General features: G+C 72.6%; 52 protein-coding genes and 1 pseudogene (1 of these 53 running past the window's edge). 17 read left to right on the forward strand and 36 right to left on the reverse strand.

What is annotated here, in order from left to right; translation table 11 throughout:
• Positions 1 to 777: 777 nt before the first annotated feature.
• From cobT to BKD26_RS09940, 7 genes are all read right to left on the reverse strand, one after another.
• Complete coding sequence (gene cobT, locus BKD26_RS09910) at positions 778 to 4,101, reverse strand: nicotinate-nucleotide--dimethylbenzimidazole phosphoribosyltransferase (RefSeq protein WP_084897472.1); 3,324 nt, start codon at positions 4,099 to 4,101, stop codon at positions 778 to 780.
• Between the two features lie 306 nt (positions 4,102 to 4,407).
• Positions 4,408 to 5,619: a precorrin-6y C5,15-methyltransferase (decarboxylating) subunit CbiE gene (gene cbiE / locus BKD26_RS09915; protein WP_084897473.1), complete on the reverse strand. Its 1,212-nt coding sequence runs from the start codon at positions 5,617 to 5,619 to the stop codon at positions 4,408 to 4,410.
• Positions 5,620 to 5,677: 58 nt separating this feature from the next.
• Positions 5,678 to 6,325 (reverse strand): GNAT family N-acetyltransferase, encoded by a 648-nt coding sequence (locus BKD26_RS09920; protein ID WP_107417813.1) that lies wholly within the window; start codon positions 6,323 to 6,325, stop codon positions 5,678 to 5,680.
• Positions 6,326 to 6,540: 215 nt separating this feature from the next.
• Complete coding sequence (locus BKD26_RS09925) at positions 6,541 to 7,404, reverse strand: MetQ/NlpA family ABC transporter substrate-binding protein (RefSeq protein ID WP_084897474.1); 864 nt, start codon at positions 7,402 to 7,404, stop codon at positions 6,541 to 6,543.
• 75 nt (positions 7,405 to 7,479) lie between these two features.
• Positions 7,480 to 8,151, reverse strand: coding sequence for a methionine ABC transporter permease (locus BKD26_RS09930; RefSeq protein WP_084897475.1), 672 nt, complete (start codon positions 8,149 to 8,151; stop codon positions 7,480 to 7,482).
• Positions 8,148 to 9,227, reverse strand: a complete 1,080-nt coding sequence (locus BKD26_RS09935) for an ATP-binding cassette domain-containing protein (RefSeq protein WP_084897476.1) — start codon at positions 9,225 to 9,227, stop codon at positions 8,148 to 8,150. Before BKD26_RS09935 ends, BKD26_RS09930 begins: the two co-directional genes overlap by 4 nt.
• Positions 9,228 to 9,601: 374 nt before the next feature.
• Positions 9,602 to 10,261, reverse strand: a complete 660-nt coding sequence (locus BKD26_RS09940; protein ID WP_084897708.1) for an HAD family hydrolase — start codon at positions 10,259 to 10,261, stop codon at positions 9,602 to 9,604.
• A 73-nt stretch (positions 10,262 to 10,334) separates the two neighbouring features.
• Here BKD26_RS09940 and BKD26_RS09945 point away from each other — a divergent pair, with 73 nt between their 5' ends.
• Together BKD26_RS09945 and BKD26_RS09950 are read left to right on the forward strand one after the other, a co-directional pair.
• Positions 10,335 to 10,694: a hypothetical protein gene (locus BKD26_RS09945; RefSeq protein ID WP_084897477.1), complete on the forward strand. Its 360-nt coding sequence runs from the start codon at positions 10,335 to 10,337 to the stop codon at positions 10,692 to 10,694.
• A 1-nt stretch (position 10,695) separates the two neighbouring features.
• Positions 10,696 to 11,100, forward strand: coding sequence for a hypothetical protein (locus BKD26_RS09950; RefSeq protein WP_084897478.1), 405 nt, complete (start codon positions 10,696 to 10,698; stop codon positions 11,098 to 11,100).
• On the opposite strand, the gene BKD26_RS09955 is transcribed toward BKD26_RS09950, so the two are convergent.
• From BKD26_RS09955 to BKD26_RS09965, 3 genes are all read right to left on the reverse strand, one after another.
• Entirely contained in the window at positions 11,078 to 11,560 is a 483-nt protein-coding gene (locus BKD26_RS09955; protein ID WP_084897479.1) for a GNAT family N-acetyltransferase, read from the reverse strand. The genes BKD26_RS09950 and BKD26_RS09955 overlap by 23 nt on opposite strands.
• A 38-nt stretch (positions 11,561 to 11,598) precedes the next feature.
• Entirely contained in the window at positions 11,599 to 12,138 is a 540-nt protein-coding gene (locus BKD26_RS09960) for a sigma-70 family RNA polymerase sigma factor (protein WP_084897709.1), read from the reverse strand.
• Positions 12,139 to 12,930: 792 nt separating this feature from the next.
• Complete coding sequence (locus tag BKD26_RS09965) at positions 12,931 to 14,088, reverse strand: glycerophosphodiester phosphodiesterase (protein WP_084897480.1); 1,158 nt, start codon at positions 14,086 to 14,088, stop codon at positions 12,931 to 12,933.
• Between the two features lie 265 nt (positions 14,089 to 14,353).
• Here BKD26_RS09965 and BKD26_RS09970 point away from each other — a divergent pair, with 265 nt between their 5' ends.
• A complete protein-coding gene (locus tag BKD26_RS09970; protein WP_084897710.1) occupies positions 14,354 to 14,983 on the forward strand; it encodes a lysophospholipid acyltransferase family protein in 630 nt (209 codons plus the stop codon).
• A 329-nt stretch (positions 14,984 to 15,312) separates the two neighbouring features.
• Here BKD26_RS09970 and BKD26_RS09975 read toward each other — a convergent pair whose 3' ends face one another.
• Positions 15,313 to 16,857: an MFS transporter gene (locus BKD26_RS09975; protein WP_084897481.1), complete on the reverse strand. Its 1,545-nt coding sequence runs from the start codon at positions 16,855 to 16,857 to the stop codon at positions 15,313 to 15,315.
• Positions 16,854 to 17,405: a TetR/AcrR family transcriptional regulator gene (locus tag BKD26_RS09980; protein WP_084897482.1), complete on the reverse strand. Its 552-nt coding sequence runs from the start codon at positions 17,403 to 17,405 to the stop codon at positions 16,854 to 16,856. Before BKD26_RS09980 ends, BKD26_RS09975 begins: the two co-directional genes overlap by 4 nt.
• Before the next feature lie 86 nt (positions 17,406 to 17,491).
• Here BKD26_RS09980 and BKD26_RS09985 point away from each other — a divergent pair, with 86 nt between their 5' ends.
• Complete coding sequence (locus BKD26_RS09985; protein ID WP_084897483.1) at positions 17,492 to 17,998, forward strand: HAD domain-containing protein; 507 nt, start codon at positions 17,492 to 17,494, stop codon at positions 17,996 to 17,998.
• 9 nt (positions 17,999 to 18,007) lie between these two features.
• Here the strand turns inward: BKD26_RS09985 and argH are convergent, their stop codons facing one another.
• Both argH and BKD26_RS09995 read right to left on the reverse strand, forming a co-directional pair.
• A complete protein-coding gene (gene argH, locus BKD26_RS09990; protein ID WP_084897484.1) occupies positions 18,008 to 19,435 on the reverse strand; it encodes an argininosuccinate lyase in 1,428 nt (475 codons plus the stop codon).
• Between the two features lie 81 nt (positions 19,436 to 19,516).
• Positions 19,517 to 20,710: an argininosuccinate synthase gene (locus BKD26_RS09995; RefSeq protein WP_084897485.1), complete on the reverse strand. Its 1,194-nt coding sequence runs from the start codon at positions 20,708 to 20,710 to the stop codon at positions 19,517 to 19,519.
• Positions 20,711 to 21,285: 575 nt separating this feature from the next.
• Between BKD26_RS09995 and BKD26_RS10000 the strand changes: the two genes are divergently transcribed.
• The 6 genes from BKD26_RS10000 (at position 21,286) to BKD26_RS10025 (ending at position 27,017) form a co-directional block, all read left to right on the forward strand.
• Positions 21,286 to 23,094 carry a lasso peptide isopeptide bond-forming cyclase gene (locus tag BKD26_RS10000; protein ID WP_084897486.1) on the forward strand — a complete coding sequence of 603 codons (1,809 nt, stop codon included), beginning with the start codon at positions 21,286 to 21,288 and terminating at the stop codon, positions 23,092 to 23,094.
• A 25-nt stretch (positions 23,095 to 23,119) separates the two neighbouring features.
• Positions 23,120 to 23,440, forward strand: coding sequence for a lasso peptide biosynthesis PqqD family chaperone (locus BKD26_RS10005; protein WP_084897711.1), 321 nt, complete (start codon positions 23,120 to 23,122; stop codon positions 23,438 to 23,440).
• Between the two features lie 13 nt (positions 23,441 to 23,453).
• Positions 23,454 to 23,888: a lasso peptide biosynthesis B2 protein gene (locus BKD26_RS10010; protein ID WP_084897487.1), complete on the forward strand. Its 435-nt coding sequence runs from the start codon at positions 23,454 to 23,456 to the stop codon at positions 23,886 to 23,888.
• The gene (locus tag BKD26_RS10015) at positions 23,885 to 25,645 is read left to right on the forward strand and encodes an ABC transporter ATP-binding protein (protein ID WP_084897488.1); all 1,761 of its coding nucleotides are present in this window, start codon (positions 23,885 to 23,887) and stop codon (positions 25,643 to 25,645) included. Before BKD26_RS10010 ends, BKD26_RS10015 begins: the two co-directional genes overlap by 4 nt.
• 7 nt (positions 25,646 to 25,652) lie before the next feature.
• A complete protein-coding gene (locus BKD26_RS10020; RefSeq protein WP_084897489.1) occupies positions 25,653 to 26,246 on the forward strand; it encodes a pyridoxamine 5'-phosphate oxidase family protein in 594 nt (197 codons plus the stop codon).
• Between the two features lie 72 nt (positions 26,247 to 26,318).
• Positions 26,319 to 27,017: a L,D-transpeptidase family protein gene (locus BKD26_RS10025; RefSeq protein WP_084897490.1), complete on the forward strand. Its 699-nt coding sequence runs from the start codon at positions 26,319 to 26,321 to the stop codon at positions 27,015 to 27,017.
• Between the two features lie 78 nt (positions 27,018 to 27,095).
• On the opposite strand, the gene BKD26_RS10030 is transcribed toward BKD26_RS10025, so the two are convergent.
• The 5 genes from BKD26_RS10030 to argC are packed head-to-tail and all read right to left on the reverse strand — an operon-like array spanning position 27,096 to position 31,908.
• Positions 27,096 to 27,632: an arginine repressor gene (locus tag BKD26_RS10030; protein ID WP_064068099.1), complete on the reverse strand. Its 537-nt coding sequence runs from the start codon at positions 27,630 to 27,632 to the stop codon at positions 27,096 to 27,098.
• A 7-nt stretch (positions 27,633 to 27,639) separates the two neighbouring features.
• Positions 27,640 to 28,836, reverse strand: a complete 1,197-nt coding sequence (locus BKD26_RS10035; RefSeq protein WP_084897491.1) for an acetylornithine transaminase — start codon at positions 28,834 to 28,836, stop codon at positions 27,640 to 27,642.
• The gene (gene argB, locus BKD26_RS10040; RefSeq protein WP_084897492.1) at positions 28,833 to 29,735 is read right to left on the reverse strand and encodes an acetylglutamate kinase; all 903 of its coding nucleotides are present in this window, start codon (positions 29,733 to 29,735) and stop codon (positions 28,833 to 28,835) included. The genes BKD26_RS10035 and argB overlap by 4 nt, the downstream gene beginning before the upstream one ends.
• A complete protein-coding gene (gene argJ, locus BKD26_RS10045) occupies positions 29,732 to 30,883 on the reverse strand; it encodes a bifunctional glutamate N-acetyltransferase/amino-acid acetyltransferase ArgJ (RefSeq protein WP_084897493.1) in 1,152 nt (383 codons plus the stop codon). The genes argB and argJ overlap by 4 nt, the downstream gene beginning before the upstream one ends.
• Positions 30,880 to 31,908: an N-acetyl-gamma-glutamyl-phosphate reductase gene (gene argC, locus BKD26_RS10050; protein WP_084897494.1), complete on the reverse strand. Its 1,029-nt coding sequence runs from the start codon at positions 31,906 to 31,908 to the stop codon at positions 30,880 to 30,882. Before argC ends, argJ begins: the two co-directional genes overlap by 4 nt.
• 89 nt (positions 31,909 to 31,997) lie before the next feature.
• On the opposite strand from argC, the pseudogene BKD26_RS10055 reads away from it, so the two are divergent.
• Positions 31,998 to 33,224: pseudogene (locus BKD26_RS10055) on the forward strand (beta-ketoacyl-ACP synthase II).
• A 4-nt stretch (positions 33,225 to 33,228) separates the two neighbouring features.
• On the opposite strand, the gene BKD26_RS10060 reads toward BKD26_RS10055, so the two are convergent.
• A complete protein-coding gene (locus tag BKD26_RS10060; protein ID WP_084897495.1) occupies positions 33,229 to 34,056 on the reverse strand; it encodes a hypothetical protein in 828 nt (275 codons plus the stop codon).
• Between the two features lie 105 nt (positions 34,057 to 34,161).
• Between BKD26_RS10060 and BKD26_RS10065 the strand changes: the two genes are divergently transcribed.
• Positions 34,162 to 34,677: a hypothetical protein gene (locus BKD26_RS10065; protein WP_084897496.1), complete on the forward strand. Its 516-nt coding sequence runs from the start codon at positions 34,162 to 34,164 to the stop codon at positions 34,675 to 34,677.
• Here BKD26_RS10065 and BKD26_RS10070 read toward each other — a convergent pair.
• Both BKD26_RS10070 and BKD26_RS10075 read right to left on the reverse strand, forming a co-directional pair.
• The gene (locus BKD26_RS10070; protein ID WP_084897497.1) at positions 34,667 to 35,824 is read right to left on the reverse strand and encodes a methyltransferase; all 1,158 of its coding nucleotides are present in this window, start codon (positions 35,822 to 35,824) and stop codon (positions 34,667 to 34,669) included. The genes BKD26_RS10065 and BKD26_RS10070 overlap by 11 nt on opposite strands.
• 31 nt (positions 35,825 to 35,855) lie before the next feature.
• A complete protein-coding gene (locus BKD26_RS10075; RefSeq protein WP_084897498.1) occupies positions 35,856 to 36,305 on the reverse strand; it encodes a GNAT family N-acetyltransferase in 450 nt (149 codons plus the stop codon).
• Between the two features lie 168 nt (positions 36,306 to 36,473).
• Between BKD26_RS10075 and BKD26_RS10080 the strand changes: the two genes are divergently transcribed.
• Positions 36,474 to 36,668, forward strand: a complete 195-nt coding sequence (locus BKD26_RS10080) for a DUF1918 domain-containing protein (RefSeq protein WP_084897499.1) — start codon at positions 36,474 to 36,476, stop codon at positions 36,666 to 36,668.
• Positions 36,669 to 36,702: 34 nt separating this feature from the next.
• Here the strand turns inward: BKD26_RS10080 and BKD26_RS10085 are convergent, their stop codons facing one another.
• The gene (locus BKD26_RS10085) at positions 36,703 to 37,992 is read right to left on the reverse strand and encodes a family 10 glycosylhydrolase (RefSeq protein ID WP_084897500.1); all 1,290 of its coding nucleotides are present in this window, start codon (positions 37,990 to 37,992) and stop codon (positions 36,703 to 36,705) included.
• 168 nt (positions 37,993 to 38,160) lie between these two features.
• On the opposite strand from BKD26_RS10085, the gene BKD26_RS10090 reads away from it, so the two are divergent.
• Positions 38,161 to 39,021 carry a 3-hydroxybutyryl-CoA dehydrogenase gene (locus BKD26_RS10090; protein WP_073758237.1) on the forward strand — a complete coding sequence of 287 codons (861 nt, stop codon included), beginning with the start codon at positions 38,161 to 38,163 and terminating at the stop codon, positions 39,019 to 39,021.
• Positions 39,022 to 39,172: 151 nt separating this feature from the next.
• Positions 39,173 to 39,430, forward strand: a complete 258-nt coding sequence (locus tag BKD26_RS10095; protein WP_084897501.1) for a hypothetical protein — start codon at positions 39,173 to 39,175, stop codon at positions 39,428 to 39,430.
• Between the two features lie 14 nt (positions 39,431 to 39,444).
• Here BKD26_RS10095 and BKD26_RS10100 read toward each other — a convergent pair whose 3' ends face one another.
• The 10 genes from BKD26_RS10100 to infC form a co-directional block, all read right to left on the reverse strand.
• Positions 39,445 to 39,975 carry an NUDIX domain-containing protein gene (locus BKD26_RS10100; protein ID WP_084897502.1) on the reverse strand — a complete coding sequence of 177 codons (531 nt, stop codon included), beginning with the start codon at positions 39,973 to 39,975 and terminating at the stop codon, positions 39,445 to 39,447.
• Positions 39,976 to 40,061: 86 nt separating this feature from the next.
• Positions 40,062 to 41,402, reverse strand: a complete 1,341-nt coding sequence (locus BKD26_RS10105; protein ID WP_084897503.1) for a transcriptional regulator — start codon at positions 41,400 to 41,402, stop codon at positions 40,062 to 40,064.
• 266 nt (positions 41,403 to 41,668) lie between these two features.
• Positions 41,669 to 42,736 (reverse strand): PP2C family protein-serine/threonine phosphatase, encoded by a 1,068-nt coding sequence (locus BKD26_RS10110; protein WP_084897504.1) that lies wholly within the window; start codon positions 42,734 to 42,736, stop codon positions 41,669 to 41,671.
• Positions 42,737 to 42,887: 151 nt separating this feature from the next.
• Complete coding sequence (pheT, locus tag BKD26_RS10115; RefSeq protein ID WP_084897505.1) at positions 42,888 to 45,416, reverse strand: phenylalanine--tRNA ligase subunit beta; 2,529 nt, start codon at positions 45,414 to 45,416, stop codon at positions 42,888 to 42,890.
• Entirely contained in the window at positions 45,416 to 46,543 is a 1,128-nt protein-coding gene (gene pheS, locus BKD26_RS10120) for a phenylalanine--tRNA ligase subunit alpha (protein ID WP_084897506.1), read from the reverse strand. Before pheS ends, pheT begins: the two co-directional genes overlap by 1 nt.
• Before the next feature lie 138 nt (positions 46,544 to 46,681).
• Positions 46,682 to 47,758: an ATP-binding protein gene (locus BKD26_RS10125; protein ID WP_241518594.1), complete on the reverse strand. Its 1,077-nt coding sequence runs from the start codon at positions 47,756 to 47,758 to the stop codon at positions 46,682 to 46,684.
• Between the two features lie 105 nt (positions 47,759 to 47,863).
• Positions 47,864 to 48,718, reverse strand: a complete 855-nt coding sequence (locus BKD26_RS10130) for an RNA methyltransferase (RefSeq protein WP_084897508.1) — start codon at positions 48,716 to 48,718, stop codon at positions 47,864 to 47,866.
• Positions 48,719 to 48,818: 100 nt separating this feature from the next.
• A complete protein-coding gene (gene rplT / locus BKD26_RS10135; protein ID WP_073758255.1) occupies positions 48,819 to 49,205 on the reverse strand; it encodes a 50S ribosomal protein L20 in 387 nt (128 codons plus the stop codon).
• Positions 49,206 to 49,307: 102 nt separating this feature from the next.
• On the reverse strand, positions 49,308 to 49,502 hold the full coding sequence (rpmI, locus tag BKD26_RS10140) for a 50S ribosomal protein L35 (RefSeq protein WP_041128339.1): 195 nt from the start codon (positions 49,500 to 49,502) through the stop codon (positions 49,308 to 49,310).
• A 101-nt stretch (positions 49,503 to 49,603) separates the two neighbouring features.
• Complete coding sequence (infC, locus tag BKD26_RS10145; protein WP_084897509.1) at positions 49,604 to 50,311, reverse strand: translation initiation factor IF-3; 708 nt, start codon at positions 50,309 to 50,311, stop codon at positions 49,604 to 49,606.
• Between the two features lie 290 nt (positions 50,312 to 50,601).
• On the opposite strand from infC, the gene BKD26_RS10150 reads away from it, so the two are divergent.
• Positions 50,602 to 50,976: a DUF1844 domain-containing protein gene (locus BKD26_RS10150; RefSeq protein WP_084897510.1), complete on the forward strand. Its 375-nt coding sequence runs from the start codon at positions 50,602 to 50,604 to the stop codon at positions 50,974 to 50,976.
• Between the two features lie 217 nt (positions 50,977 to 51,193).
• Here the strand turns inward: BKD26_RS10150 and BKD26_RS10155 are convergent, their stop codons facing one another.
• From BKD26_RS10155 to BKD26_RS42235, 3 genes are read right to left on the reverse strand one after another with little or no spacing between them, the layout of a single operon-like run.
• Positions 51,194 to 51,928 (reverse strand): SseB family protein, encoded by a 735-nt coding sequence (locus BKD26_RS10155; RefSeq protein WP_084897511.1) that lies wholly within the window; start codon positions 51,926 to 51,928, stop codon positions 51,194 to 51,196.
• A gap of 22 nt (positions 51,929 to 51,950) precedes the next feature.
• Positions 51,951 to 53,126, reverse strand: coding sequence for a type VII secretion-associated serine protease mycosin (gene mycP / locus BKD26_RS10160; RefSeq protein WP_084897512.1), 1,176 nt, complete (start codon positions 53,124 to 53,126; stop codon positions 51,951 to 51,953).
• A complete protein-coding gene (locus BKD26_RS42235) occupies positions 53,123 to 54,547 on the reverse strand; it encodes a hypothetical protein (protein ID WP_347104656.1) in 1,425 nt (474 codons plus the stop codon). Before BKD26_RS42235 ends, mycP begins: the two co-directional genes overlap by 4 nt.
• Positions 54,548 to 54,718: 171 nt before the next feature.
• On the opposite strand from BKD26_RS42235, the gene BKD26_RS10175 reads away from it, so the two are divergent.
• A protein-coding gene (locus BKD26_RS10175; protein ID WP_084897514.1) for an amino acid deaminase/aldolase crosses the window boundary here: on the forward strand, positions 54,719 to 55,850 show its 5' portion. Its footprint extends 71 nt past the window's final position; 1,132 of the gene's 1,203 nt are visible here — the first part of the coding sequence; it begins with the start codon at positions 54,719 to 54,721; its stop codon lies beyond the right edge, outside the window.

Below are 55,850 nucleotides of genomic sequence, written 5' to 3' on the forward strand. Positions count from 1 at the left end.
ACCACGATACGGTGCGGCCCGCCGGACGGGTCCGGGGGCCGTGCCTCTCCCCCACCCCACCCCTTCCCGAAACCAGGGGCTTCGCCCCCGGCCCCTGGGTGTCGGTTGCGGGGCCGTACGCCCCCGAGCCCCCGCGAGGGGCTTGAGGAGCGCCGCCACCGCCGGTCCGGCGAGGGGCCCGAACTGGCGCCCCGGCCCCCCCGTGAGGGGCTTGCAAGCCACTGGCGCCCGGGCCCCATGAGGGGCTGGGAGGCGTGGTGCCGGGGCTGCCCCGGAAGGCTTCCGGGGCCCGTCTGCTCGGGGCGGGCCGACGCCTGGGGCCGCCCGCGAGAGGTCCCCCGGCTGACGTCGCGGCCCGCATCGGGCCTCGGCCTGGACGTCCCCGGGCCCGTGAGGGGCTCAGGAGACGACACCGCCGGGCCCGGTTAGGCGCCCGAACCGGCGCCCCGGCCCGGTGAGGGGCTTCACCGACTGGCGCCCGGGCCCCGTGAGGGGCTCAGGAGCTGCGGCGCAGGGGCTGCCCGGAAGGCTGCCGGGGCCCGTCCGTCGGGCCAGGCTCCGGGCCCGGCCAGGGGCTTACGAGGCCGACGCCGGGCCGCCCGTGAGAGGCCCCGCAGCTGACGTCCCCTCGGCCCCGTGAGGGGCCTACGGCGCCAGGCACCCACCAGGGCCTTGACGTTGGAGGGCCGGGCCCGCGGCGGGGCTGGAGGAGCCGATGGGCCGGACCGGCAGGGGTCTGGTGGCCTGGTGCCGCCAGACCACCGTCGACCCCCCGGGTTACTTCTCGGTGACCCCCGCCGAGTCGAACGTCGCCACCTCGTGCATCGCGCGGGCGGCGCTCTGGATGACCGGCAGGGCCAGCAGCGCGCCGGTGCCTTCGCCCAGGCGGAGGTCCAGGTCCACCAGGGGGCGGAGGCCCAGCTTGTTGAGGGCGGCCACGTGGCCCGGTTCCGCGCTGCGGTGGCCCGCGATGCAGGCCGCCAGCGACTCGGGCGCGATGGCCCGGGCCACCAGCGCCGCCGCGCCCGCGCTCACCCCGTCGAGGACCACCGGCGTACGCAGCGACGCGCCACCCAGGATGAAGCCGACGAGCGCCGCGTGCTCCAGGCCGCCGATGGCGGCGAGGACGCCGATGGGGTCGGCCGGGTCCGGCTGGTGGAGGTCCAGCCCGCGCCGGACGACGTCCACCTTGCGGGCGTGCATCTCGTCGTTGATGCCCGTGCCCCGGCCGGTGACCTCCGCCGCGTCGACGTCCGTGTAGACGGAGATCAGCGCGGCGGACACGGTGGTGTTCGCGATGCCCATCTCGCCGGTCAGCAGCGCCTTGTTGCCCGCGGCGACCAGGTCGCGGGCCGTCTCGATGCCGACCTCGACGGCCGCCAGGACCTCTTCACGGCTGAGGGCGGGGCCGGTGGTGAAGTCGGCCGTGCCGGGACGCACCTTGCGCGGCAGCAGGCCGGGCGTGGCCGGCAGGTCACCGGCGACGCCGACGTCGATGACGCAGACCTCGGCGCCCACCTGGTTGGCGAACGCGTTGCACACCGCGCCGCCGCCGAGGAAGTTGGCGACCATCTGCGCCGTCACCTCCTGGGGCCAGGCGGTGACGCCCTGCGCGTGCACGCCGTGGTCGCCGGCGAAGATCGCCACGGCCGCGGGCTCCGGGATGGGCGGCGGGCACATCCGGGACAGGCCGGAGAGCTGGGCGGAGATGATCTCCAGCATGCCGAGGGCGCCGGCCGGCTTGGTCATCCGCTTCTGCCGCTCCCACGCCTCCCCGAGCGCCTTGGCGTCCAGCGGGCGGATGTTGGACACGGTCTCCTGGAGCAGGTCGTGCGGCTCCTCGCCGGGCAGCGCACGGCGGCCGTACGTCTCCTCGTGGACGACCCACGACAGCGGGCGGCGCTTCGACCAGCCCGCCTGCATCAGCTCCGGCTCCTCCGGGAACTCGTCGACGTAACCGACGCACAGGTACGCGACGACTTCGAGGTGCTCGGGCAGGCCCAGTGCGCGGACCATCTCGCGCTCGTCGAAGAAACTGACCCAGCCGACGCCCAGGCCCTCGGCGCGGGCGGCGAGCCAGAGGTTCTCGACCGCGAGGGCGGAGGAGTACGGCGCCATCTGCGGCTGGGTGTGCCGGCCGAGGGTGTGGCGGCCGCCGCGGGTCGGGTCGGCGGTGACGACGATGTTCACCGGGGTGTCGAGGATGGCCTCGATCTTCAGTTCCTTGAACTGCTTGGCCCGGCCCTTCGGCAGCGACTTGGCGTACGCCTCGCGCTGGCGCTGGGCGAGTTCGTGCATCGTGCGCCGGGTCTCGGCGGAGCGGATGACGACGAAGTCCCAGGGCTGCGAGTGGCCGACGGACGGTGCGGTGTGGGCCGCTTCGAGGACCCGGAGGAGGACCTCGTGCGGGATCGGGTCGCTGCGGAAGCCGTTACGGATGTCCCGGCGCTCGCGCATGACGCGGAGTACGGCCTCGCGCTCGACGTCGTCGTAGGCGGGGGCCGGCGCGCTGCTCTCCGGGGCGTGCGTGCCGCCGTCGGTGGTGGCGGTGGTGTCGGTGGTGGCGGTGCTGTCGGCGCCGTCGGTGCTGTCGGCCTCGTCCGTGGTCTCTGCGGCTTCGGGCTCCTTCGGCTCCGCGGGCTCCTTCGGCTCCGCGGGCTCCTCGGCGGATGCCTGCTGCTCGGCCACCGTGGGCTGTTCGGGCGCGGGTGCGGGTGCGGGTGCGGCCTGCTCGGCCACCGGTTCGGCGGCCACCGGCTGCTCCGCCACCGGCTCGGGCGCGATGACCTCCGCGTCCGCGGGCACGGGCTCGGCGGCCACCGGCTGCTCGGGTGCCGGGTGCTCGAGTGCCGGCTCGGACGCCGGGTGCTCGGGCGCCACCGGCTCGGCAGCGGGCTGCGGGGCGGGCTCGGCCGCGGCGGGAGAACCGCCGTCGCGAGGGGCCGGGACGGTCACGGCGACGTCCGGTGCGGGTTCCGGGGCCGGCTCCGGGGTGGGCGGCGTCGGGGCGAGGTGCGGCGCGGTCGGGACGGAGCCCTCAACGGGCACGAACTGCCCGACCGGCGCGGGCGCCGGTTCCGGAACGACCGTTTCTGCTGGGGCAGGCAGCGGCATCTGGGGCTGCTGTGGCTGCGGCTGCGGGGACCACGGTTCCGCGCTCTGCGGCGGCAGCTCGCCGAGCTGCGGGCCGGGCAGCGCGGACGCCGCCTCCTCCTCGCGCGGCACGTCCAGGTACTCCAGGCCGCCGGAGGTCGCCGGACCCGGGTTCGCGGGACCGCGGTCGGCGAGCGAGCGGACCACGCCGCCCGAGGCGTCGGGCACCGGCGGGCCCATGTGGAGCGGACGCCGTGCGGCCGCCGGGGCCTGGGCGGCCGGGGCAGGCGCCGGAACCGGGGCCTGGGGCTCGGGCGCCTGCTGAAGCTGAGGCTCCGGCTGGGGCTCGGGCTGAAGCTGAGCCTCCGGCTGGGCCTGGGCCTGGGGCTGCGGCTGGGGCTCCGGCTGGAACTGGGGCGCGGGCTCGGGCTGCGGCTGGGGCTCCGGCTGGGGCTGCGCGGGCTCGGGAACCGCCGCCTGGGCCGGTTCCGGCATCCGTACGCCGGTCAGGTCGACCGAGCCGGAGTCACGTCCACCGGCCTCGTGCGCGCCGACCTGCGCGCCCGACTCGTGGGCGGCAGGCTCGGGGGCGGCAGGCTCGGGGGCGGCAGGCTCGTGGATCACCGGCTCGTGGACCGGCGGCTCGTACACAGGAGCGGCGGCCTGCTCGTGCGCGACCGGCACGGCCTGCTCGTACACGGCCTGCTGCTGCACCTGCTGCGCCTGCTGCTCGGCGACCACCGCCGCGCCCACCGGGTCCACCGCCGGAGGTTCCGGTGCGGGGGCCGTGGGGGGCATCGCCATCGGTGCGGGAGCCGGGGCGACGCCGGCGTGCGGCTCGCTCCAGGCTCCCTGCGACCCTGGCATCAGCAGCAGGTCGTCGTCCTCGGCAGCGCTCTCGGAGGGGTCCAGGAAGGTGTACGCGCCCGGAGCGGGGATGCCCGGCTGCTCCACCATGCCTGCGTTCTCCGGCTGCCCCTCGCCCGGGACCTGGCCGGTGTCAGTCATGCGTACCCCTCGCCCATCGGTTGTGCTCCTTCAGACCGTCGCCCGTCAACAAGAACGAGCATGCGCGCCGCGCGGCACGAACGGCACGCGGACATCACGTATTGTCGCGGCCTTCGGCCGCCGTGGCAGCGGGATCCGCCACCGTCGGCTGTGGACTGCGCCACGTCGCGCAACCCCCCGGAAGCGCTGTACCACATCTCCCCCCTCAAAGGGGTCCCTTTTTCCGGACATTCGCGAAGAAACCGCCGAACGCCCGGCTGCGGTACAACGATCGGCCAGCCTACCTTCCGTCCCGTAGTGAGATGGTCACGGGGAGGGCGCCGGCCTGTGCCCGGACAGCAGGAAGACCACGGATCGGTCGCGTTCCGTCCAGGAGCCGGGGTCGAGTTCGACGGACTGGAGGAGCGCGCACTCGACCGCGTACCCGCCGTCGGTCAGGGCCGCGCCGATGGCCTCCGCCTCGTCGCGGGTGGTGGCGTGCGTGACGATCCGCTCGGGGCGGCGGTCCGCGCAGGCGGTGACGACGGCCGCTCCTCCGCCTCCGACGCGTACGACGTCGGGCTCCGGCAGCCGTTCCAGCACGTGCGGCGCGCGGCCCGCCACGGTCTGGATCTGGACGCCGGAGTGGCGTGCGGCGGCCTCGGTGCGGGCGCACGCCGCCCGGTCCTCGTCGACCGCGATGACGGCGGCGCCGAACCGTGCGGCCTCCACGGCCAGCGCCCCGGCGCCGCAGCCGATGTCCCAGACGAGGTCGCCGGTGCGCGGGCCCAGGCGGGCGAGCTGGGCGGCGCGGAGGCCGGCCGACTCGCCGGTACCGAGATCGTCGCCGTACACGTGCGAGGGCAGCCCCCAGCCGCGTACCGCTCCCGGGTCGCGGCCCATCAGCCAGCCCCCGCCCTGCGTGCCCGTCGCCGCGGTGCCGCCGATGACGATGACGACGTTGGGGTCGCGCCAGGTGTGGTCGGCGGCCTTGTCGGAGGTGAGAACGGTGACCTGCTCCCGCTCGGTGCCGAGTTCCTCGCAGATGACGAAGGTGCGGTGGACGCCGTCGAGGAGGAGGGCGAGTTCGGCGGGGCCGGCGCCCGGGGAGGTGAGCACGGCGACCTTGGGGTGGGCGCGGCACACGTTGACGGCGCGGCGCAGCGTACGGCTGTGGGCGACGACGACGTGGGCGTCGTCCCAGGGCATGCCGGCGCGGGCGAAGGCGGCGGCGACGGAGGAGACGGCGGGCACCACTTCGACTTCCAGGCCGTACTGGGGTGCGCGCAGGGTGCGGACGACGCCGAAGAAGCCGGGGTCGCCGTCGGCGAGGACGACGGCGGTGCCGCGGTGGCCGGCGATGCGGCGGGCGGCGAGGTCGACGCTGCCGAGGCGGATGCGTTCGGCGGCGGGCGGGATTTCCGGGAGCGCCAGGTGGTGGCCGGCTCCGGCCACCAGGGTGGCGGCCGAGAGGGCGGCCCTGGCGGCCGCGGTGAGGGGCGAACCGTCCCAGCCGATCACCGTGACCCGGTCGGCCATCTTCGTCTGTCTCCTGGAGTCTTGGTGCAGGTCGGGGCCGACCTGAGCGTACCTGGATTCAGTTCCAGTCGGTGAAGGAGGAGTATCCGGCATCGGCGAGCTGGTCGGCGGCGCCTTCGAGGTCCTCGGGGAGCAGGCTCCACACGATCAGGTCGGTCCTGATGTCGGTCCAGCCGCCGTCCTCCGTCTGGGTGCGCGCTATCCAGGCGTTGCGCAGGACGCCTTCGCTGATGCAGCCGATCTTCTGGGCGACCTGCTGGGAGGCGGTGTTGTCGGCGGCGGTGCGCAGTTCCAGGCGTTCGAAGCGCTGGTCACGGAAGAGCCATTGGGCGACGGCGAGGACGGACTCGGTGGCGTACCCCTCGCCACGGGCCCAGGGGGCGGTGACGTAGGCGACTTCGGTGGCGCGGGTGCGCCAGTTGGTGTTCTGGAGGTGGATGGTGCCGACGAGGCGCTGGGTGAGGAATTCGGTGACGGCGAGGACGACGCCGCGGCCTTCCGTGCGTTCTGCAGGAGCGATCCTGCGCACCCATTCCTCGGCGTGGGCCGTGGTGTACGGGTGGGGTACGGAGGTCCAGGTGACGACCATCTCGTCGTTCATCATCTCGGTGTGCGCGGGGATGTCCGAGTCGTCGTAGGGGCGCAGCACCAACCGTTCCGTGCTGATGGAGATGTCCGGAAAGGTGGTAGTCATGCGCAGCTCCATGCCGGGGACCGTCCGTAAAGGCCGTGAACGCACAGCATGCAGCATGCAGTCGGTGGCGCGCATGGCCGGGTCGGTACGGGGACGTCGGTACGGGGACGTCGGTACGGGGACGTCGGTACGGGGACGTCGGTACGGGGGCGTCGGTACGGCGGTACGGGTCAGGCCCCGCTCACCGGACGGGGTGCGCGGGGCCTGGGGCCGAGGGGAAGGCGGCGTTACTTGGCCGCGCCGAAGGCGGCGATGATGGAGCCGTCCTTGTAGGTGTCCTCGATGTACTTCTTCACCTCGGGCGAGTTGAGGAGCTTGGCGAGCTTCTGCACGCGGGCGTCGTTCTCGTTGCCCTTCTTCACGGCGAGGAAGTTGGCGTACGGGTTGCCCTCCGCCTTCTCCAGCGCCAGGGCGTCCGTGGCGGGGCTGAGCTTGGCCTCGATGGCGTAGTTGCCGTTGATGACGGCGGCGTCGACGTCGTTCAGGGCGCGGGGCACGGTGGCGGCCTCCAGCTCCTTGAACTCCAGGCCCTTCTTGTCCTCGATGTCGGACAGCTTGCCGTTGGCGCCGACGCCGTCCTTGAGGGTGATGACGCCGTTGTCGGCGAGGAGCTTGAGAGCGCGGCCGCCGTTGGTGGTGTCGTTGGGGACGGCGACGGTCTGGCCCGCCTTCAGGTCCTTGAGCGACTTCAGCTTCTTGGAGTAGAGGCCGAGGGGCTCCAGATGGACGTTGACAACCGGGACGATGGTGGTCTTGTTCTTCTTGTTGAAGTCGTCCAGGTACGGCTTGTGCTGGAAGTAGTTGGCGTCGACCTGGCCCTGCTGGGTGGCGGTGTTCGGCAGGACGTAGTCCGTGAACTCCTTGACCTCCAGCTTGAGGCCGGCCTTCTCGGCCAGGTTGTCCTTGACGTAGGTCAGGATGTCGGCGTGCGGCGTCGGGGACGCCGCGACGACGAGCGGCTTGGACTCGTCGGCCTTGCCGGAGCCGCCCTTGGAGGAGGCCGGGTCGGAGGCCGTGCCGCAGGCGGTGAGGCCCAGGGCGAGGGCGGTGATGGTGGCGAAGGCGCCGGTGAGCTTGATGTTCTTACGCACGAAAAGTGCCTCTTTCTGGTGATGCGGACAACGCCCGGACAAGGAGTGCGGGTTGTGCTGGGAAGGGTCAGGAAGTCAGGAAGCGGTGCGGCCGCGGCGGGCGAGCAGGCGTACGGCCCCGTCGCCGATGAGCTGGACGATCGTGACGATGACGATCAGCAGCACCACGGTGATGAGCATGAACTCGGTCTCGAAGCGCTGGTATCCGTAGGTGATGACCTTGGAGCCGAGCCCCTCGCCGCCGACCGCGCCGGCCAGCGCCGAGTAGCTGATCAGCGTGATCACCGTGGTGGTGAGCGCGGCGACCAGGGAGGGCAGGGCCTGCGGGAGGAGCACCTTCCCCACGATCGTCGGGATGCCGCCGCCCATGGACTGGACGGCTTCGACCAGCCCGTGGTCGACTTCGCGGATCGCGGTCTCGACCAGGCGCGCGAAGAACGGGATGGCGCCGATGGAGAGCGGCACGATCATCGCGGTCGGGCCGATGAAGGTGCCGACGACGAGGGTCGTGAAGGGGATCAGGGCCACCAGCAGGATGATGAAGGGCAGTGAGCGGCCCACGTTGACGATCGCTCCGATGGCCTTGTTCACCGGGCGGTTCTGCAGCAGTCCGCCCTTGTCGGTCAGGACGAGGAGAACGCCGAGCGGCAGACCGCCGATGACGGTCACGACGGTGGACCACAGCACCATGTAGAGCGTGTCGATGGTGCCCTGCTCGAGCAGGGGCCGCATTTCTTCCCAGGTCACTTCGCGGCCTCCTTGACCAGATCGTCGTTGGCGTCCCGGCCGTCGCGGCCGTCGTCGGCGTGGTTGCCGTCGGAGAGGTCGAGGACCTCGACCTGGAGGCCCTGCTCGCGCAGGAACCCGACGGGGACGACGTTCTCCTCGTACCGGCCGGGCAGTTCGATGCGCATGCGCCCGATCTGCTTGCCGCCGACGGTGTCCATGGCGGCGCCGAGGATCGAGATGTCGACGTTGTACGTACGGGAGAGCTGGGAGATCACCGGCTGGGTGGCGGCCTCGCCGTGGAACGTGACGTCGATGACCGTACGGTCGGGGCCGGTGGCCTCGCCGGTCACCGGGAACAGTTCGTGGGCCAGCTCGGAGCCGGGGGTGGCGAGCAGTTCGGAGACGGTGCCGGACTCCACGACGCGGCCCTTCTTCATCAGGGCGGCGGAGTCGCAGATCTGCTTGACGACGTCCATCTCGTGCGTGATGAGCAGGACGGTCAGGCCGAGCTGCCGGTTGAGGTCGCGCAGCAGCTGGAGGATGGAGCGGGTGGTCTCGGGGTCCAGCGCGCTGGTGGCCTCGTCGGAGAGCAGCACCTTGGGGTTGCCGGCGAGCGCGCGGGCGATGCCGACGCGCTGCTTCTGGCCGCCGGAGAGCTGAGCCGGGTACGCCTTGGCCTTGTCGGCGAGGCCGACGAGGTCGAGGAGCTCGAGGGCGCGGTGCGAGCGTTCGGCGCCGGAGACGCCGAGGATCTCCAGGGGCAGTTCGACGTTGTCCTTGACGGTGCGCGAGGACAGCAGGTTGAAGTGCTGGAAGACCATGCCGATGCGGCTGCGCGCCCGGCGCAGGTCCTTCCCGGCGCGGCGGCCGCGTCCGGCGAGCGCGGTGAGGTCGGTGCCGTCGACCGTCACGGTGCCGGAGGTGGGGCGCTCCAGGAGGTTGACGCAGCGGATGAGCGAGGACTTGCCGGCGCCGCTCTGACCGATGACGCCGAAGACCTCGCCTTCGCGGACATGCAGGTCGACACCGTCCAGAGCGGTGACCTGGCGGCCGCGCGACTCGTAGACCTTGGTCAGGCCCGTAGTGGTGATCACAGGGTTTCCGTCACTGTCGAGTGCACGGCGCGGTGTCCGCCGGGCACGGGGCATTCGTCATTCCGACGCGCGGCACGGCCGGCTCGGCCGGGTGGGCCAGGGGGTGGCACGTGCGCGGGGCAGGCCGGTCCGTCGATGTGGATCGCGTACGGAACACGGCGCGGCTGTCGGGTCTCGCTTCGGGGCGCGAGGCTCACACGGGGGCCCTCAGAAGGCGCACATTCGACACATGCAACGAGCACCGGGCGTCGTCATCGCCTCGGTCGCAAGGGTGCGGTAGCTCATCGTGGTCATGCGGGTCAGTAAACCAGACGCCTCTTCGGACGCCGGGCGACTGTCCGAATAGTGGACAGTCGTTGACGGCGCGGGGGTGGTCAGGCCGCCGTGGTGGCCTTCACCGTGAGCTCCATCGCACTGCCGGTGGCCTGTGCGGACACAGCCGACAGGTTTTCGACGACGGCGTCGGCGACGAGTTGGGAGCGGTCGTGCGTTGTGGTCAAGGCCACGGTCGTCATGCCGGCGGCGCGGCCGGCCGACAGCCCGGCGGGGGCGTCCTCGAAGACCACGCAGCGCGCCGGGTCGACGCCGAGCCTGGCGGCGGCGAGCAGGTAGGGCTCGGGGTCGGGCTTGCCGCGCGTGATGTCGTCGGCGGCGATCACCACCGGCGCGTCGATGCCGGCCTCCCGAAGCCGGGCCTCGGCGAGCGGCCGGGTGGCGGAGGTGACGACGGCCCATCGGCCGTCCGGGAGCGAGGAGAGCAGCTCCTTGGTGCCCGGCAGCAGTTCCACACCGCCGGGTACGTCCTCGACCTCCAGCTGCTCGATCCGGGCGAGGGCCTCGGGTATCCGGCCGGCGGGGAGCAGCTCGGCGATGATCTCGACGGCGGGGCGGCCGTGCAGTTCGACGCGGGCGAAGTCCGCCGCCGCGATGCCGTACTCCTCGGCCCACCGGTTCCAGCAGCGGTCGACGGACGCGAGGGAGGAAACGAGCGTGCCGTCGTTGTCGAACAGGAGGGCTTCGGCGTGGAGCTTCATGGTCATGGAGCCTACGTTTCCGCTACCGGGGGCGGTCGCACCGGGTCTTTTGGCCCGTAATAGTCTCGGGCGCATGCTTGACGCCCTGACGGTCGCGGTCTCCGTGGCCGCGCTCGCCCTCGCCGCCTGGTGCGGCTTCGCCGCGTACCGGGACCAGCCGACGAAGGACTGGCACTTCATCGGCATGGCGGTGGTGACGCTGCTGGCGCTGGTGCAGCTGATGGTCGCGATCGTGCGGCTGGCGCGGGGCGAGCAGGCCGACGCGGGTACGGCGATCTTCCTCGCGTATCTGGTCGGCGCGCTGTGCGCGGTGCCGGCCGCGGGGTTCATGTCGCTGGCGGAACGCAGCCGCTGGGGCTCGGCGACGGTGGCGGCGGGCGCGGTGGTGCTGGCGGTGCTGGAAGTGCGCCTCTACGACATCTGGACGGTCTGAGATGGCGGGGCGCGGTCTGGCCAAGGGGCCCGGCATGCTGCTGGTGTGGCTGTACGGGGTGATGTCGGTCGGCGCGGTGTCGCGGTCGGTGCTGCAGATCGCGACCGAGTTCGACCGGGCGCCGCTGCCGTACACGCTGTCGGCCCTGGCGGCGGTGGTGTACGTGTTCATCACGTACACGCTGGTACGGGGCGGGGAGACGGCCCGCAAGGCAGCGCTGGTGTGCTGCGCCGCCGAGCTGGTGGGCGTACTGACCGTGGGGACCTGGACGCTGGCCGATCCCGGCGCCTTCCCGGACGCCACGGTCTGGTCCGACTACGGATACGGATACGTCTTCATTCCGGTGCTGCTTCCGGTGACCGGGATCCTGTGGCTGCGGAGGGCTAAGCGGCCTTCTCCAGCGTGACGAGGGTCAGGCGCGGGCCGGCCTCGTGGGTGGCGACGGTCTCGTACCCCTTCTTGCGGTAGAGACGCAGGTTTCCCTCGCTGCGGTGTCCGGTGAGGAGCTGGAAGCGCTTGGCGGCGGGCGACGGGCCGGTGGCGAAGTGCTCCTCGATGGCGTCGAGGAGGCGGCCGCCGAGGCCGTGGCGGCGCAGCCGCGGGTGGACGATGAGCTTGCCGATGGTGGCGGTGCCGGTGTCGTCGAGCTCTCCGCGTACGGAGGCGATGATCTCGTCGCCGAGCCGGGCGACGAGGGCGTGGCCGCGGTCGAGCTCGGCCTTGAGGTCGTCGAGTGACTGGGTGAGGGGTTCGATGCTGTAGTCGCCGTAGAGCTCGGCCTCGCTCTGGTAGCACAGGTACTGCAGCTTGAGGATGTGTTCGGCGTCCTGCGCGCTTGCCGCTGAGATGGTCACGCTCATGCCCATGTATGCATGCCTCCGGCTCACCTGGTCCGCCCTTGGGTCTACCGCTCCTTTCCCCGATGTTCAGGAACGGCAACCTCTGCCGTGAGCATTCTGCGCAGGCATCCCAGGCATCGGGAACGCATCGGCCCCAAACTGCCTTGTGAGATACCCAACTCCCCTGCGATTTCGCGGTAGGTGGGGTCGGTGGGCGACAACATCGCAGTCAGCAGGCGCCGGCAGTGGAGGGGGGCGCGGGCGATGGCGGTACGCAACGCCCGGTGCCGTTCGGCGACGAGCGCGGCGTGCTCGGGTTCGGCGTCCGACACGGGCTCGTGGGCGGTGTAGGGCAGTTCGCGCACGATGGTGCGCCGGGCGCGGCGGGCTTCGGCCCGGACGGCGCGGCGCAGCCAGTCGGCGGGGCTGCGGGGTACGCCGGGGCCGCCGTCGAGGCGCTCCAGGAGCCTGAGCCATACGGCTTGTTCGAGGTCGCCGGGCTCGACACCGGCGGCTGCGGCCTCCGCCTCGGACTCGGCGGCGAGCAACGCGGTGAGCGTACGGACGAGTTCGGGGACGGGGGCGGGTCGTTCGGGGGGTGTCATGCCGCCCACGACACGTCGTGGCCGCCCGCCGGTTGCCGCGCCGCCCTGAAACCGCCCGTCCGGGCGTCACCCGAAGCGGTGCGCTGACGGGGGCGTCGCCCCGCCGGGCGGGGCGGGACGGGGCGCGGGGAGGTGGAGCGGGTCCGTGACGCACGGGGGGGTGCGCCGAGCGGTACGCGCGCCCCGGCGGGGGAGGCCAGGGCAGGTGCACGGGCCGTGGCGCACGGGCGTGGCGCCGCCCCCCGCGCGCGGGGCCGGGCAGGCGTACGGGCGTGTCGGGCAAGGCCCAGGCAGGTGCACGAGCCGGGGCGCCGAGCGGGCGCGTCCGGCCGACGCGCGCCGCTCGGGGCCGGAGCCGGCCGGGAGCCCGGCGGAGCCGGCGCCGCTATCGGCGCCGGAACGGCGGCACGATGGCCCGGCGGGTATGCCCGTGGATCGCCCGGCGGCACGCCCGGCGTTGGCCGGCGGCGGCCCGGCGGCACGCCCGGCGCCCTTGGCGATGGTCTGGCGCCCACCCGCGGCAGCCAGTGGTGGGCCGACGGCACGCCCGGCGTTGGCCGGCGGCGGCCCGCGGCGCGCCCAGCGCCCTGCCCGGCGGTAGGCCGACGCCCTGCCCAGCGGGATGGCGGTGGCCCGGCGCCCACCTGGCCGTGGCACGGCAACGGCACGGCGCCCCACCCGGCGGTGGCACGGCGCCCTGCCCGGTAGCGGCCGGCGCCCCCGCCCGGCGGTGGCACGGCGCCCCGCCCCGCGGTGGGCCGACGGCACGCCCGGCGGGGGACGGGCGGGCGGTCAGGGGCGAGTGCGGAAGTCCGCGGCGGCGAGGAGGCCTGTGTCGGGCTGGTCGGTGAAGATGCCGTCGATGCCGGTGGCGAAGTACGCCTTGTACGCGCCGAACACGTCCCCGTACGCCGCCGGGTCCGTGCCGCGGCGGAAGTCGGCCGGCAGGAAGCTGTTCTCGTTGCGCAGCGTGTAGGGGTGCAGGACCAGCCCCTTGGCGTGGGCGTCGCGCACCAGCGTGGTGGGCTTGCCCAGCTTGCCGTCCTTGCTCTTCGGGATGACGAGGTCGAGCAGGGGGCCGATGCCCTGCGCGTACGACGCGATCCACTTCAGGCCCTCGGGCGTGATCAGGTCGGCGACCGTGCGCGGGTCGCCCGCCTCGCGGAAGTCCCAGGGGCGGTCGTCCGCCGTCCACAGCAGCACGACGCGCGGCGTGGAGACGAGCTTGGCCATCCGCTGCATGCTGGTCGGCTCGAAGGACTGGAGGAACGTCGGCGAGTCCGCGCCGTGGCGTCCGTACCGGCGCAGCAGCTTCGCCAGCGGCTCCTCCAGGCCCAGGCCGAGGCCCCGGAAGTAGGTGGGGTGCTTGGTCTCGACGTACAGCCAGATCGGGCGGCCCCGGCGGCGGCCCTCCTTCTCGGCCCAGCGCAGCACCTCCTCGAAGGTGGGTATCGTCCAGCGCCCGTCGTAGACGGTGTTCTCCTGGCGCGTACCGGGGATGCGCTCCTTGGCGCGCAGCGTCTTCAGCTCGGCGAGGGTGAAGTCCTCGGTGAACCATCCGGTCAGCGAGGTGCCGTCGACGGTCTTCGTCGTCCTGCGGGACGCGAACTCGGGGTGGTCGGCGACGTCCGTCGTGCCCGTGATGTCGTTCTCGTGCCGGCAGACCAGGTGCCCGTCCTTGGTCGGGACGAGGTCCTGCTCGATGACGTCCGCGCCCATGTCGAGGGCGAGCTGGTAGGAGCCGAGGGTGTGCTCGGGGCGGTAGCCGCTGGCGCCGCGGTGCGCGATGACCGTCGGGACCGGCAGCTTGTACGAACCCGACGGGCGCCCCTGCGCCTGCGCCGCGGTGGTGCCGGCCGCGCCGACGGAGAGGGCGGCGGCCGAGCCGAGGACCGCCGCTGCTCCCAGCACGGTCCGGCGGGCGGGGCTGCTGTGCGCACCCTGTGTCATGGAGGCTCCTTCGACGAGCGTGTTTCGGACTGACGAGCGAGGCCCGATCGTAGGCAGGGGTGCCTTACGTACGGGAGACCCCCGACGAACGCATGGAAAACACGGGTCAACACTGCGTATCGACTCGGTGAACCCGATGTGCGCCCGCGCCTGACCCGCGAGTATCGTCCTCACCTGCACATACTGGTCACGTACGTGGTCGGCTACTTCGACGGAGGACTCGTTGTCCCGCTTCGCGCTCATCAAGGCAGTGCTCGGCCCGGTCATGCGCCTGATGTTCCGCCCCCACGTAGAGGGCGCCGAGAACATCCCCGGCACCGGGCCGGTCATCCTGGCGGGCAACCACCTGACGTTCATCGACTCGATCGTCCTGCCGATCGTGTGCGACCGTCAGGTGTTCTTCATCGGCAAGGACGAGTACGTCACGGGCAAGGGCCTCAAGGGCCGGCTCATGGCGTGGTTCTTCACGGGCGTCGGCATGATCCCGGTGGACCGGGACGGCGCCAACGGTGGCGTGGCCGCGCTGATGACGGGGCGCCGGGTGCTGGAGGAGGGCAACGTCTTCGGCATCTATCCCGAGGGCACCCGCTCCCCCGACGGCCGCCTCTACCGGGGGCGTACGGGTATCGCGCGCCTCACGCTGATGACGGGCGCGCCGGTGGTGCCGTTCGCGATGATCGGCACGGACAAGCTCCAGCCGGGCGGCGCGGGCCTGCCCCGCCCGGGCCGGGTGACGGTGCGCTTCGGTGAGCCGATGGAGTTCTCGCGCTACGAGGGCATGGACCGTGACCGGTATGTGCTGCGGGCGGTGACGGACTCGGTGATGGCCGAGGTGATGCGGCTGTCGGGGCAGGAGTACGTGGACATGTACGCCACGAAGGCGAAGGCGGCGTAGGCGGCCTCCGGCCGCGGGGCGTGAGACGGGGCGGCGCCCCGGTACGGCAGGAGTGCCGTACCGGGGCGCCGCCCCATGTGCGCCCGGGAGACGCCCGCGCCCCGCACTCGGCCCGCCGGGTTTGGGAGCCGCGCGTCGCCAGGGTCCGCGCCCCGCGTTCGGTTGCGGATGGGCCCCCGTCGCCCGGGCCCGAGCGTTGCCGGGACCGGCGCCTGGCCTCGGTGCGGCCGGCGCCATCGGGGGCCGGGGCCACGCGTGGCCGGGGCCTGCGCCTCGCGGTGCAGGCCGGGGGTCCGGACCGGGGCCGTTGCACGGGGTGGCCGGGCGGGCTACGGGTGCTCCACGCCCTCCTCCAGCTTCTGGCCGCGCAGCAGGAACCAGGCCGCGACCGCCGTCGCCAGCAGGACCACCGCGCCGGCGCCGGCCGCGATGCGGAGGCCCTCGACGAAAGCGTCCTGCGCGGCGGTGACCAGCGCGCCGGCCGTCGCGTCCGGCAGGCCGGCGGACGCCTCCACCGCGCCGCCCAGCGATTCGTGGGCGGCGGCCGAGGTGGCCGCGGGGACGCCCTCCGGGGTGACGAAGTCGCTGTAGACACCGGTCACGACGGAGCCGAGGAGCGCGATGCCGAGCGCCGCGCCGAGTTCGTACGCCGTCTCGGACACCGCCGACGCGGCACCCGCCTGCTCGCGCGGGACGCTGGAGAGGATCACGTCGGCGGTCACCGTGAACGCGAAGCCCGCGCCGATGCCGACGACCAGCAGGGACGCGCCGAGCATCGGGTAGCCGGTGGACCGGTCGAGCAGGGTCAGCACGGCGAGCGCCAGGCCCACCGCGGCGAGGCCGCCCGACACCACGGACCGTACCGAGAACCGCCGGGCGACGACGCCCGCGATCAGACCGGCCGTCACCGCGCCGATGGCGGCGGGCAGTTCGGCGAGGCCTGCCTCCAGGGGGTGGCGTCCTTGGACCAGTTGGAGGAACTGGGAGAGGAAGAACACGAGCCCGGACAGGCCCAGGATGGTCAGCAGGTCGGCGAGCACCGCTCCGGAGAAGCCCCGGTGGTGGAACAGCCGCATGTCGAGCAGAGGTGCGTCGAGCCGGAGCTGCCTGCGTACGAACCAGGTCAGTGCGGCCACGCCGACCACCGCCGCCACGCCCATGTCGAGGCGCAGTCCGTGCGCGGCGGCTTCCTTGACGGCGTATACGACGCCGATCATGCCGACGAGGGAGAGGCCGACGCTGGGCAGGTCCCAGGGACCGGGCGCCGGGTTCTTCGACTCGGGGATGAACTTGATGCCGACGAGGACGAGGACGACCATCACCGGCAGGTTGATCAGGAACACCGAGCCCCACCAGTAGTGCTCCAGCAGGAACCCTCCGACGACCGGGCCGACGGCCGCGCCGGCGGATGCCATGGCGCCCCAGATGCCGATGGCGAGGCTGCGCTCGCGCGGGTCGTGGAAGAGGTTGCGGATGAGCGCCAGCGTGGACGGCATGAGGGTCGCGCCGGCGACGCCGAGCAGCGCGCGGGCGACGATCATCATCTCGGGGGTGGTGGCATACGCGTTGAGCACGGAGACGGCACCGAAGGCGGCGGCCCCGACGAGCAGCAGCTTCTTGCGGCCGATGCGGTCGCCGAGGCTGCCCATGGAGACGAGCAGTCCGGCGATGACGAAGGAGTAGATGTCGCCTATCCACAGCAGCTGGGTGCCGGTCGGCTTGAGGTCCTCGCTGAGGAACGGGGTCGCCAGGCCGAGTACGGTGGCGTCGACCGCCACCAGCAGCACGGCCAGGACCAGTACGGCGAGTGCCAGCCACCGGCCCGGGCGGCGCAGAACCTCCGATTCCTTGGTCTGCTGATCGGTTCGGGTCATTTCTCCACGCTCCTGCGTGCTCCGCCGAGCAGCAACTCGGCGATCATGTACTGGTAGTCCTTGGCGGCGACCCGCCCGTCCTGCACGGCCCAGGCACAGGTGCCGATGAGGCCGTAGAGCGCCTCGGTGAGCCAGGCGGGCGTGAGGTCGATCCGGAACTCGCCCTGCTCCTGACCGCGCCGGAAGAGCGCGGCCACGCGGGCGTCGAGGCGGGCCCAGCCCTCGTTCATCTGGTCGCCCTCGAAGAGCTGGTTCTCGGTCACGAGGAACGCGAGCAGTCCGGCGACGGGCTCCAGCCCGGCGATGAGCCGGCGCAGCGCCTCCTCGGCGGTGCCGTCGTCGAACCGGGCGGCCTCGATGGCCGCCTCGAACTCCTGGATCCCGAGCGCCTCCAGCGCCCTGACCAGCGCGTCCCGTCCGGCGAAGTGCCGGTGGAGGGTCGCACGGCCGATGCCGGCGGCGCGGGCGACCTCGTCCATGGTGGCGGTCGCCTTGCGGGAGAGGAGGGCGGCGGCGGTGCGCAGCACCTGCTCACGGTCGACTGTCATGAGACAACCATAGCCCATGTGAGACATCAATGTCTCATTCGAAATCCCATCGACTCACCAAGGGGAGGAACAGGATGCTGAGGCACATGAAGCCACTGCTGCTGATCGACGTCGACGGTCCGCTCAATCCGTACGCCGCGAAGGCCCGGCGCAGACCTGAGGGCTACACCACTCACCGCATGCGGCCCTCGGGCTGGACGGAGGTCAAGCCGCTGCGGGTGTGGCTGAACCCCGCGCACGGCCAGGAGCTCCGGGAGCTGGCGCACCACTACGAGCTGGTCTGGGCCACCACCTGGAAGGGCGAGGCCAACGACTGGATGGGGCCGCACCTGGGGCTGCCCGAGCTGCCGTACATCGACTGGCCCCGGATGCACGGAAAGGCCCCTCGCGGGACCTTCTGGAAGACGCAGTACATCCTGGAGTACGCGGCGGGGCGGCCGTTCGCCTGGGTCGACGACGACATCACGGCGTACGACCGCGAGATGGTGGAGCGGGAACACCTCGCCGCCGCCCTGTTGGTGCACGTCGATCCGCGTATCGGGCTGATACGGACGGACTTCGACGCGCTCGCGGAGTGGGCGGCGGCGCTGTGATCGTCGGTGTCAGTGCTTGGCGGTGGCCCAGGCGCGCTGGATCACCAGGTCGGCCTTGACCTCGGAGAGCTGGGTGGCGACGGCGGAGGGGGCCGTGCCGCCCCGGCCGTTGCGGGAGGCGAGAGCGCCGGGGACGTCGAGGACCGTCCGTACCTCGGGGGTGAGGTGCTCGGAGATCTTGGCGAACTGCTCGTCCGTGAGCTGGTCCAGCTCGATGCCGTGCGCCTCGCACTCCTTGACGCACTCGCCCGCGACCTCGTGCGCCACCCGGAACGGCACGCCCTGCTTGACCAGCCACTCCGCGATGTCCGTCGCGAGGGAGAAGCCGGCCGGGGCGAGCTCCTCCATCCGCTCCCGGTTGACCGTGAGCGTGGCCATCATGCCGGTGAAGGCGGGCAGCAGGACCTCCAGCTGGTCGCAGGAGTCGAAAACCGGCTCCTTGTCCTCCTGCAGGTCGCGGTTGTACGCGAGCGGGAGGGCCTTGAGGGTCGCCATCAGCCCCGTCAGGTTGCCGATCAGGCGGCCCGACTTGCCGCGTGCGAGCTCGGCGATGTCCGGGTTCTTCTTCTGCGGCATGATCGACGAGCCGGTCGAGAAGGCGTCGTGCAGGGTCACGAAGGAGAACTCCTTCGTGTTCCAGATGATGACCTCCTCGGCGATCCGGGAGAGGTTCACGCCGATCATCGCGGTGATGAACGCGAACTCGGCCACGAAGTCCCGCGAGGCGGTGCCGTCGATCGAGTTGCCCGCGCTGCCGTTCTCGAAGCCGAGGTCCTTGGCGACCGCCTCGGGGTCGAGCCCGAGGGACGAGCCGGCCAGGGCGCCGGAGCCGTACGGGGAGACCGCCGTGCGCTTGTCCCACTGGCGCAGCCGCTCGGCGTCCCGGGAGAGGGACTGCACATGGGCGAGCATGTGGTGGGCGAAGAGCACCGGCTGGGCGTGCTGGAGGTGCGTACGGCCCGGCATGGCGACGTCCGGGTGCGCCTCCGCCAGGCCCACGAGGGCGTCCTGGAGGTCGGCGAGGAGGCCGCCGATGATCCGGGCGTGGTCGCGCAGGTACATCCGGAAGAGCGTGGCGACCTGGTCGTTGCGGGAGCGGCCGGCGCGCAGCTTGCCGCCGAGGTCGGGGCCGAGCCGCTCCAGCAGGCCGCGCTCCAGCGCGGTGTGGACGTCCTCGTCGGCGATGGTGCCCACGAAGTCGCCCGAGGCGACGTCCGCCTCCAGCTGGTCGAGACCGGCCAGCATGGAGGTCAGCTCGTCGGCCGTCAGCAGCCCCGCCTTGTGGAGCACGCGCGCGTGGGCGCGGGAGCCGGCGATGTCGTACGGCGCGAGGCGCCAGTCGAAGTGCACGGACGCCGACAGCTTGGCCAGCGCCTCGGCGGGACCGTCGGCGAAGCGGCCGCCCCAGAGCCGGACGTCACCGTTGTTGCTGCTCAACTCTGCTCCTCAGGAGGGGTGCGGATGTGCGGCCGCCTCCCCACCCCTGAGGTGAGGAGGCGGCTGTCGAACGAATCGGGGTCAGGCCAGGTCACGCTTGGCGGCGATCTTCGACGACAGGGCGAAGATGTCGATGAAGCCCTGCGCCTTGGACTGGTCGAAGGTGTCGCCCGAGTCGTACGTCGCCAGGTTGAAGTCGTACAGCGACTCGTCCGACTTCCGGCCGGTGACGACGGCGCGGCCGCCGTGCAGGGTCATCCGGATGTCGCCGGAGACGTGCTGGTTGGCCTCGTTGATGAAGCCGTCCAGGGCCCGCTTGAGCGGCGAGAACCACAGGCCGTCGTAGACCAGCTCGCCCCAGCGCTGCTCGACCTGCCGCTTGTAGCGGGCCAGCTCGCGCTCGACGGTGACGTTCTCCAGCTCCTGGTGGGCGGTGATCAGCGCGATGGCGCCGGGGGCCTCGTAGACCTCGCGGGACTTGATGCCGACCAGCCGGTCCTCGACCATGTCGATCCGGCCGATGCCCTGGGCGCCGGCGCGCTGGTTGAGCTGCTGGATCGCCTGGAGGACGGTGACGGGCTTGCCGTCGATGGCGACCGGGACGCCCTCCTTGAAGGTGATGATCACCTCGTCGGCCTCGCGCGGGGTGGCCGGGTTCGAGGTGTACTCGTAGATGTCCTCGATCGGCGCGTTCCAGATGTCCTCGAGGAAGCCGGTCTCGACGGCCCGCCCGAAGACGTTCTGGTCGATGGAGTACGGGGACTTCTTGGTGGTCGCGATCGGCAGCTCGGCCTTCTCGGCGAAGGCGATGGCCTTGTCGCGGGTCATCGCGTAGTCACGGACCGGGGCGATGCACTTCAGGTCGGGGCCGAGGGCCTGGATACCGGCCTCGAAGCGGACCTGGTCGTTGCCCTTGCCGGTGCAGCCGTGGGCGACGATCGAGGCGTTGTGCTTCTTGGCGGCGGCGACCAGGTGCTTGACGATCGCGGGCCGGGAGAGCGCCGAGACCAGCGGGTAGCGGTCCATGTACAGGGCGTTGGCCTTGATCGCCGGGAGGCAGTACTCGTCGGCGAACTCGTCCTTGGCGTCCGCGACCTCGGCCTCGACCGCACCGCAGGCGAGCGCGCGCTTGCGGATGACGTCCAGGTCCTCGCCGCCCTGGCCGACGTCCACGGCGACGGCGATGACCTCGGCACCCGTCTCCTCGGCGATCCAGCCGATGGCGACGGAGGTGTCCAGTCCGCCCGAGTAGGCGAGTACGACGCGCTCGGTCACGGGTTTCTCCTTACGGTGCATTCACTGACAGGTATAACTATGCAGACCGCCGTATGTTTTGTCAACGCCGGGGCCGGAGGGCCCGGACCGGCAGGACGGCCGGTCCCGCACGCCCGGCAGGGGCCCCGGGGGGCGCACCCACTGCGCGACGCCGGCGACCCGCGCGCGGGCGCCGGGGGTTCGCGCACCCCACCCCATGGGTGAATTTTCAACTCTGACGCTCCGTTACCAAGCGTCGGAAAGGAATTCACTTCACCCGTTGAGCAGTTGAGTTCTCATCGAAGCTATTGAATGGGCAACTGTGTTGCGATACCAGTATCAACGTCTACGCTGGACAGTGGGATTGAGGATATGAACGACACCAGGAAAGGAGGTGTACGAGATGCGCGTCTACGAACGTCCGACGCTGACCGCAGCAGGATCGTTCCGCAGGACCGGCCTGGGCACCACCAGGGGGCCGGAAAAGCACCTCGTCCTGAGGTTCAGCTTGTGAGCATTTCCGCATGGCGGCGGGTTGCGGCGTCAATTCCCGCAGCCCCCGTCCTTTGATCTTTCCGCCCGGGGAGAGGTCCGTCATGGCTTCTGCCGACTGGTTCGTCGTCCTTCCGGACTCCGCTTCGGCGCAGCGGGTCGCAGCCGCGCTGCGCGGCCCGGCGGTCCAGGAGGTCAGCCACCCGTCGGGCCGGCCCTGGCTGCTCGGCAGCTGGGCCGCCCGGGACATGGCCGTCGGCGAGGCGGGAGGGGTGAGGATCGCGGTCGTCGGTGACCACGCGACCACCGCCGACCGGCTCACCGCGGCCGCCCGCCGGACGGACACGGTCGCCGGCCTCGACGCGTTGGCCGGGTCCCTGGCCGGCAGCGTGCACCTGGCCGCCTCGGTCGCCGGGTGCGTACGCGTCCAGGGGACCGTCACCGGCCTCCGCCGGGTGTTCCACGCCCGGACCGGTGACGTCACGGTGGCCGCCGACCGGACCGACGTCCTGGCCGGCCTGCTCGACGCGGAGATCGACGAGCAGCGGCTGGCCGTCCACCTGCTGAATACCTCCGGACTGCACCCGGTGACGGGCGAGCCCGTGTGGCGCGGCGTGCACGCCCTGCCGCCCCGCCACTACCTGGCGCTGGACCCCGTCGGGCGGCCACGGACCGTCGGCTGGTGGACCCCTCCCGAGCCGGTGGTGCCGTTGGCCGAGGGCGCGTATGCGCTGCGGGAGGCGCTGTCGGCCGCTGTCGAGGCCCGCGTACGGGGCCGGGACGTGGTGAGCTGCGACCTGGGCGGGCTGGACTCGACCTCGGTGTGCTCGCTGGCCGCCCGCGACGGGGCGCAGGTCGTCGCGTACACCGCCGAAGGCCTCGACCCCATGGGCGACGACGTGACCTGGGCCCGCCGGACGGTCACCGCGTTGGGCGGTGTGGAGCACCACGTCATCCCCGGGGACCGCCTGCCCATGGTGTACGAGGGCCTCGGCGACGTGGACGACCGCTTCGACGAGCCGTGCCCGGTCGCCGTCCAGCGCGACCGCTGGATGGCCATTCCCCGGCTGGCCACGTCGCGCGGATCGCGGCTGCACCTGACCGGCTTCGGCGGCGACGAGCTGCTCGCCGGCTCGCCCGCGCACCTGCACGCGCTGATGCGTACGCGTCCCAGGACCGCCCTGCAGCGCGTACGCGGCTTCGCCGCCCAGCGCCCGTGGCCGTACCGGGAAACGCTCCGGCAGCTGTGGGACAACAGCACCTACCGGGCATGGCTCGCCCGGGTCGGTGACCAGCTCACCGCCGTACCGCCCCCGTTGGAGACACCGACCCTGGACTGGGGCACACAGCCGCGCATGCCCCCGTGGGCGACGCCCGACGCGGTCGACGCGGTGCGTGAGCTGATCCGTTCCGCTGCCCGCGGCGCCGAACCGCTGGCGCCGACCCGCGGGCAGCACGTCGAGTTGGAGGCCATGGGCAGCACGTCCCGCATGGTGCGGCAGCTGGGTCAGATGGCCGCCCGCATCGGGCTCGGGCTCGCCGCCCCGTACTACGACGACCGCGTGCTCGAAGCGGGCCTGTCGGTGCGGCCGCAGGACAGGATCACCCCCTGGCAGTACAAGCCGCTCATCGTCGAGGCGATGCGCGGCGTCGTCCCCGACGAGAGCCTGACCCGCCACACCAAGGACGGCGGGGACCAGGAGGTGGAGGCGGGGCTGCGGGCGAACCGTGGCGCGTTGCTGGCCCTGTGCGAGGACTCCCGGCTCGCCCGCCTCGGCCTGATCGACGCGGACGCGCTGCGCGAGGTGTGCGCCCGGCCGCTGCCCCCGAATCTGCAATTCGACGCGCTGTATCAGACGGTGGCGTGCGAAATGTGGCTACGCGCACGGGAATCCACCGCCATTCCGGGCTGATGTCTACGGTCATGTGGAGATGGTCATGACGTTCACTTTGCGCGACGGTGTGTTCACGGTCGAAACGGAGTACGGGATCGCACTCCTCGATGAGGACCGCGACCAGTATTGGACGCTCAATCCGAGCGCCGCCCTCATTCTGCGGACGTTGCTGGACGGCGGCAGCGCCGACGACGCCGTACGAACGCTCACCCAGGAGTACGCGGTCGAGAAGGACACCGCGCATCGGGACGTCCAGGAACTGGTCGGTGAATTGCGCGCGGCGGGCCTGGCCGAGGAGGACACCGGACGCCCGCTCGTACGGCACGGCATACGCCGGTGGCGGCCGGAGAAGAAAAGCCGTTGAGGAAGAAGAGCCGATGAGTACACCGGAAGCCATTTTCCACCGCCCGCGTTCGGTGCCCCTGCGGCGCCGGGTCCTGGTCCGGCTCGTCGTGGGCGTGGCGCGGCTCCTCGCCACCCGGCGCCCCCGTCGCATCCGCGCCGTCCTGGACCGGCTCCGCCGGGGCGCCCGCCCGGCCACGGTCGAACAGACCCGGGCCGCCCGGGACGCCGTGGTCGCGGTCAGCCTGGCGTGCGGCGGCAGGGAGGGGTGCCTGCCCCGGTCCCTGGCCACCACGCTGCTGTGCCGGCTGCACGGCCAGTGGCCGACGTGGTGCGTGGGCGCGCGGCGCCTGCCGCCTTTCGGCGCGCACGCCTGGGTGGAGGCGGAGGGGGTGCCGGTGGGCGAGGACTATCCACCCGACTACTTCCGCCCGCTCCTCACCGTGCCCGCCGTGAGTCCTGACCGGTGAGCCCCCGAGCGGCCGGCGGGCGTCGCCGGATCGGTCTCCGGGGCGTCCTGCGTCTGCTGTACGGACACCGGCGGTGGGTCGGCCTCGCCGTGCTGCTGACGCTGGGCGCTTCGGCGCTGAGCCTGGCCCAGCCCCTGCTGGTGAAGAAGGTGATCGAGTCGACCTCGTCCGGGGGCGCGGTCGGGCCGGTCATCGCGCTGCTGGTCGTCTTCTTCGTCGCGCAGGTGCTGGTACAGGGCCTCGCCCAGTACGTCGTGGCCCGTACCGGCGAAGGCATCGTGCTCGGTATCCGGCTCCGCCTCGTCCGGCATGTGCTGCGGCTGCCGATGGCCGTGTACGACCGGCAGCGCATCGGCGACCTGATCTCGCGCACCAGCACCGACAGCACCACCCTGCGGCTCCTCATCGCCGAGGGCTTCACGGACGCGGTGACCGGCGGCATCGCGCTGGCCGGCGTCGTGGCGCTGATGCTGTGGCTCGACTGGCTGCTGTTCCTCGTCGTGCTGGCCCTGGTGGCGGTCGCCACGGTGGTCGTGGGCTCGGTCCTGCGCGGCATCGAGGCCGCCTCGCTGGTCACCCAGCGGGAGACGGGTGCGATGACCGCCGATCTGGAGCGGGCGCTCTCCGCCATCCGTACCGTCCGGGCCAGCCGCGCCGAGCAGCGCGAGACGGACCGCATCGCCGACCGGGCCCGGTCGGCGTACGCGGGGAGCATACGGATGGCGAAGCTCGACGCCGTGGTGGCACCGGCGATCGAGCTGGCCGTCAAGGGGTCGTTCATCGTCGTGCTGCTCGTCGGCGGCCTGCGCGTCGCCGACCGGCAGGGCTCGCTGGCCGACCTCGCCGCGTTCCTGCTGTACATGATCTATCTGGTGGGGCCGATCGGCATGCTGTTCCAGTCCCTCAGCACCATGGAGCAGGGCGTGGGCGCGTACCGCCGGGTCACGGACGTGATGGCCATGCCCACCGAACAGGACGCCGTGCGCGGGCGGCCCGTGTCCGGGCCGGGGTCCGGGCCGACACGTACGCCGGTGCTGGAGTTCCACGACGTGTGGTTCGGCTACGAGCCGCACCGCCCCGTCCTGCGGGGGGTGAGTTTCGAGGTGCCGCCGAGGTCCCATGTCGCGCTGGTCGGCAACTCCGGCGTCGGCAAGTCGACCGTCTTCGCGCTCATCGAGCGCTTCTACGATCCGGATCGCGGCCGCATCCTCTTCGACGGCCAGGACGTCGCCGCGCTCGGCCGCGCCGAACACCGCGCCCGCATCGGCCTGGTGGAGCAGCACGCCCCGGTGATGTACGGGACGCTGCGGGAGAACCTGATGTACGCGGCCCCCGACGCCGGGCCGGAGGAGCTGGAGCGGGTCGTCGAACTGGCGCATCTCACCGAGCTGGTGTCCCGGTTGCCGCGCGGCCTGGACACCGACGCCGGTGAGCACGGCATGTCGCTGTCCGGCGGCGAACGCCAGCGGATCGCGATCGCCCGGTCCCTGCTGGCCCGGCCCGAGCTGCTGCTGCTCGACGAGCCGACGGCGCACCTGGACGCGGCCAACGAGGAGGCGCTGCGCCGGTCGATCCGGCACACCACGGCCGAGTGCGCGCTGCTGGTCATCGCCCACCGGTTCTCGACGATCCGCGCGGCGGACCTCATCGTCGTCCTGGACGGGGGGCGTGTCGTCGCCACCGGCAGCCATGACGAACTGCTGGACACCAGCGGCCACTACCGCCTTTTGTCGGACGCGCAACCGGCCGGTCGATAATGCCCCCATGGGAAAAAGATACGAACGCATCGACGGCCGGATACGGGACTTCATCGAGCAGCAGCCGGTCTTCTTCACCGCCACCGCCCCGCTGACGGGTGACGGGCACGTCAACCTCTCCCCCAAGGGCCGCGAGGGCACACTCGTCGTCCTCGACGAACTGACCCTGGCCTACCTCGACTTCGGCGGCAGCACCGCCGAGACCATCGCCCACCTGCGCGAGGAGGGCAACGGCCGGATCACCCTGATGTGGTGCGCCTTCAGCGGCCCCCCGAAGGTGCTGCGCGTGCACGGGAAGGGCGAGGCCGTCTTCCGGGACGACCCGCGCTGGGCGGAGTACATCCCGCACTTCAAGGAGGCCGACGGCCCGGCGGCCCGCGCCATCGTCGTGGTCCACGCCCAGCGGGTCAGTGACTCGTGCGGCTTCGCCGTGCCGTTCATGGACTACCGCGAGGAGCGCACCCAGCACGCCGAGCACTTCGCCCGCAAGACGGACGAGGAGTTCGCGGCGTACTGCGCGAAGAAGGACCACGTCGGGGTGAGCCTGGACGGGCTGCCGGCCCTCCCGCTGCCGCTTCCGGCACGTACGGACGCACCCTAGGGCCCTGCCCGGCCCAGCCGTTCGGCCGCGTTCGAGGAGCGGCCGCCGCACGGTGCGCATACGGTCCGGGTCATGCGCCTCGCTCTCGTCCTCGCGTCCGTACTCCTGCTGGCCCCGGCCGCGCCCGTGGACCGTGAACCGCTGCCCGCGCGGATGGCGGACACGGGCGGCGGTACGCAGCTGATCACGGCCGAGGCGCCGCGCGCCCGGTCCACCACCGGGACGGTGACGTGGTGGGACCGGCGCGGCGGGCGGTGGGTGCGGGTGGGGTCGACGCAGGCCCGGTTCGGCGCGAACGGCCTGATGGAGGGGGCGCGGCGCCGCCAGGGCACGTCGACCACACCGACGGGCCTCTACCCGTTCCCGTACGCCTTCGGCATCGAGACCGCCCCGGCGGGCACGGCTTTCCCGTACCGCCGGGTGACGCGCGACTCCTGGTGGTGCCAGGACAACCGGTCGCGCGCGTACAACCGCTGGGTGGAGGGGCTGCCGGGCCATTGCCGGGCGGCGGAGGCGGAGCACCTCATCACGTACGGGAAGCGGTACGCGCACGCGCTGGTGATCGGGTTCAACTACGAGCGCCCGGTGCGCGGGCGCGGCGCGGGCATCTTCCTGCACGTGAAGGGGCGTGGGCCGACGGCCGGTTGTGTGGCCGTACCGGCGGGCGCGATGCGGCGGATCCTGGCGTGGGTGGAACCGGCGCGCCGGCCGCACATCGCGATCGGTACGAGCGGGGGCGGCCGGACGGCGATCGTCCGGGCCGGGACGTGAGAGAGCGCCGCGCCATGAGAAGAGCGCCGCTCTCGCAAGTGCGGCGCTCCACCGTGTGCGCGGCGCTCCGCGCCGTGACTACCGCTCCTTCTGCGCCAGCCGCAGCAAGTGGTCCGCGAGCGCCTGGCCGCCGGCCGGGTCGCGGGAGATCAGCAGCAGTGTGTCGTCGCCGGCGATGGTGCCGAGGATGGCGTGCAGTTCGGCCTGGTCGATGGCCGAGGCGAGGAACTGGGCGGCGCCCGGCGGTGTACGCAGGACCACCAGGTTGGCGGAGGCCTCGGCGGAGATCAGCAGCTCGCCCGAGAGGCGCCGCATCCGCTCCTCCTTGGCCGACTCGCCGAGCGGGGCCTGCGGAGTGCGGAAGCCGCCCTCGCTGGGCACCGCGTAGATCAGTTCGCCGCCCGTGTTGCGGATCTTCACCGCGCCCAGCTCGTCGAGGTCCCGGGAGAGCGTCGCCTGGGTGACGCTCAGCCCGTCGTCGGCGAGGAGCTTCGCCAGCTGGCTCTGGGAACGCACCGGCTGCCGGTTGAGGATGTCCACGATCCGGCGGTGGCGTGCGGTGCGGGTCTGCGGAACGGACGGCCCGCCGTGCTCAAGGTCCTGCGCGTCGGTCATCGTCGTCTCATTCTCCGGATCGTCCTTCCCCGTGCACGCTGCTGAGAACGCCGGGCAGGGCCCGGAGGAAGGCGTCCACTTCGTCGTCACCGATGACCAGCGGCGGCATGAGCCGTACGACATCGGGGGCGGGCGCGTTCACCAGGAGGCCGGCGTCCTGAGCCGCCTGCTGCACCTGGGGCGCGAGGGGCTCGGTGAGCACGATACCCAGCAGCAGGCCCGCGCCACGGACGTGGGAGACCAGTGGGTGGTTCAGGGCCTCGATTCCGTCACGCAGCTTCTCGCCGAGGCGCTTGACCTGGTCGAGCGCCGAACCGGTGGCGAGGGTGTCGAGTACGGCGAGTCCGGCGGCGCACGCGACGGGGTTGCCGCCGAAGGTCGTGCCGTGGTGGCCGGGCTTCAGCAGCTCGGCCGCCGGGCCGAAGGCGACGGTCGCGCCGATGGGCAGGCCGCCGCCGAGGCCCTTGGCGAGGGTGACGATGTCCGGCTCGACGCCGTGCGCCTGGTGCTCGAACCAGTGGCCGCACCGGCCGATACCGGTCTGCACCTCGTCCAGGACGAGCAGCGTGCCGGTGGCGCGGGTGATCTCGCGGGCGGCCTTCAGGTAGCCGGGCGGCGGGACGACGACACCGTTCTCGCCCTGGATGGGCTCGATGATGACGAACGCGGTCTGCTCGGTGACCGCCTCGCGCAGCGCGTCGGCGTCTCCGTACGGCACGTGCGTGACGTCTCCGGGCAGGGGCAGGAACGGCTCCTGCTTGCCGGGCTGGCCGGTGAGCGCCAGCGCGCCCATCGTACGGCCGTGGAAGCCGCCGGTCGTGGCGACCATGTGGGTCCGGCCGGTCAGCCGCCCGATCTTGAAGGCGGCCTCGTTGGCCTCGGCGCCGGAGTTGCAGAAGAAGACCCGTCCGGGGCGGCCGAGGAGCTGGAGGAGCCGTTCGGCGAGCGCGACGGGCGGTTCGGCGACGAAGAGGTTGGAGACATGGCCGAGGGAGGCGATCTGCCGCGAGACGGCTCCGACGACGGCGGGGTGGGCATGGCCGAGGGCGTTGACGGCGATGCCGCCGACGAAGTCGAGGTACTCGGTGCCGTCCGCGTCCCAGACGGTGGCGCCCTCACCGCGTACGAGAGGGATCCTCGGCGTGCCGTAGTTGTCCATCAGCGCGCCTTGCCAGCGCTGGGTCAGCTGCTCGTTTCCGGTCACGATTCCCCCTGTCCGTCCGGCACGACCATCGTGCCGATGCCCTCGTCGGTGAAGATCTCCAGCAGGATGGAGTGCTGCACGCGCCCGTCGATCACGCGCGCGGTGGTGACGCCGTTGCGTACGGCGTGCAGGCAGCCCTCCATCTTGGGGACCATGCCGCTGGAGAGCTCGGGCAGCAGCTTCTCCAGCTGGCTGGCGGTGAGGCGGCTGATGACCTCGTCGCTGTGGGGCCAGTCCTCGTAGAGGCCCTCGACGTCGGTGAGGACCATCAGGGTCTCGGCACCCAGCGCCGCAGCGAGTGCCGCAGCCGCCGTATCAGCATTGACGTTGTAGACATGTCCGTCGTCCTGGGAACGGGCGATCGAGGAGACGACCGGGATGCGGCCGTTGTCCAGCAGTGCCTCGATGGCACCGGTGTCGATCCCGGTGATCTCGCCGACCCGGCCGATGTCGACGAGCTCGCCCTCGATGCGCGGCCGGTGCTTGGTGGCGGTGATGGTGTGGGCGTCCTCGCCGGTCATGCCGACGGCGAACGGCCCGTGCTGGTTGAGCAGCCCCACGAGCTCGCGCTGGACCTGTCCGGCGAGCACCATCCGTACGACGTCCATCGCCTCGGGAGTGGTGACGCGGAGGCCGGCCTTGAACTCGCTGACCAGGCCCTGTTTGTCGAGCTGGGCGCTGATCTGCGGGCCGCCGCCGTGCACGACGACCGGCTTGAGGCCGGCGTGCCGGAGGAAGACGACGTCCTGGGCGAAGGCGGCCTTCAGCTCCTCGTCGATCATGGCGTTGCCGCCGAACTTGATGACGACGGTCTTGCCGTGATGGCGCGTCAGCCAGGGCAGGGCCTCGATGAGGATCTGCGCCTTGGGCAGTGCGGTGTGCTTGCGTGTCGTGCTCATGAGCTGTACGCGCTGTTCTCGTGGACGTAGTCGGCGGTGAGGTCGTTGGTCCAGATGACGGCGGACTCGGACCCGGCGGCGAGATCGGCGGTGATCTTGACCTCGCGGTAGCGCATGTCGACGAGGTCGCGGTCCTCGCCGACCGAGCCGTTCTTGCAGACCCAGACGCCGTTGATGGCGACGTTCAGCCGGTCGGGCTCGAAGGCGGCCTTGGTCGTGCCGATGGCGGACAGGACACGGCCCCAGTTGGGGTCCTCGCCATGGAGGGCGCACTTGAGGAGGTTGTTACGGGCGATCGAGCGCCCCACCTCGACGGCGTCCTCCTCGCTCGCCGCGTTGACGACCTCGATACGGATGTCCTTGGACGCGCCCTCGGCGTCGCCGATGAGCTGGCGGCCGAGGTCGTCGCAGACCTTCGTCACCGCGTCGGCGAAGTCGGCGTACGCGGGAGTCGTCCCGGACGCGCCGGAGGCGAGGAGCAGGACGGTGTCGTTGGTGGACATGCAGCCGTCGGAGTCCACCCGGTCGAAGGTGACGCGGGTGGCGTCACGCAGCGCCTTGTCGAGGGTCGGGGCGTCGACGTCGGCGTCGGTGGTGAGGACGACGAGCATGGTGGCGAGGCCGGGGGCGAGCATGCCCGCGCCCTTGGCCATGCCGCCGACGGTCCAGCCGTCCTTGGTGACGACGGACGTCTTGTGGACGGTGTCGGTGGTCTTGATGGCGATGGCGGCCTTCTCGCCGCCGTGCTCGGAGAGCTCCTTGGCGGCCTTCTCGACGCCGGGGAGGAGCTTGTCCATGGGCAGGAGTACGCCGATGAGGCCGGTGGACGCGACGGCGACCTCACCCGCGCCGATCTCCAGGACCTCTGCCACCTTCTCGGCGGTGGCGTGGGTGTCCTGGAAGCCCTTGGGGCCGGTGCAGGCGTTGGCGCCGCCGGAGTTGAGGACGACGGCCCGCAGCTCGCCGGTCTTGAGGACCTGCTCGGACCACAGGACGGGCGCGGCCTTGACGCGGTTGGAGGTGAAGACGCCCGCGGCGGCGCGGCGGGGGCCGGTGTTGACCACGAGGGCCAGGTCCGGGTTGCCGTTCGCCTTGATCCCGGCGGCGATGCCCGCGGCCGTGAATCCCTTTGCTGCCGTGACACTCACGGTGCGACTCCGATCGTGGAAAGACCCGTGTCCTCGGGGAGCCCGAGGGCGATGTTCATGCTCTGCACCGCGCCACCGGCGGTGCCCTTGGTGAGGTTGTCGATGGCGCTGATCGCGATGATGCGGCCCGCCGCCGCGTCGTACGCGACCTGCACCTGAACGGCGTTGGAACCGTAGACGGACGCCGTCGCCGGCCACTGCCCCTCGGGGAGGAGGTGGACGAACGGCTCGCCGTCGTACGCCTTGGCGTAGGCGGCCCGGACGTCCTCGGCCGTGGTGCCCGGCCTGGCCTTGGCGCTGCACGTGGCGAGGATGCCGCGCGCCATGGGGGCGAGGGTCGGAGTGAAGGAGACGGTGACCTTCTCCCCCGCCACCGCGCCCAGGTTCTGCATCATCTCGGGGGTGTGGCGGTGGCTGCCGCCGACGCCGTACGGGCTCATGGAGCCCATCACCTCGGAGCCCAGCAGGTGCGGCTTGAGCGCCTTGCCCGCGCCGGAGGTGCCGGTGGCGGCGACGATCACCGCCTCCGGCTCGGCGAGGCCGCCGGCGTACGCGGGGAAGAGCGCGAGCGACACGGCGGTGGGGTAGCAGCCGGGCACCGCGATGCGCTTGGCCCCCTCCAGCACGGCGCGGGCGCCCGGCAGCTCGGGGAGGCCGTAGGGCCAGGTGCCGGCGTGCGCGGAGCCGTAGAAGGTCTCCCAGTCGGCGGCGTCCCTCAGCCGGAAGTCGGCGCCCATGTCGACGACGAGGACGTCGTCGCCGAGCTGCTCGGCGACGGCGGCGGACTGGCCGTGCGGCAGGGCGAGGAAGACGACGTCGTGGCCGACGAGGATTTCGGGGGCGGTCGGCTCCAGGACCCGGTCGGCGAGCGGCAGCAGGTGCGGCTGCAGCGTGCCGAATTTCTGGCCGGCGTTGGAGTGGCCGGTCAGGGCGCCGATCTCGACCCGCGGGTGGCCGAGGAGCAGACGGAGCACCTCTCCGCCCGCGTATCCGCTCGCGCCTGCCACTGCTGCTCGTACTGCCATCGGACCCTCCTCGTCGATGGCATGACTATACGCATCCACGCACTTTTATGCAAAGCCCTGCGCGCCGCCGCGGCGTCCACGACGATCGTATGGATGTCGTTACGGGCGATGTGGTCGTCACTGGTCTCGGCGCCACGACACCCCTGGGTGGCGATCGCCTCGACGTGGGAGGGAATGCTGGCCGGGCGGTCCGGGATCGGTGCGATCGGGGAGGAGTGGGCGGCCGAGCTGCCCGTACGGATCGCGGGCAGGCTCGCGGTCGAGCCGACCGGCGTCCTGGACCGGGTGCAGGCCCGCCGGATGGACCGCTGCGAGCAGGTCGCGCTGGTGGCGGCCCGTGAGGCGTGGGCCGACGCGGGCGCGTTCGGTGTCGATCCGGAGCGGCTGGCCGTGGTGATCGGCACGGGCACCGGGGGTGCGCTGACCATGCTCGGTCAGGGCGACGCGCTGGAGGCCTCCGGGGTGCGCCGGGTGTCCCCGCACACGGTGCCGATGCTGATGGCGAACGGCCCGGCCGCCTGGGTGAGCATCGAGCTCGGCGCCCGGGCCGGCGCGCACACCCCGGTCAGCGCCTGCGCGTCGGGGCCGAGGCGATCGCCATGGGCCTGGACCTGATCCGGCTCGGCAGGGCGGACGTGGTGGAGGCGGGCGGCGCCGAGGCGTGCGTCTGCCCGCTGCCGCTGGCCGGTTTCGCGCAGGCCCGGGCGCACTCCACCCGCAACACCGAGCCCGAGCGGGCGTCCCGCCCCTTCGACGCCGACCGCGACGGCTTCGTCATCGGCGAGGCCGCCGCCGTGGTCGTCCTGGAGCGCGCCGGGTTCGCCGCCGCCCGGGCAGCCCGCGCCCACGCGACCCTCGCCGGGGCGGGCGTGACGTCGGACGCGTACCACATCACCGCCGCGCACCCGGAGGGTCACGTGCGCGCCATGCGGCTGGCGTTGGACACGGCCGGGCTGTCTCCGCTCGACATCGGGCACGTCCACGCGCCCGACACGTCCACACCGAAGGGCGACCTGGCCGAGGCCGAGTCGATCGCGGAGGCCATCGGTACGCGCCCGTCCGTCATCGCGACCAAGTCGATGACGGGCCACCTCTTCGGCGCGGCGGGCGCGGTCGGCGCGCTGGCGGCGATCCTGGCGGTACGGGACGGTGTCGTGCCCGCGACGAGCGACCTCGACACGCTCGACCCCCGGGTGAAGCCGGACGTCGTCACGGGCGGGCCCCGGCGCGGCCCGCTCAAGGCCGCGCTGACGAACGCGTTCGGCTTCGGCGGGCACAACGCCTCGCTCGTGTTCACGGCGGCGCCGGGCGCCTGAGGCGTCACATGAGGCGTACGGTGCCAAGGATCCGCCGGACCGTCGCGTCGGGCACCTCCTCGCGCACGCCCGTCGCGCCGAGGAACGTCCACGACACGATGTCTCCCTCGGCGTTCTTGAACGCGAACGCCGTCGCCTTGCCGTCGGTGTCGCACTTGCCGGTCCCGCTCGCGGTCCCCGTCGCCGTCGCGACACTGCCGCCGAGGCCGGAGGCGGTGGTGTACGGCTCGACAGCGCCGGTCTCGACCTTTGCCCTGTCCGGCTGGGTGTACGCGCCGTACACCCACAACTCGACGCTGCTGCGGGCGGCTTCCTCGGTGGTGCGGGCTCCGTCCTCGCCCCGCGACCCGGCGGCGGCAAGGGCGGTGTCCTCCGGGGTGCCGTCCCTGTCCTCGTCGGAGCTGCACCACTGCTCCTTGAGCATGGCGGGGGCGGAGAAGCCGATGAGCGGCTTGTCCTCCGGGTCCCTGTCGTCGGCGACATAACTGGCCCAGTCGACCGACTTGCGGTGCCACTCGGGCGGTACGTCGAAGGCGATGCCCCGCTTGGGGTTGACGACCACCTTCCACCCCGGGATCACCGGCTGCGGTTCGGCGCCGCCGCGCGGGGAGCCCGAGGGGAGCGCGGAGGCGGCTCCGGGGGGTGACGGAGACGGGCGGGCGCCGTCCTTCGTACCACCGCCGAGGAGCAGGAAACCGGTGACACCGGCGGCGGTCACGACGGCGGTGGCGGCGACGACCGCGACGACGGCGGTCCGGCGGCCACCACCGCCCCCGGCGCCCGGCTGTACGGGCTGCGTCGGCTGTTGGTACGGCTGCTGTCCTTGCCACATGGTCAGCAACCCTAGATCGCGCGGATCCGCGTACGCAGGCGGGTAGCATCCGCTTCCGCACGGTCCGGCACGGCCGGGCACACACGGGCGTACGTGGAGGAACGGGTGACGGGGAACGGGGACGCGGCGGTACTGACCCGCGCGGGGGAGCTGTTCCGGGACGCGCCCGCCGGCCGGGGCGGGGCGCTGTGGCGGCTCGCGGCCGACGGGCGGCAGCTGGACGGCAACCTGATCCGGCTCACGCCCGCCACCCGGGTCCCGGCACATGTGGAGCCCGACCTGGACGTGCTGCTGTACGTGGTGGACGGCGACGGGCTGCTCGAGACCGGGGAGGCGGAACAGCCGTTGGACGCGGGGTGCCTGGTGTGGCTGCCGCGCGGTGCCCGACGCGGTGTGGCGGCCGGGCCGGACGGGCTGGCGTACCTGACCGTGCACCGCCGACGGCCGGGGCTGTCGATCCGTCCGGCCACGGCGCCCGAGGCCGAGGAGGCCGGCGAGGCCGCCTGCCTGCTCGACCGGGTGTGTCCCGAGTGCGGGCGGCTCGCGCCCGCCGAGCCGGACGTCCGGTTCTGCGGGCGGTGCGGGACCCGGCTGCCGGTGGCGGAGACGTCTACTTCTTGACGGCCCGGAGCACGACGAACTTCGGGCCGCCGGCGACGACCTCGCAGTTGCCGAAGATCCGGCGCAGTGTCAGATGGTGGCCGAGGTGCCGGTTGCCGACGACCCACAACTCGCCGCCGCCGCGCAGGGCGCGCCGGGCGCCGGAGAACATCCGGCGGGCCGTCAGGTCGGTCATCGCCTGGTGGCTGTGGAAGGGCGGGTTGTTGAGGACCAGGTCGACGGAGTCGGCCGGTACGTCCGCGAGTCCGTCGCCGACCAGGAACTCCGCCTCACTGCCGGGCGGGGCACTGGCCCGGAACGTCTCCTCGGCCGACGCGACCGCCTGGTACGACTCGTCGGTGAAGAGCAGCCGCGCGTCCGGGTCGCCCAGCGCGACGGCGAGGCCCACCACGCCGTTGCCGCAGCCCAGGTCGACGACCCGGGAGCTGCCGAGCCCGCGCGGCAGGTGCTGGAGGAAGAACCGGGTACCGATGTCGAGGCGGTCGGCGCAGAAGATGCCCGCGTGGTTGACGACCGTCCGGCCGGCGACGGCGGCCGGGGCGTCGTCGGGCAGGGTGTAGCGGTGCGGCCAGGGGCTGGCGGTGCGCGGCAGGGCGGGGTCCGGCGTACTGAAGATGAGCCGGGCCTTCTTGACGGCCAGGGACGTGCGGGTCGGGCCGATGATCCGCTCGAAGAGCTTCAGCGTGGAGGTGTGGATCTCCTTGACCATGCCGGTGCCGACGACGACGGTCCCGGCGTGCAGGGCGGGGGCGAGGCGGTGCAGCTGGTCCTCCAGGAGCGCGAGGCTCTTGGGGACGCGCACCAGCAGCACGTCGACGCGCTCGGGCGGGGTGTCCCTGGTGGTCAGGAGCTGTACGGACGCCTCGTCGGCCCCGTTGCGGGCGAGGTTCGCGCGGGTGGCCTCGTGGGCGAGGTACGAGTCGGTGATCTGGACGAGCCGGGCGGGCCCGTGCCCGGCGAGCGAGGTGACCAGGGCGCCCCACCGGTCACCGACCGCGACCACGGTGCCGGAGAGCGGCGCGGAGGACTCCGCCAGGTGCTGGAGCAGGTACTCGTCGGCCGCGTCCCAGGCGCGCAGCCGGTCGCGCGGGTCCTCGGGGAAGCGGGCGAGTTCGCAGGCGCCCCATGACGTGCTCAAACGGTTCATTGTGCGCCCAGGCTAGCCGGTGGCCGGGAGGCTACGGGAACCGGAGCACCATCCAGTGCTCCGGCACGTCCAGGGCCGTGAAGCCGGCCTTCTCGTACACGCCGTGCGCGTCCTGCGTGGCGAGCAGGATGCGCTTGATGCCGAGCGGGGCGAAGTGGTCGCGGACCGCCGCGGCCAGCGCGGTGCCCAGGCCCTGGCCGCGCACCGGGCGGTCGACGTAGACGTCGCAGAGCCAGGCGAACGTCGCGTGGTCGGTGATGACGCGGGCGTAGGCGACCAGTTCGCCGGAAGCGGCGTCGTACGCGCCGAAGTTGAGCGACCCGTCGATGGCGCGGTCCTGCTTGTCGCGGCTGCGGCCGATGGCCCAGTACGCGTCGGTCGAGAGCCACTGGTGGACGCGGGCCCGGTCCAGGCGGGCGGCGTCCGTGGAGATCTCGTACGCGTCGAGGCGCGCGTCCTGGGCTGTCGTCGTCTCGTCCATGATCGAACTCTGGCAGGGCGGGAGGCGGTTGTCAGTGGCGCGTGCCACGCTGGTTGCACGATCAACAGGCCGTGGACCTCGAACTCGGGTGACGCGGACCACACCTGCGGACGTAGACTCCCCATACGGAACGACAATCAGGGCAAACCGTCGCGAGGAGGTCACTCGATGCACGCGACTGTGGGCGACACATTGCTGGTGCACGGCAGGACCGTCGGTCACCACGACAGGACTGCGGAGATCGTCGAGGTGCTCGGGCCGGACGGAACACCCCCGTACCGCGTCCGCTTCAACGACGACGGACACGAAGCCGTGATGTCCCCGGGCCCCGACAGCGTCGTACGACACAAGGAGCCCGGTTAGTCACAGGGAACCCGCTCAGCCCGGCCCGTCTCCGCTAGCCCGGTGGGCGGACCGGCGTCGGGTAGTGGTCGGCCACGACCCTGGCCATCGCCCCGATGCGGTCCGTCACGACCTCCTTGGCCGAGAAGAAGACATGGCCGCGCACCCGTGGGTACTCACCCGCCAGCGTGAGGTGGCGTGACAGCTCGGCCGGGTCCTGCCAGGCGGCGGGCTGCGCGGGGTCGCCGCACTTGTACAGCGCCTCCCCCACGTACAGGTCGACGTCCGTGCCGCGTGCGACCTCGTCCCACCAGGGCACCAGCTTGGCGTAGTCGGCGGCGGCGAAGCCGATGTGCCAGTACAGCTGCGGCACCACGTAGTCGATCCAGCCCTCCTTCACCCACTTACGGGTGTCCGCGTGCAGATGGTCGTACGTCTGCACCCCCGCCCGGGTGTCCGAGCCGAGCGGGTCGGTGGCGATGTTGCGCCACACACCGAACGGGCTGATCCCGAAGCGTACGTCCTTGTCGATCTCCCGGATCGCTTCGGACATCTCCCGCACCAGCCGGTCGATGTTGTCCCGCCGCCAGGCGGCCTTGTCCGGAAAGCCGGCGCCATGCGCCGCGTAGGTGTCGTCGTCGGCGAAGGCCTGGCCGGCGACCGGGTAGGGGTAGAAGTAGTCGTCGAAGTGGACGGCGTCGATGTCGTAGCGGCGTACGGCGTCGAGCATGGCGTCCTGCACGAACCGCCGCACTTCCGGCAGCCCCGGGTTGTAGTAGAGCTTCCCGCCGTAGGGCAGGACCCAGTCCGGGTGCACCCGGGCCGGGTGCCCGTCGGCGAGCCGCGCCGGGTCGGTGTGATTGGCCACCCGGTACGGGTTGAACCAGGCGTGGAGCTCCAGGCCGCGCGCGTGCGCCTCCGCCACCGCCGTGCCCAGCGGGTCCCAGCCCGGATCCCGGCCCTGTACGCCGGTGAGGTACTGCGACCACGGCTCGTACGGCGAGGGCCACAGCGCGTCGGCGGTGGGCCGCACCTGGAAGATCACCGCGTTCAGCCGCCGCTCCACCGCCTTGTCGAGGAAAGCCAGCAGTTCGGCGCGCTGCCGGTCGGCCGGCAGGCCCGGCTTGGAGGGCCAGTCGCGGTTGGCGACGGTCGCCAGCCACATGCCGCGGAACTCCCTGCCGGGAGCCTTCCGCTTCTTCTTCCCGCGGTGGTTCCGGCCCTCCTGGTCGGGCCGTGCGGCCGGAACCCCCCGGGCCGCCGCGCCCGCGTCCGTCGTGGCCAGGAGCGACGCCACCAGCCCGGCCGCGGCCGCCGCCAGGCTCCTTCTGCCGATATGCCGCATTCATATGCCCCTTCAGCTGCGGTTTCTCCCGTTGTCTCCCTGTCCCGCAGAGCATGCCCGCCCCGGGCCGCCCTCCACCCGCGCGAACGGAGTAACGTCGTGGGGTCGAGGCGGGCGCCGGAATCACACGGGGGTCCTGCCGCATGGAAGATCAGCGAAAGGCACGATGTGACCGACATCGAACGCGTCGGAGTGGTGGGCTGCGGCCAGATGGGCGCGGGCATCGCGGAGGTGTGTGCCCGCAGCGGCCTGGAGGTCAAGGTCGCCGAGACCACCGGCGAGGCCCTGGAAATCGGCCGTACCCGGCTGTACAACTCGCTCTCCAAGGCCGCCCAGCGCGGCAAGATCACCGAGGAGGAGCGCGACGCGACGCTCGCCCGGCTGAGCTTCACCACCGACCTCGGCGAGTTCGCCGACCGTGACCTGGTCATCGAGGCGGTCGTCGAGAACGAGCAGGTGAAGACCGAGATCTTCCAGGTCCTCGACCAGGTGGTGACCCGCCAGGACGCGATCCTCGCCTCCAACACCTCCTCCATCCCGCTGGTGAAGCTGGCCGTGGCGACGTCCCGCCCCGACCAGGTCATCGGCATCCACTTCTTCAACCCGGCCCCGGTGCAGCAGCTCGTCGAGCTGATCCCGGCGCTGACCACCTCCGAGGGCACGATCAGCCGCTCGCAGGCCGTGGTGGAGAAGGTGCTCGGCAAGCACGCGATCCGCGCCCAGGACCGTTCCGGCTTCGTCGTGAACGCGCTGCTGATCCCGTACCTCCTCTCCGCGATCCGGATGTTCGAGTCGGGCATCGCCAGCCGCGAGGACATCGACAACGGCATGGAGATGGGCTGCGCCCACCCCATGGGCCCGCTGAAGCTGGCCGACCTGATCGGCCTGGACACGGTCGCCTCGGTCGCGGACTCGATGTACGCCGAGTACAAGGAGCCCCTGTACGCCGCTCCCCCGCTGCTCCAGCGCATGGTGGACGCGGGGCGCCTGGGCCGTAAGACGGGCTCGGGCTTCTACCCGTACGCGTAACGCGGTCAGTAACGCACAGCGACGAACTTTCGCACGGGGTGTGCGGAGCGTGTTCGCATATGCCCTGCGCACACGCTCCCTCCACTTCGCCTCGGGGAGTTGACTCGGACCCGATCAGTCAACGAAGAGCGAAGAGGAGGAGCGGAAAACCGTGACCACCGATCCCGAACACTTAACGGCCGTCGAGGAGTTCGCAGAGCTGCGCCGCTGTCTCGACGTCGGGCTCGCCCGGATCGACGGGCAGCTCGCGCTGCTCGCCCAGCGCCACGGCCAGATCGACCGTGATCTGACCGATCTGGCCGTGCGCGTCACGGCACTGGAGCAGGCCAAGTGGCCGCTGCCCGCCGTCTCGGCGCTCACCGCCGTGGGCGCCCTCGCGGTGGCGGTCTGGCAGGCGCTGGGCAACTGATCCGCCGGTCCGCGTCAGCCCAGCCGGAGATGGTGCAGCATCAGCAGCCCGGCCGCCATGTTGGCGGCCGGGACCTCGCCGCGGGCGATCATGTCCGGGATGAGCTTCAGCGGTATCCATTCGCGGCGGGAGGACTCGAAGTCGTCCTCGGGGTGGCCGATGTAGGTCGCGTCCTCCGCCCAGTACAGATGGTGGCGGGCGTCGGTCAGGCCGTTGGACGGCTCGACGGTCAGGAGGTGCTGCAACGGACCCGGGCGCCACCCGGTCTCCTCCTCCATCTCCCGGGCGGCCGCCGCCGCGATGTCCTCGCCGTCCTCGACCACCCCCGCGGCGAGCTCCCAGCCCCAGCTGTCGGTGATGAACCGGTGCCGCCACAGCATCAGCACCTCGTTGGCCTCGTTGACGGCGGTCGCGACGGCCACCGGGCGCAGCCGGATGAGGAAGTGGTCCAGGTGCCGGCCGTCGGGGAGTGCGACATCCGCCAGGTTGACCTTGAACCAGCGGTTTTCATAGATGGTTTGTTCGCTCAGGTTCGTCCACTGCACTTTTCTGCCACCTTCCGACAAGTAGATGGCAATATCGCAGCAGGCCTACGGAGCGGGCGGAACGTCGCACCGGAAGCACGGGACGGTCACAGCGGCACGCGCAGCGCCCCGTCGATGAGATCCGCCGCCTCCTCCGCGTCGCTGCACCCGCTCGCCACCAGGTGCTCCCGCACCTCCCGCAACCGGTCCCGCAGCCGCTGCGACTCCATCCCCCGCGCCCGCTCGGCCATCTCGACCGCCGTCCGCGCCGCCCGGTCCGCCTCGCCCTGCCGCAGCTCTATCTGGCTGAGCATGGCGAGCCGGTGCACCCGCCCCCGGTCGTGCGCGGGAGTGCGCACGGCGGCCGCGGCATGCTCCCGCGCGCCGTCCAGGTCCCCCAGGCTCAGCAGCGCTTCGGCGACCTGGACGTTGACCAACCCCGGCTGGACGTAACCGGTCTCGTCCGGTTCATGGCCCGGCCGGATCCGCTCCGCCTCCGACTCGGCGCGCCGGATGCACCGCAGCGCACCGGCGCCGTCGCCGAGATGGGCGTACGCCTTCGCCTGCATCGCGTACAGGTCGGCGGCGAGCGCCGGGGTGATCTGCCGCCCGGCGGTACGCAGCGCCGCCTCCGCGAACGCCACCGCCTGCCGGTACTCCGCCATGAACAGCGACTGGTTGACCAGCAGGGCGATCACATAGGCGCCGAGCCCCCGGTCGCCGCTCGCCTTCGCCAGCCGCAGCGCCTGGTGGAAGTAGCGCTGGGCGAGCCCGTGCGCGTCCGAGTCGTACGCGCAGATGCCGGCGACCGCCACCAGCCCGCCGGTCGCCCGGTGCAACTGGCGGCCCAGGGCGTCGTTGTATCCGCCGCGCAGCAGCGGGGCGGTCTCCGCGTTGAGGAAGCCGACGATCCGGGCGCGGGTGGCGATCCCGCCCGCCCGGCGGTACATCAGCTCGTAGTGGGCGCGGGCCGCCCGCAGCATGGTGATGTCGGACATGCTGACGCGCGTGTGACCGTCGCGTGAGACGTCCGCGTCCTCCGGGGGGTTCTCCCACTCCCACACGGGCATGACGGCGGGGGTGCCGGTCACCGCCGGGGCGCCCAGTATGTGCGGCCGTTGCTGTTCGTCGGAGCGCCACAGGGCGGTGGCCCGCTCCACGAAGCCGGACAGCGGTGAGCCATGCGTGACGGCCGCCTCGCCGGGGACGCCGAGCCCGATGTCGTCGAGGGTGACCGGCCGGTGCAGCCGGGCGCCCAGCACCTCGCAGATCAGGTCGGGCACCTGGCCGCGCGGCCGCTGGCCCTTCAACCAACGTGCCACGGCCGTGTGTTCGTACCGCAGTGCCAGGCCTCTGGCGCGGCCGGCCTGGTTGACGTGGGCGGCCAGGCCCGCGTGCGATATCCCCGCCTCGTCGAGCAGGGCGTCGAGCAGGGTGTTGGGCTGCATGGGTGCCCCTCCGGTGACTCGGTGTGCCCAGAGTAGTGGAGCCGGGTTCGCACGGGGTGTGAACGGAATGCCCGTATCCGTGCCCCGCGCGCTCTGCCGCCATGCCCCCGGCGCCGGTTGACTGGGCGGTCTCTCACAGAGGCGGCCGGGCCGTCGGCTCCCCCTCGTACAGTGCGACGGCCCGCTGAAGCGCCGTCCGCCCTGCCGGATCTGCCCGACACTCCGCGGCACGGCGGGCGGCGCGGCCGCACCGTCCGTACCGGCCGCTATCGATTGGAGGGTGCAGGCCGGGTGCGGCGCAGCCCTGGGTCCGCGGACTGCGCCGGTACCCGGGAACGGTCGTCGCGACGGTCGTTGCGCACGACCATCAGGGCCACATCGTCGGTGAGCCGCCCGCCGGTGTGGCGCAACAGCGCCGCGTGCACCCGGTGGATCAGGGCCGCCGGGGGCACCGGCGCCTCGTGCAGGGCCTGGTCGAGCACGTCCTGGAGCCGGAAGAACCGCCCCGAGGCGTCCCGCGCGTCCTCGGCGCCGTCCGTGTGCAGGAACAGCGCCTCGCCGGGCGGCAGCGTCACGCACCGGTGCACGGGCAGCTCGTCCGGCAGCGGGAAGGCACCCAGCGGCGGCAAGGTCTCCCCGTCCACGACCTGCTCGGTCCGGCTGCCGAGCCGATAGGGCCATGGATGCCCGCAGTTGAGGGCCAGCACGGCACCGTCCCGGCGGATCTCCAGCAGCAGTACGGTGACGAACTCCTCCGCCGACGGACTGTCCGGATCCCACCCGCCGACCGCCGGGTGCTCCTCCCGCGCCCGCTCCCGCAGGTGCCGCCCCAGCGCCCGGTCCAGCCGCCGCAGTACGCCGCCGAGTTCGGGCTCGTCGTGCGCGGCCTCCCGGAAGCTGCCCAGCACGGCGGCGACCGCCCCGAGCGCGGCCAGCCCATGACCGCGTACGTCCCCGATCACGATCCGTACGCCGTGCGGGGTGGCGACCGCCTCGTACAGATCGCCGCCCACGGCCGCGCCCCGGGCGACGGACAGCTGGGCGGCGGCGACGGACAGGCCTTCGAGGCGGGGCGGCAGGGGGCGCAGCAACACCTGTTGGGCGGCCTGGGCGACGGCGCGTACCTGCTTCAGCTCCCTGGCCAGGCCGCGGCGGAGGCCCAGGACCAGGCCGGTGCCGACGGTGAAGAAGACGGCGCTGGTGGCGATCCGTGTGGCCGTCCCCTCCTGGTGGGCGAGGGGACAGGTGAGCTTCCACAGGACGGCGACGCCGCCCCAGAGGGCGGGCAGGGCGAGCGGGGCAAGGCGACGAACCCAGGCTCGCGTACGCAGCATGCGGACCGCCCTTCTCCAGGCCCCTCCTCACGGTCGGGACGATTCTGTCGATCGTCCACGGCAAGGGGGAAAGTCCACCAGGCTTCCCACTCGAACGAGTGAGGGGCATGGCCGGTGTTCCGGCCATGCCCCTCATCGCGCTTCGGATCGGTCAGGCGCCCCGCAGCACCGCGCCCGTCCGCTCGGCGGCCAGCGCCACCGCGGCGTCACGGGCGGCCGAGGCCTCCTCGACGGTCAGCGTGCGGTCGGCGGCACGGAACCGCAGCGCGTACGCGAGCGACTTCTTGCCCTCGCCGATCTGCTCGCCCTCGAAGACATCGAACAGCCGGATGGACTCGAGCAGGTCGCCCGCGCCCTCGCGCAGGGCCTTCCCCACCTCGGCGGACGGCACCTGCCGGTCCACGACCAGGGCGACGTCCTGCGTGGCGACCGGGAACGTCGAGATCCGGGGCGCGCGCACGGCACCGGCCGAGGCCTGCTCGACGGTGTCGAGGTTCAGCTCCATCGCGCACGTACGGGCGGGCAGGTGCAGCGCCTTGACGACACGCGGGTGCAGCTCACCGGCGTACCCGACGACCTGCTCCTCACCGTCCACCAGGACGGCCAGTTCGGCGCAGCGGCCCGGGTGCCACGGCCCGTACTGGCCCTGGCGCACGATGAGCTCGGCGCCGGCCTCTCGGGCGACGGTCCGGGCGGCCTCGATGGCGTCGGCCCAGTCGGACGGGCGGCCCTTGCCCCACCAGCCGGCCTGCTCGCGCGCCCCGGCGAGGACCACGGCGGCGTGCCGCGGCTGCTCGGGCAGGACGGCGTTGACGCCGGCGATCTCCTCGTCGGTCGGGCGCCGGTCGACGGGCAGCCGCACCGCGACGCCCGGCTCCCCGGCGGCCCGGAAGACCAGACCGGTCTCGAAGAGCGCCAGGTCGTGGCTGCCGCGGCCGTCGTTGCGGCGCAGCGCGCCGAGCAGGCCCGGCAGCAGCGCCGTGCGGAGCGCGGGCTCCTCGTCGGAGAGCGGGTTGACGAGCTTGACGACCTGGCGGCAGGTGTCGTCCGCCGGGATGTCGAGCTGGTCGAGGACCTGCTCGCTGATGAACGGGTAGTTCAGCGCCTCGACGTACCCGGCACCGGCCAGGGCGCGGCCCACGCGGCGGTGGGTGCGCTGGCGCTCGGTGAGCCCGCGGCCGGCCGGGGGCTTGGGGAGCGTGGAGGGCAGGTTCTCGTACCCCTCCAGCCGGATGACCTCTTCGGCGAGGTCGTTCGGCTCGTTCAGGTCGGGGCGCCAGGACGGGACGGTGACGATCAGCTCGTCCTGCCCGTACACGTCGCAGCCGACCTCCTGGAGGCGGCGGACGACGGTCTCGCGGCCGTACGTCACGCCCGCGACGCGGTCGGGGTGGTCGGCGGGCATCGTGATCGTGCGCGGCGCGGACGGCGCGACGATTTCGGTGACGCCGGCCTCGGCGGTGCCGCCCGCGAGGAGGACCAGCAGGTCGACGGTGCGCTGCGCGGCAGCGGCGGCGGCCTGCGGGTCGACGCCGCGCTCGAAGCGCTTGGACGCCTCGGAGGACAGCTTGTGGCGGCGCGCGGTGCGGGCGATGGAGATCGCGTCGAAGTGCGCGGCCTCGATGACCACCTCGGTCGTGCCCCGCACCTCGCCCGTCTCGGGGTCGGTCTCGGAGTCGGCGATCTCGGTGTTGGCGCCGCCCATGACACCCGCGAGGCCGATGGGGCCGCGGTTGTCGGTGATGAGCAGGTCGGCGGCGTCGAGGACGCGGACCGTGCCGTCGAGGGTGGTGATCTTCTCGCCGGCTTCGGCACGGCGGACCCCGATGGGCCCGTCGAGCCGGGAGCGGTCGTAGGCGTGCAGCGGCTGGCCGAGCTCCAGCATCACGTAGTTGGTGATGTCGACGGCGAGCGAGATCGGGCGCATGCCGGCCTTCTGGAGGCGGCGCTTCAGCCAGATCGGCGAGTGGGCCTCCGGGTCGAGGCCGACGACGGTGCGCGCGGTGAAGCGGTCGCAGCCGATCGGGTCGGAGACCTTGACCGGGTAGCCGTACGAGTTGGGCGTGGGCACGTCGAGCAGCGCCGGGTCGCGCAGCGGCAGGCCGTAGGCGATGGCGACCTCGCGGGCGATGCCGCGCATCGACAGGCAGTAGCCGCGGTCGGGCGTGACGGCGATGTCGAGGACCTCGTCGTACAGCTCCAGCAGCTCGGTGGCGTCGATGCCGACCTCGTACTCCGGCGGCAGCACGATGATGCCGTGCGTGCCGTCGTCACCCATGCCGAGCTCGTCGCCGGAGCAGATCATGCCGCGCGAGACCTTGCCGTACGTCTTGCGCTCGGCGATCCGGAAGTCGCCGGGGAGGACGGCGCCGGGCAGGGCCACGACGACCTTGTCGCCCTCGGCGAAGTTCCGGGCGCCGCAGATGATCTCCTGCGGCTCGCCGGTTCCGTTGGCGTCGCCGACGTCGACGGTGCAGAAGCGGATCGGCTTCTTGAACTCGGTGAGCTCCTCGATGGTGAGGACCCTGCCCACCACCAGCGGGCCCGTCAGGCCGGCGCCGAGCTGCTCGACGGTCTCGACCTCCAGCCCGGCCGACACCAGCTTGGCCTGTACGTCACGGCCGGTCTCCGTCGCCGGCAGGTCGACGTACTCCCGCAGCCACGAAAGCGGGACCCGCATCAGATCTCCATCCCGAACGGCCGGGTGAACCGGACGTCACCCTCGACCATGTCTCGCATGTCTTCGACGTTGTGGCGGAACATCAGCATCCGCTCGATGCCGAACCCGAAGGCGAATCCGCTGTACTTCTCGGGGTCCACGCCACAGGCGATCAGCACCTTGGGGTTGACCATTCCGCAGCCGCCCAGCTCGATCCAGCCCTCGCTGCCGCAGGTGCGGCAGGGCCGGTCCGCGTTGCCGACGGACTCGCCGCGGCAGACGTAGCAGAGCATGTCCATCTCGGCGGACGGCTCGGTGAACGGGAAGAAGTTCGGGCGGAGCCGGGTCTTCATGTCGGAGCCGAAGAGCGCCTGGACCATGTGGTCCAGGGTGCCCTTGAGGTCCGCCATGGTCAGGCCCTCGTCGACGGCGAGCAGCTCGATCTGGTGGAAGACCGGGGTGTGCGTGGCGTCGAGCTCGTCGGTGCGGTAGACGCGGCCGGGGCACACGACGTACACGGGCGGCTCGCGGTCGATGAGCGTGCGGGCCTGCACCGGGGAGGTGTGCGTGCGCAGCACGATGCCGGACTCGTCGCCGGAGGTGCCCTCCGGGCCCTCGACGAAGAAGGTGTCCTGCATCTGGCGCGCCGGGTGGTCCGGTACGAAGTTCAGGGCGTCGAAGTTGAACCACTCCGCCTCGACCTCGGGGCCCTCGGCGACCTCGTACCCCATGGAGACGAAGACGTCCGCGACGCGCTCCATGAGGGTGGTCAGCGGGTGGCGGGCGCCGGCCGGAACGCGGTCGTAGGGCAGCGTGACGTCCACAGCCTCCTCGACCAGCACGCGCGCGTCGCGCTCGGCCTCCAGCTCGGCCTGGCGGCCGGCCAGGGCCTTGTTCACGGCACCGCGGGCCTGGCCGACACGCTTGCCGGCCTCGGCCTTGGCGTGCGGCGGCAGGGCGCCGATCTCCCGGTTGGCGAGCGCGAGCGGCGAGGTGGGGCCGGTCTGGGCGACCTTGGCCTCGTGGAGCGCGTCGAGGTCACCGGCGGCCGCGAAGGCGGCGAGCGCCTCGTCCCGCATGCGCTCGATCTCTTCCGGTTTCAGTGCCTCGACCTCGACTGGGTCGTACGACTTGTTCGGTGCCGACATCTCTTCCCGTACTTCCGATGGGCTGGCTGGGGCCCCCGCTCGACGACCGAGGACGCAAAGGTGCCAAAGGACGAGTCTAACGGGGTGTGGGCAGGCGGATGAGCCGCGGATCAGCCCGTGGACGTCCTGGACCCTCTGTCACGTGAGATACGAGGGGGCGCCCACGGGCAACGTAAATCGGAACTGGGCGCCACCGGCGGGTCCGCGGCCGACGCTGATCGTGCCGCCGTGCGCCTCGACGATGCCCTTGACGATGTACAGGCCGAGGCCGGTCCCGCCGCGCTTGCTCCCCCGCCAGAAGCGGGTGAAGACACGGCCCATCGACTCCTCGGGGATGCCGGGGCCTTCGTCGCTCACGGTGACGGCCGTTCCCTTCTCGTCGTCGGTGGGGCCGGTGGGGGCCACCTCGATGGTGACGGTTCCCTCGCCGTGGCGCACGGCATTTTCGAGCAGGTTGCCGAGGACCTGGTCAATTTTGTCCGGGTCCGCCCACAGATCGGGCAGCGGGCGGCGTACGCGGACGAAGAACCGGTCCGGCGACTGGCCGCGCGTGGTGTGTGCCTGGATGTGGCGGCCGATGGCGGCGGCGATGTCGACCGGCTGGCGGCGAACTTCGAGGCGGCCGGAGTCTATTCGGGAGATGTCGAGGAGCTCGGCGATCAGCCGGGTGACACGGTTGGCGTCGGCGTCGACGGTCTCCAGCATCAGCCGCTTCTGGTCGTCGGTGAACCGCTCCCACTTGGCGAGCAGGGTCGCGGTGAAGCCCTTGACGGAGGTGAGCGGCGAGCGCAGCTCGTGGGCGACGGTGGCGATCAGCTCGGCGTGGCTGCGCTCGGTGCGGCGCCTCGCCTCGGTGCCGCGCAGCGTGACGACGACCTTCCGTACGGGGCCGAGGGGCTCCTCGCGCACATAGCGGGCGGCGACGAGCACCTCCCGGTTGCCGGGCAGCAGCAGGTTGCGCTCGGGCTGCCCGACGCGGATGGCGAGGCCGCCGTACGGGTCGGTCAGCGCCCACCAGCGCCGCCCCTTGAGGTCCTCCAGCGGCAGCGCCTGCTCCAGCGGCCGCCCGAGCGCCTCCGCGCGCGGTACGGCGGTGAGGCGTACGGCCGTGGCGTTGAAGCAGACCACCCGGCCGTTCTCGTCGGCGACGACGAGCCCGTCGGGAAGGTCGTCGGGGTCGATCCCGGGCGCGCCGGGACCGGCGGAATCGCCCACGCCCACTAAGGCGCCCTCCCCTGCAGCGGGCCTGCTGGTGCCGACCGTCATCCCCGTCTCCCACCCCTCCGTGTGACGCAGTGGGCCCCCGAGCCCGTCACCCTACTAGCTGGAGGTGACGGAGCGGCACCCTCCGGCAGCACGCTGCGCACGCGCGGAGCCGTAGAGGCATACGGCCGCGGCGGTCGCCAGGTTCAGGCTCTCGGCCTTGCCGTGGATCGGCACGCGTACGACGGCGTCCGCGAGGGCGCGGGTCTCCTCGGGCAGGCCCCACGCCTCGTTGCCGAAGATCCAGGCGGTGGGCCCGCCCATGGTGCCCGCGTCGAGCTCGGCGTCCAGGTCGTCCTCACCCGCCCCGTCGGCGGCCAGGATCCGCAGCCCGGCGCCCTTGAGCCCGGCGACGGCCTGCTCGACGGGGACGCCGACGGCGACCGGGAGGTGGAAGACGGAGCCGACCGAGGCACGCACGGCCTTGGGGTTGTAGAGGTCCACGGAGGCGTCCGTGAGGACGACCGCGTCGGCGCCGGCGGCGTCGGCGCACCGCAGCACGGTCCCGGCGTTGCCGGGGTCGCGTACGTGGGCGAGGACGGCGACCAGCTTGGGGCGGGCCGTGAGGATCTCCTCGAACGGCGAGTCCAGGAACCGGCACACCCCGAGCAGCCCCTGCGGGGTGACGGTCTGCGAGACCTCGGCGAGCACGGCGTCGGAGGCGTGGTGGACGCGGGCGCCGGTGGCGCGGGCGGCCTCGACGATGTCGGCGTACCGCTCGGCGGCCTCGACCGTGGTGAACAGCTCCACCAGGGTGGGCTCCCCGCCGCTGCAGTGCGCGACGGCCTCGCGCACGGCCTGGGGGCCCTCGGCGATGAACAGGCGCTCCTTGCCCCGGAAGTTGCGCTTGGCGAGCCGCCGGGCCGCGATGACGCGCGGGGAGCGGGGGGAGATCAGCTCAGGGGTGCCCATGGTGGTCGGCGGCTCTCTTCTCGTACGCACGGGGGTTGAACAGACCGGACCCGCAGGCTCGGGGCCTGCGGGTCCGGAGGGAAGAACTGCGGCCTGAAGATCAGGCGGCGGCCTTCGGGGCGTTGACGTCGCTCGGGAGCGCCTTCTGGGCGACCTCGACGAGCGCGGCGAACGCGCCCGCGTCGTTGACCGCGAGCTCGGCCAGGATCTTGCGGTCCACCTCGATGTTGGCGGCCTTCAGACCCTGGATGAGGCGGTTGTACGTCATGCCGTTGGCGCGGGCAGCGGCGTTGATGCGCTGGATCCACAGCTGACGGAAGTCGCCCTTGCGCTTCTTGCGGTCGTTGTAGTTGTAGACCAGCGAGTGGGTGACCTGCTCCTTGGCCTTGCGGTACAGGCGCGAACGCTGGCCGCGGTAGCCGCTGGCCTGCTCGAGGATCGCCCGGCGCTTCTTGTGGGCGTTGACTGCCCGCTTGACGCGTGCCACTTGTTAACTCCTTGTAGCGGGGCCGTGGGTGGACTCACACGGCCCGGAAACGATATGGGTCCCGGTGTCGGGCTGCCCTCGTCACCGAGGGCGGGATGTCAGTCAGATGCCCAGCATCTTCTTGATCTTGGCGCTGTCACCCGGGGCCATCTCGGCGTTGCCGGTGAGGCGACGCGTCAGCTTGGACGACTTGTGCTCGAGCAGGTGGCGCTTGCCGGCGCGCTCGCGCAGGATCTTGCCGGAGCCGGTGACCTTGAAGCGCTTCTTGGCACCGGAGTGCGTCTTGTTCTTCGGCATAGCGCCGTTCTCTCCTCGTCAGTGGCGCTCCCAGCCGGTCCGGAGACCGGCACACGGGAGCGTCAGATGTGTCGGTTGAATCCTGGGCGGGTGCCCGGGGATCAGGCCTCGGCAGCCTCGTCGGCGGGCTCGTCCACGTGGACGGCCTCGTCCGCGTGGGCGGGCTGGCCCTGGCGCTCCGCCTTGCGGGCGGCCTGCGCCTCACGGGCCTCGGCCATTGCCTCGGTCTTCTTCTTGTGCGGTCCGAGAACCATGATCATGTTCCGGCCGTCCTGCTTGGGGTTCGACTCGATGAACCCGAGGTCCTGGACGTCCTCCGCCAGCCGCTGCAGCAGCCGGTAGCCGAGCTCCGGCCGGGACTGCTCGCGACCACGGAACATGATCGTGATCTTGACCTTGTCGCCCTGCTTGAGGAACCGGACGACGTGACCCTTCTTGGTGTCATAGTCGTGCGGGTCGATCTTCGGCCGGAGCTTCATCTCCTTGATGACCGTGTGCGCCTGGTTCTTGCGCGCCTCACGGGCCTTCATGGCCGACTCGTACTTGAACTTCCCGTAGTCCATGAGCTTGCAGACCGGCGGACGGGCGTTCGCCGCGACCTCGACGAGATCGAGGTCGTACTCCTGCGCAAGCTCCAGGGCCTTGGCAAGCGGGACAATCCCGACCTGCTCGCCGCTGGGACCGACAAGTCGCACCTCGGGAACGCGAATCCGGTCGTTGATGCGGGGCTCGGCGCTGATGGATCCTCCTCGGTAGCACCACGCGAACGCCTGGCGGACGGACGCGTAACGTCTGTTTCGTAAGACCAACCGCGCCGGTGCATGAAAAATGCCCCGGACGGGACACAGGCGGGGCTCCTCGTGCTACCGGAGCACCGCCACGGCGTACCGCGGGGCGCACATCGGGCGGCTCCATCGTCCGTACGGAACGATGGGCGCCACCTGACCGGTGACCCGCCGTCCCGAGGGACGGCCAGGTGGGAGATCGGAGCCTCCACTTGTGGGCCGGATCACGAGTCGTGTCCAGCCGGTCGTCACACCAGGTTAGCAGCTCCTGGTGGGTGGGGCTAACGGGGCACGGGGCGCCTATCGTGTGGGGCATGAGTGACGCCACGCCGAGCAACGCCTCCGCCGACCGGACCACCGACTACGAGACCATGACCCGCGACATCGCGGAGGTCCCCGCGGTCGAGGTGATCGTGACGGTCGCCGTCAACCTGATGAGCGCCGCCGCGGTCAAGCTCGGGCTCACCGAGGAGGGCGACCAGTACAAGGACCTCGACGAGGCGCGCAAGCTGATCCACGCGCTGGCGGGTCTGCTGGACGCGGGCGCGACGGAGATCTCCTCGTTCCACGCCGCCCCCCTGCGGGACGGCCTGAAGTCGCTCCAGCTCGCGTTCCGCGAGGCTTCGCTCGTCCCCGACGAGCCGGGCCAGGGACCGGGCGAGAAGTACACGGGGCCGGTCTACGGCTGACGGCCGCGCTGACGGGCCGGGTGGCCCGCACCCGGGGCCGGCCGTGCCTGGGGGCACGGGGGGCCGCTCCCCGGGTGACCGCAGCGACGGGGCCGGTCTACGGCTGACGGCCACGCCGCTGGGCGCCGGGCTTCGGCTGACGGCCGCCGGGTGGCGCGCATCCGGGCCGGTACGGGGGCGCCCTCCGGGGCGGTATTCGCCGACGTTCTCGGCTGGATCAGTTGCGTACGTAGAAGGGCTCGCCCGGGGGCGTGGCCGTGGCCGGCAGGAGTGCCAGGTCGAGGCCGCGCACCAGGCGGGCCCTCAGTGTTTCGTCGGCCGCCAGGGCGCGGGCGACGCGCTGGGCCGCCTCGGCGGGGGGCGCGTCCGGGGCGAGGACCAGGGCGAGGGTGCCGTCCGCGGTGCCGGGGCCGAGGTGGGCGCGGAGGACGGCGGGCTCGGCGGCGACCGCCGTGCGTACCGCCTCCCTGACGGCGGGGTCGGCGAGCGGGTCGGTGGAGGTGCGGCCCTCGGCCAGGGCGAGCAGCGCGGGGCCGGTCAGCTGGTACGGCACGGGTCCCGCGAGGTCGAGTACGAGCGTGTCGGCCTTCTCGTGGGCGGCGGCCTGGAGCGCCTGGTGCAGGGGTACGGCGACGGGGCGGGCGGCCGGGTCCCAGAGGGCGAGCGACTCCAGGGACGTGAACGCGGGCAGCGCGCGGCGGTCACCCGCGGTGAGGGTCGGCACGGCCATGTCGCTGGTCTTCTCGCGGCGCAGTCCGGTCTCCTCGTCCTCCTCGACCTCGCCGAGGACGGCGACGACGGGGACGAGCAGCCGGGCGCCCTTGAGGGCGGCGAGGACGCGCGGCTTGGCGGCCCGGTCCTGGGCCCAGGCCGCGAGGGCCGCGGCCAGCTCGGGTTCGGCGGTGCCGTCGTCGTCGGAGAAGCCGGGGTCAGGGATGTTCTTGAGCGCCACGCGACGAGCCTAACCGCGCGGGTCAGCGCCCGGTGGCGCGGCCCCCGCGCCACAGGACGACCGCGGCGGCCAGCAGGAGCACGCCGAGGGCGCCGGTGACGGGCGCGAGCAGCCCGGCGCCCTGTTCCTCCTCGGGCGCGGCCACCGGTCCCGTACCGAAGTACCGCTTGCCGTAGCCGGTGGTGGCGGCCTTGAGGTCGGCCGGGCGCAGTTTCCCGCCCGCCTCGATCGCGGCGGCCGGGTCGACCGTCCCGTACCCCTTGTCGATGTCATGGCCGCCGCCCTCGGGGCGGTCGCGGGCGGTGTCGGTGAGGAGCTTCTTCACCTGGGCGGGGCTCAGGCCGGGGTGGGCGGCCCTGACAAGGGCGACGGCGCCCGAGACGAACGCCGACGCGGCGCTGGTGCCCCACCCCTCGTAGTACTTCCGGTCCGGGTCGGCGATGACGATGTCGACGCCGGGCGCGCTGACGGTGGCGTACCAGCGGCTGGTGGAGAACGCGGCGTGGGTGCCGTACCGGTCGACGGCGGTGACCGCGATGACGCCCGGATAGGCGGCGGGGTACGAGATGTGGTCGCCCTTGTCGCCGCCGTTGCCGGCCGAGGCGACGACGACGGCGCCCTTGGACAGGGCGTACTGGACGGCCGCGTCCTCGCCCGCGTCGGGGTGGGCGGACTCGCTGTCGTCGCCGAGGGAGAGGTTGATCACGTCGGCGCCCTGGTCGACGGCCCAGCGGATGCCCTGGGCGAGGGCGGTGCCACGGGTGTTGCGGGCCTTGGTGCGGGCCGGGTCGCCGCCTTCGAGGATGACGCGGACGGGGAGGATCTTCGCCTCGGGCGCGATCCCGAGGACGCCGTCCTCACGGCCGTCGCCGTGTCCGTGGCCCGCGATGATGCCGGCCATGGCGGTGCCGTGGCGGGCCCAGGCACGGTCGCCGCGCTTGGCGCCGAAGCCGATGAGGTCCTTGCCGGGCAGGACGTTGCCCGCGAGGTCGGGGTGGGTGGCGTCGACGCCGGTGTCGAGGACGGCGACGGTGATGCCCTCGCCCTGGGTGGTGCGCCAGGCCTCGGTCGTATGCATCGCTTCGAGGCCCCACTGCTGGGCGCGGATGGCGTCGGCGTGGGCGGGGGTGGCGGGGAGGACGGCCAACGCGGTGGCGGCGAGTGCGGCGGCGAAGGCGGTACGGCGGCGGTGGGTCATCGGGGCTCCTGCGTGGCCTTTCCGGCCGTCGCCGTCGTACGGAGGCCACGTTCGATCCGGTCGGCGATGCCGTCGGCGTCGTGGCCGAGCCCCGCCTGGGCGGGCGCGCTCGTCTGGCCCTCGGCCATCGCCTCGGCGGCGGGCTGCGGGTCGTCGACGGTACGGCCGTCGGCGAAGCCGGACACCGCGTAGACGATGACGGGTACGTCGGTGAGGACGCTCACCCGCCAGCTCGCCCGCTGCGGGTCGCCGAACCCGGCGGCGACGGTGCCGGGGGCGGCGAGGGTGCGGGGCAGGAGGTCGGTGCGTTCGTCGAGGCTCTCGTCCGTGAAGCGGGTGCGCAGCGCGGTCATGCCGGGGCGGTCGGCGTCCGTGAAGACCATGCCGACGGTGGTGACGCTGGTGGAGGTGGCGTCGGCGTACGTGGCGCGCAGCACGCGCTCGCAGCCCACCGGCTGCAGGGCCCTGACCAGGAGGGGGTCCAGGGCCCCGGTGCACGGCCCGTCGGGCGCGACGGCGACGCGCGTCCAGGTCCGGTCGGCGCGGCCGGGTCCGGCGCCCTCGCCGTCGAGGGTGCGGGGGAAGAGCGTGTCGACGGGGACGCTGTGCCAGATGGTGCGGGCCTCGGTGAAGCGGTCCGCCGCGGAGGCGTGGGCGGCCGAGTCGCCCACGAGCCACGCCCCGGCGGCGGCCCCGCCGGTGAGCCCGAGCCCCAGGACGAGGCAGGCGACGGCCGCCGCCGCGCGGGCCGGGTGCCGGCTGCGGACGGGCCGCAGGCGGGTGGTGGTCTCGACGGGCGCCTCGGGCGGCATCCAGTAGGGCTGAGCGGCGCGCGGGGCGAGGGCCCCGGGGCGGGGGGTGAGGTCGACGGCACCGACGGGCCGCCGCCGCGTGGGCGGCGTGACCGGCGCCGGCGGGACGGAGGGCGGGGCGGAGGGCGCGGGGGCCGAGGGCGCGGGGGCCGAGGGCGACGGCGCGGCCACGGACTCACGCACGGGCCGCAGCCGGGCGGTGGTCTCGACGGCCGACGGGGTGGGCTCCGGCTGGGCGTTAGTCGCCGACGCCGGGGCGGTGGGGTGCGCCGGGCGGAGCCCGTGGGCCGGGGCGGTGCCGGAAGCGGCGCCCGGAACTTCCTCGGACGCCGGAGCCGAGGCCGAAGCGGTGACCGGGCGGGCGCCGGGCGCGGGAGTTGCGGCGGGCGCCGGGGCCGGGGCGCTGGAGGGGGCCGGGACGGCTCCGGGCCCGGGGGCCGTAGTGGCGGCCGGGCGGGCGCCGGTTGCCGGCTCCGGAGCAGTGGCCGCGTTGGCGGCGGGCGCCGGGGGCGGAGTGGTGGCCGGGGTCGGCGGTATCGGGGGCGGCGGCGTGGGGCGGCGCGGGGCGTCCGGGATGCGCGAGGACGGGTGTCGTGCCTCGGTGCTCATCCGCCCCCCTGGTGTCGTCCGGATCGCCTTGCGGGGCAGGCCCGTTCGTCAGCGCGTGCGGGTAACTCTACGGGCTGTGCCGGCCCCGACGGGAACGAGGCCGCAGGTCGGGGCGGATCTGACCGGAACGTCCCCCTACCCCCTGGTAGGCAGGTCTGGCAGGCTCTGGCCATGACTCCGCGTGCCGCTGACCGAGCCCGGTACGACCGGGCCACCGCCCATCTGGACGCCCCCGTCGCCGTCGTCGACCTGGAGGCGTTCGACGCGAACGCCGACGATCTCGTCCGACGGGCCGGTGGGAAGCCGATACGGGTGGCGAGCAAGTCCGTACGCTGCCGGGCGCTGCTGGAGCGGGTGCTGGCCCGGGACGGGTTCGCCGGGATCATGTCGTTCACGCTGGACGAGTCGCTGTGGCTGGCGCGGGCCGGGTTCGACGACGTACTGCTGGCGTATCCGTCGGCCGACCGGGCCGGCTTCTCGGAGCTCGCGCGGGACGCGAAGCTCGCGGGCGCGGTGACCGTGATGGTGGACGACCCGGCGCAGTTGGAGCTGATCGACCAGGCCCGCGAGGGTGGCGCCGAGGAGATCCGGGTCTGTCTGGAGCTGGACACGTCGCTGCGCCTGCTGGGCGGTCGGGTACGGATCGGGGCGCGGCGTTCGCCGCTGCGTACCCCGGCGCAGGTGGCGGAGCTGGCGCGGGCGGTCGCGCGGCGCCCGGGGTTCCGGCTCGTCGGGCTGATGGCGTACGAGGGTCATGTGGCGGGCGTCGGGGACGCGATCACGGGGCGGCCCCTCCGCTCCCGTGCCGTGCGGTTGATGCAGGCGGCGGCCCGCAGGGAGCTGGCGGCGCGCCGGGCGGCCGTGGTGGCGGCGGTACGGGCGGTGGCGCCGGACCTGGAGTTCGTCAACGGCGGCGGTACGGGGAGCGTCCAGCACACGGCCGCCGAGGACGCGGTGACCGAGATCGCGGCCGGGTCGGGGCTCTTCGTGCCGCGGCTGTTCGACAACTACACGTCGTTCACGGGCCGTCCGGCGGCGCTGTTCGCGCAGCCCGTGGTCCGGCGCCCGGGCGTCGGCGTGGTCACCGTGCTGGGCGGCGGGTACCCCGCGTCGGGTGCGGCGGGCGCGGACCGGCTGCCGGTCCCGTACCTCCCCGAGGGGTTGCGCTACGACCCGCAGGAGGGTGCCGGTGAGGTGCAGACCCCGCTGTTGGGCTCCCCCGCCGACGATCTGCTGATCGGCGACAAGGTGTGGTTCCGGCACGCGAAGGCGGGCGAGCTGTGCGAGCGGTTCGACACGCTGC

Source organism: Streptomyces sp. CB03238 (genome assembly GCF_002099185.1).
In the GTDB taxonomy this organism is placed as follows: Bacteria; Actinomycetota; Actinomycetes; order Streptomycetales; family Streptomycetaceae; genus Streptomyces.

What these genes read in the sequence shown, in the direction of transcription:
- cobT (WP_084897472.1), bottom strand. Translation starts at nt 4,101, where the DNA reads ATGACTGACACCGGCCAGGTCCCGGGCGAGGGGCAGCCGGAGAACGCA.
- cbiE (WP_084897473.1), bottom strand. Translation starts at nt 5,619, where the DNA reads ATGGCCGACCGGGTCACGGTGATCGGCTGGGACGGTTCGCCCCTCACC.
- BKD26_RS09920 (WP_107417813.1), bottom strand. Translation starts at nt 6,325, where the DNA reads ATGGAGCTGCGCATGACTACCACCTTTCCGGACATCTCCATCAGCACG.
- BKD26_RS09940 (WP_084897708.1), bottom strand. Translation starts at nt 10,261, where the DNA reads ATGAAGCTCCACGCCGAAGCCCTCCTGTTCGACAACGACGGCACGCTC.
- BKD26_RS09945 (WP_084897477.1), top strand. Translation starts at nt 10,335, where the DNA reads ATGCTTGACGCCCTGACGGTCGCGGTCTCCGTGGCCGCGCTCGCCCTC.
- BKD26_RS09950 (WP_084897478.1), top strand. Translation starts at nt 10,696, where the DNA reads ATGGCGGGGCGCGGTCTGGCCAAGGGGCCCGGCATGCTGCTGGTGTGG.
- BKD26_RS09955 (WP_084897479.1), bottom strand. Translation starts at nt 11,560, where the DNA reads ATGGGCATGAGCGTGACCATCTCAGCGGCAAGCGCGCAGGACGCCGAA.
- BKD26_RS09960 (WP_084897709.1), bottom strand. Translation starts at nt 12,138, where the DNA reads ATGACACCCCCCGAACGACCCGCCCCCGTCCCCGAACTCGTCCGTACG.
- BKD26_RS09965 (WP_084897480.1), bottom strand. Translation starts at nt 14,088, where the DNA reads ATGACACAGGGTGCGCACAGCAGCCCCGCCCGCCGGACCGTGCTGGGA.
- BKD26_RS09970 (WP_084897710.1), top strand. Translation starts at nt 14,354, where the DNA reads ATGCGCCTGATGTTCCGCCCCCACGTAGAGGGCGCCGAGAACATCCCC.
- BKD26_RS09975 (WP_084897481.1), bottom strand. Translation starts at nt 16,857, where the DNA reads ATGACCCGAACCGATCAGCAGACCAAGGAATCGGAGGTTCTGCGCCGC.
- BKD26_RS09980 (WP_084897482.1), bottom strand. Translation starts at nt 17,405, where the DNA reads ATGACAGTCGACCGTGAGCAGGTGCTGCGCACCGCCGCCGCCCTCCTC.
- BKD26_RS09985 (WP_084897483.1), top strand. Translation starts at nt 17,492, where the DNA reads ATGAAGCCACTGCTGCTGATCGACGTCGACGGTCCGCTCAATCCGTAC.
- BKD26_RS10000 (WP_084897486.1), top strand. Translation starts at nt 21,286, where the DNA reads ATGGCTTCTGCCGACTGGTTCGTCGTCCTTCCGGACTCCGCTTCGGCG.
- BKD26_RS10005 (WP_084897711.1), top strand. Translation starts at nt 23,120, where the DNA reads ATGACGTTCACTTTGCGCGACGGTGTGTTCACGGTCGAAACGGAGTAC.
- BKD26_RS10010 (WP_084897487.1), top strand. Translation starts at nt 23,454, where the DNA reads ATGAGTACACCGGAAGCCATTTTCCACCGCCCGCGTTCGGTGCCCCTG.
- BKD26_RS10020 (WP_084897489.1), top strand. Translation starts at nt 25,653, where the DNA reads ATGGGAAAAAGATACGAACGCATCGACGGCCGGATACGGGACTTCATC.
- BKD26_RS10025 (WP_084897490.1), top strand. Translation starts at nt 26,319, where the DNA reads ATGCGCCTCGCTCTCGTCCTCGCGTCCGTACTCCTGCTGGCCCCGGCC.
- BKD26_RS10030 (WP_064068099.1), bottom strand. Translation starts at nt 27,632, where the DNA reads ATGACCGACGCGCAGGACCTTGAGCACGGCGGGCCGTCCGTTCCGCAG.
- argB (WP_084897492.1), bottom strand. Translation starts at nt 29,735, where the DNA reads ATGAGCACGACACGCAAGCACACCGCACTGCCCAAGGCGCAGATCCTC.
- argC (WP_084897494.1), bottom strand. Translation starts at nt 31,908, where the DNA reads ATGGCAGTACGAGCAGCAGTGGCAGGCGCGAGCGGATACGCGGGCGGA.
- BKD26_RS10060 (WP_084897495.1), bottom strand. Translation starts at nt 34,056, where the DNA reads ATGTGGCAAGGACAGCAGCCGTACCAACAGCCGACGCAGCCCGTACAG.
- BKD26_RS10070 (WP_084897497.1), bottom strand. Translation starts at nt 35,824, where the DNA reads ATGAACCGTTTGAGCACGTCATGGGGCGCCTGCGAACTCGCCCGCTTC.
- BKD26_RS10075 (WP_084897498.1), bottom strand. Translation starts at nt 36,305, where the DNA reads ATGGACGAGACGACGACAGCCCAGGACGCGCGCCTCGACGCGTACGAG.
- BKD26_RS10080 (WP_084897499.1), top strand. Translation starts at nt 36,474, where the DNA reads ATGCACGCGACTGTGGGCGACACATTGCTGGTGCACGGCAGGACCGTC.
- BKD26_RS10085 (WP_084897500.1), bottom strand. Translation starts at nt 37,992, where the DNA reads ATGCGGCATATCGGCAGAAGGAGCCTGGCGGCGGCCGCGGCCGGGCTG.
- BKD26_RS10105 (WP_084897503.1), bottom strand. Translation starts at nt 41,402, where the DNA reads ATGCAGCCCAACACCCTGCTCGACGCCCTGCTCGACGAGGCGGGGATA.
- BKD26_RS10110 (WP_084897504.1), bottom strand. Translation starts at nt 42,736, where the DNA reads ATGCTGCGTACGCGAGCCTGGGTTCGTCGCCTTGCCCCGCTCGCCCTG.
- pheT (WP_084897505.1), bottom strand. Translation starts at nt 45,416, where the DNA reads ATGCGGGTCCCGCTTTCGTGGCTGCGGGAGTACGTCGACCTGCCGGCG.
- pheS (WP_084897506.1), bottom strand. Translation starts at nt 46,543, where the DNA reads ATGTCGGCACCGAACAAGTCGTACGACCCAGTCGAGGTCGAGGCACTG.
- BKD26_RS10130 (WP_084897508.1), bottom strand. Translation starts at nt 48,718, where the DNA reads ATGGGCACCCCTGAGCTGATCTCCCCCCGCTCCCCGCGCGTCATCGCG.
- rpmI (WP_041128339.1), bottom strand. Translation starts at nt 49,502, where the DNA reads ATGCCGAAGAACAAGACGCACTCCGGTGCCAAGAAGCGCTTCAAGGTC.
- BKD26_RS10150 (WP_084897510.1), top strand. Translation starts at nt 50,602, where the DNA reads ATGAGTGACGCCACGCCGAGCAACGCCTCCGCCGACCGGACCACCGAC.
- mycP (WP_084897512.1), bottom strand. Translation starts at nt 53,126, where the DNA reads ATGACCCACCGCCGCCGTACCGCCTTCGCCGCCGCACTCGCCGCCACC.
- BKD26_RS42235 (WP_347104656.1), bottom strand. Translation starts at nt 54,547, where the DNA reads ATGAGCACCGAGGCACGACACCCGTCCTCGCGCATCCCGGACGCCCCG.